The organism is Salinivibrio sp. VGrn1, assembly GCF_009377995.1.
GTDB lineage: Bacteria > Pseudomonadota > Gammaproteobacteria > Enterobacterales > Vibrionaceae > Salinivibrio > Salinivibrio siamensis.
In genome coordinates, this window is sequence record NZ_SATA01000001.1 from 575,235 (window position 1) to 632,905 (window position 57,671).

Consider the following 57,671-nt stretch of genomic DNA (forward strand, 5'->3'; position numbering starts at 1 on the left):
GAGCCGTCAGCGCGATTACCGATAACGATAAGCTCTTTCGCCTCACGACGGATACTTGGTGCTTGGTTAACCCACCCGGCCAAAACAGCTTGAATCACACTTTATCTGTCTGCCAACAACTGATCAGTGCCATTAGTGTCCCTGTTAGCATTGAGCATGACCTGATTCATCTTGATATCGCCATCGGCGTGAGTCATTACCCCGATGATGCTGTCAATACTCGCCGTATACTGGATGCAGCTATTAACGCAATCAACACTAAGGCCCCCAACACCCCTCACTTCTATTCAAAGCGACTTCAACAGGATGCGCTGCGCTATATTCGGACCGAGACATTGCTGCGACAAGCCATCACCAAACAGCAATTTGAGCTTTGGTACCAACCGCAAATAGACTTTGCAACGGGTAAAGTAATCAGTGTCGAGGCCTTGGTGCGATGGCGGTTACCGAATGGTAACCTCGTCTCACCGGGTGACTTTATTCCAATAGCAGAGAAAACGGGGCTCATTACACAAATTGACAGATGGGTGATCATTCAGGCATGTGAAACCATGGCACGCTGGCAAGAGCAGGCATTATGCATTGAGCGCGTGGCGGTTAATGTGACGGCATGCGATGTGGAAGAGGATGACTTTGTTAGCTTTATTGATGATATTTTAAAGAAGAATCACATCCCTCCTCCCAACTTAGAGCTAGAAATCACAGAAGGCGTGTTCTTTCATTCTAAATCAAAGAACCTTGAGAAACTCAGCCAACTACGTAAGCGTGGCCTCAGTATTGCTGTCGACGACTTTGGTACGGGCTACTCCTCGTTGAGTTACCTGCACACGTTGCCAATTTCTACGCTTAAAATCGATCGCTCATTCATCAACAGCATCTTAACCAGCGAAAATGATATCGCTATCACTGAAAGCATTATTTGGCTGGCCAAAACATTCAAACTACAAACCGTTGCCGAAGGTGTCGAAACCGCGGATCAAGCCAGTTATTTGAAAAAGTTAGGCGTTAACATTGCCCAAGGCTTTTATTACGCCAAGCCCATGCCGGAAGAGCAGCTAATAGCGTGGCTACAACAACAAACCAACGTTAAGCCAATAGAACAACGGCAAAGCCAAATGTCTTGAGTGAGAAACGACGCCCCGCCCTGTGACATAGGTACTCGCCCAGCTACAGTTGCTCAACAAGCCTTTTCAAGTAGCTTTTGGCTAAATCGTATTGTCCTCGGCTCAGCCATTTGATGCAATCAAACAGCTCCCAAATCAGCCCTTCATCACCGCTGGTATAGACGGGAAAATTCTCGTGCTTAGGGGCTGGCTCATCCGTCACTCGCGCTGGAATGATTCCTGCCTTATCAAACAAAACGACAAAGGGCGTTGAGAGCTGAAATGGCTCGCTCACGTCTAAGCAATGGATTTCGGCACTGGTTAGATCCGTGAAAATATATTTTTTAAACATCGCCTGTTCATTGTGATCACCGGACAAGCAATAGAAAATGTCTTTCCCGGCCTCAAAGCGCGCAAAACATGACGCTGCCGAGCGATGAAAGCCGTGCTGTGTAAACACGATAATATCCGCATCGGACACGCGATCGCCTTTGCCCGCGGCGAAAGAGCCGACTAATACTGCCGCAATCACATCCTGTTCTGAAGCAAACGCGGCGCAGGCCGATTCAATCAATGCCTGCTGCAAAGGTAAGTGCTGTCCGTTTATTTCATCCTGAATCATAGTTATTACTTAATGTTTCGAACGAGCCGCAACGGCCGTTGCGGCTTACTTAAAGCAGACTTCCGCCCAACGCGCTAAGCCTGCGGTGACTGATCCAAAGTAGTCACCACTCACCACAGGAATGTGCGGCAGCTCTGCTTGTACAGCTTCCCGCAAGAAGGGCGAGCGTGCCGAGCCGCCTGTCATAAAAATCACGTCAGGCTTTACACCGGCCTGCGCGACCACATCGTGAACTAAGGCGGTCATCTTACGTTTGGGCGCTTCAATCGCATCAATCATGTCATCGCGCGATACATCAACGTCCACGCGCTCGGAGAACAGCTTAATACCCGCTCGGTAGGCGGCATGATCCGACAACGCAATCTTTGCCTCTTCCGCACGACGGACAATGTTGTAACCCAGCGACTCGTGATAGACCTCAAGCAAACGGGCCAGTTTATGTGGCTCTTGCGCTTGCTTGTGCAGCCCTTTGAGTACCGCCAAATTTTCAAACGCATAGAAATCGTTTTGCGCTTGCACGTTGTTAATCGCGATAGGGTTGGAAAACTGCGTAATCGGCATCTCAATGCCAGATTCCATCTTGCTGCCCATCCCAAACGGGAACATCATTTGTTTGAATGCCAGCGCAATATCTAAGTCATTGCCGCCAATACGCTGGCCTTTGTGCGCCAACAAACTTGCGCTGCGATCGCTATTACCGCGCCATGATGGTCCCATCTCAATCAACGAACAGTCTGTGGTTCCCCCACCGATATCGACCACCAGAACGATTTGGTCTTCGCTCAGCGTCGCTTCATAGTCCAGACCGGCAGCGACCGGTTCAAACTGAAATTCAATCTGTTTAAAGCCTGCCCGCTTAGCCGCATTGAGCAAAATACCTTCGGCTTGGCGGTTTGCCGTCTCGCCTCCACGGCCTTGAAAATTGATCGGCCGACCGATCACTGCATCAGTGATACTCTGTTGGGTTTGGTATTCGGCTTGGGTTTTGATGTTATCCATCATTGCGCATACGAGATCTTCAAAAAACCGAAGCTGAGCATCACGTAAACCTGATGCGCCAAGGAAAGATTTAGGGGATTTCACGTAGTACATATCGCGCGGATCATCGAGATAGCGATCGAGCGCCGCTTGACCAAACGCCATGTCCTCCGCCTCAAGTTCAATGCTTTCCTCTCGGTTTACATGGATCGCGCGGCGCAACATCTGCTCGCCAATCGTATCCAGCGGCTTGATGCCACGGTGACGAAACAAATACTCAGACACCGATTCGCGCGTAGGTGCGGCAAGGGAAGAAGGAATAAACGTGCTGTCCCCTTCTAGACGCAACAGCGTCGGCTGACCGTTTTCAATCTTTGCCACCGAACAATTGGCTGTACCATAGTCAAAGCCGATATACATAAATGCCTCTCACCGCTGAAAAAGTCGGCAATGCTACCTCAACCGTCGCGGGATTTCTAACATCCGTGTGCTCAAGCCAATCTGACTATCTGGGCCCGTGCCCCGCTATCCATTGTCATCTTGGTGAACCTGAATTACACCTTGTCGGCAAAATAGGCTATTTTTTGTTCAGTTGTCATAAATTATTTTTCACCATTTCTTTGATGGTTCTTGCCTTAACAAAATGATCTAATTGATGGGTCTGTATCCACCAGGTTGCGGCTTCCATCAACTGCTCTGGATCGTCATTTTTGTTTTTGAAGAACGCATAAAATGACACACCGACATTCTCACCTTTCGCTTTGATTTTTTGATCACATACTGCCAGGATTTTCGCTCTCAGCTCCGCTCTCATACGCCCCTACTCTATCCTTAAATAAATAAGTTCTGCTCTAATTCTAAAAGGCGCTTTTTCAGTGACAGACCGCCACCATAGCCAATAAGCTCCCCTTGGGTGCCGATAACCCTATGGCAAGGAATAATAATCGCCAACGCATTTGCGCCATTAGCATTGCCAACCGCACGTACTGCGGCTTCATTACCAATCGATACTGCCAGCTCTTGATACGTCACCCTGTCACCATATTGAATGTTGCTTAATGCATTCCATACCGACTGTTGAAAATCGGTTCCCGCCAAGAGTGAAGGCAAATCGAAAACTTGTCGCTCACCCAAAAAATATTCCTCGAGTTGAGCTTGAGTAGCCGCTAAAACATCATCGCTCTTTTCTACAAACTCAGCGTTAAGAATCCGTTTAATACGCTCATCGACGACACTTCTCATCTTGCGATACCGGAAGTCACACAAGCAAAGCTTACCTTGATACGAACCAAGGATAAATTCGGCATAAGGGTGTTTATAATACTGGACATTTATTGTATTCATTATATCCTCATATAAATGGTTTTTCCCTACCAACATGGATATTTGTCTTATATGTTTTAACTTCTATGTTAATTACCCCTAAGTACTTCCAAAAGTCTCATACCATCGCTTTTACAGCCACTGTAATCACCAAAACTCACTGCAAACCAAAGATGCCATACGGCACCCCTCTTTTTACTGCCATTGTTATCTACGTTTTACAGCAACCACTGAAAAAATATGCCAATGCTTAGGGGTTCCGACCATTGTCGCGCCAGGTTCATCACGTTCTTTGAAACTGACTATTTCAAACTCTTCAAATAAGATCTCAACTTGTTTTTTACTCAACGGTGCCGTCGGTAACCGAAAATTCGTTGCCCAAGTATCTCTAGGCCCCATAAAATCACCTACAAAAACACCACCAACCGCGATAGAAGAAGCCATTCTTCGCCATGTATTTTTAAACTCTATCGGATCAGCAAAGAACAAACTTGAGTTTGCTATCACTATGCCAGTAGAAGGATAATTGAAAGACTCAAATGAGCACTCTGAAAGTTTAATCAGCGGCTTTGAACTAAACCTTTCTGAACATATCGCAATAGAGTCTGGATTAATATCAAAGCCATACACCTGATAGCCTTGCTGCTCTAGATATGCTATTTCACTTCCGGTTCCACAACCGCAATCGACAGCGGTTTTCAGTCCAGACTGATCCAACTCAATGGCGAGTTCAGTGCGTGAATTGTGGGGGCGTAACAATGATTTTTCGTAGTACTGACGCCAAGTTGCTAAAGTATCATCCATAACGTTCAATATTCCAATAAAGTGAACCGAATTAAGGTGTGAACAACGCTTATCCCTTAGCTAATCCATTGTGCGTAAGTACCAAAGCTGATTAAAACTGAAAATGTCAAGCGCTGAAAAGTTCTCTTAAATGCCTTGCCAGTTGCGTGCTAACCACTCCGAGCGCAGCATCCCATATTTAACTGAATCGTAGTACTTGCCTTCGTAATAACGAACTTTTCGCAATCTAGCTTCTTGTTGAAAGCCTAATTTCAATGCTAGCGACATCATACGAGGATTACCCGACCAGGTTGTCATACCAACACGCTCAATTTCTTTAGTATTAAATAAGTACGTAACCCAGAGAGGAATGGCTCGTGCTGCGATACCCTTACCCCAACATTCAGAATCGTAAATGATGATACCAGCTTCAAGCCAGCGAGTTTCTTCACATTCCCAGTAACAATTTACTGTCCCAACAGGCACATCATCTACAGTGACTAACTGTAAGTCTGAACCATTTAATAATCTTTGAAATGAAGATTTCTCAAACTGTTCTAGTGATGGATGTGAGTAAGGAAAGTAAGGGCCATTAAACTTTGTCCATTCATCGTTTGAAACAACCAAAGAATGGAGGAATTCCAGTTCGTCTTCCTTGGCTAGTCTTATTTCTACTTCCATATATTCCTTAATACTTCTCGATTCTTTGTTGCAACCTAACACGGAGCACACCGAGGTACTTTAACTTTAGTGCCTCAGAGTGACGCGAACTGTTATAAATTAGCTCGGACAAACTGCTCAACACTAAGATGCCGTCCCTTGCTTTGGTAGTGCCCACCTAAGGCGTAGGCCATCTTTTCTAGCGGAGCATTGTCATAACCAAAATCTTGAATCTCTCGAATGTAGCGTTCTATGAAACCTTGAGGCGCGAGCTCACGCCATTGCAGCACATGAACCAACTCATGGAAGTGAAGCAGGAGATCGAGTGCAACTTTTTTCTTGACGTAATAAGTATCGTTATAGGTAATACCGTCCACGTCCATGTCGATAAAGTCTCCTAAACCAGCGTCCCGAAGTCCTGGAAAATCAGGCTTTGGGAGTTCGTCGGTAACAACGAAGAATGCTGTCTTCAGAAATCCAGGCGAGTAGAAACCATTGAAATGTTCTTCAAGGACAGAGCAAGACCGACGCACTTCTCTATGTGAGAAATTCACCTGATGTATCCAACCCTCTATCTCTTCGATCATTACTCCTCCATTTATAATGATTAGCTCAGCTGCGGCCGCTGCGTAGCACTGGAAAACAGCTGCTTGTTTAATAAAGCAACGAGCTTGTTTAACACCCAAATAAAGTGTCGGCTGCACGATATTTATTCTTATTTGTTATGTGTTTGAGCTTAAAGGGAGCTCCATTTCAACCAACCCTTTGACTTCTGATGTCCTAACAAAGCCTTTGGACTCATACAGCTTGATTGCTGGGTTTTCACTAAACACACGCAGAACTAACAGAGTAGATTGACGATTAAATGCATGCCTAACAACTAAATCAAGACATTTAGACCCAATACCTTTACCTGAAACTTCGGTAAAAGTTGAAGATCCCTCAGGAAGGTCGTATTAGCACTATAGCTAAAACGCACTACACCAACACGAGTACGATCCAGTAGAACCGCGTAGTTATCTAGATCTTCCCAACTGTCCAGAAACTGATTGTGGTCCCAGACTATCTCACGAGCTTGATAGTAACTTGCCATATTTGTCTTCGTTAAAGACTCTGCGAATAAGGGGTCATTACCAATCTCAAACTGTCCTTCCATGCTTTGCCCTCTGGTTATACGTAACGCTACCAGCATGCGCGCCTTTGTAGTGGAGGCGAAGCCGCAACGAAAAAGGCGTCGCCGTGCCTGGCCTGGTTATGTATCATTCGTGACTCTTGAGCCAGACCGACAGCGCATTTTTTAGATACTGATCTGGCTCTGGCATTGGATGTGACTTACCTGGCTTTGTTTTCCGTTCGTGGTCACGATAGTTTCTTTCAATTTTTGCCCAGTCCTTTGGGTAGAGCTCCTTAAACTTAGCGACGAGGTCATCAGGGGAACGGCTTCCTTCCAACTGTTCGACTGTAGCACCTATTTTTTCATCTTTTTTAGTGATTACGGCCATACTTTAAATTCTCCCAAAGAGGCTTAGGTTAGCGGCCCACCAAAGGCCACGAGACTTGTTCCCAGCGCCTGACTTACGTCAATTACTGAAGTGACAGCACATTTTGCGAATGTTGTTGCTTTTCTCATATTGTTATCCTCCTTCTCAGGACCATGGCCTGAGTCCAATGTTGTTAGCATGCGATTTTTTACGTACGACAAAACCACCAACATAAGACAGACAACTGAGAACAAAACAAGCATGGGTGGATTCGAACCTCCGCCACTAACCGCTAACCTAAGCTTCCTGAAACATAACGCTTGGGTCAGGTTCGCCGTAGGCGTCACCTGGGCCCGATTGTTAGCTGCAAATTATACACAAATCTCGACTATACGATTTTCACCTGTATCGAGAGTTTCCGATTTAATATATCCCTTTTTCTCCATGTCTTTGATGAGCTTCATGAAGGTTTTATACTCAGTGTTAGTTACACGAAAGCTTGGATCGATGGCTTTCATTTTGTCATTCGCAACAGAAACATTGTTTGGAAGTTTACTCTGATTCATATTGCGCACGGCCTGAACGAAAAGCCTTTCTATTTTGCTAGTGATTTTTGGTGTTGTTTCAGGACAGAAGTCTTCTAGGAAAAGAAGATTGTCAAAGGATTTCGTGAGAATTGCACGATCTTTGTCTGATTTTTTGCAGACCAACCATACTTCTTTCCCAAACTTTCTTAGTTTATCTGCGACAACGGTAAAGTCAGAATCGCTGGTCATAAAGCAATAGCGATCTATTCTTGGGTTGTTCTGATAAAGAGTTTCAAAAGCATCTAAACTCAGCAGTAAATCTGCACGATTTTTCTCGCTTCCGATCTTTGGCGTGTCGATTATATTGAAGTTGTGCTCAACAATCTGATTTTTGAGCGTTTTCTTTGCTGCGTTCTGATTCCCATATGCTGCTTTTATTGCAAAGATACAGTTGTAATCTTCGTCTGTGCTTAAGAATGAATTCATCACATCTTCTAGAACAAACTCAGATGAGGCGACATTTTCCATGTCAATATAAACAGCAATATTTAAATTTTGTTTTCGCATGTTACTCCATACTATGTTTTTGCAGCTAATGCCGTAATCAGCGTGGCTGCGCAGCAGTCCGCTGCTTTGCCTTGTTAGCTGTGGCTTCGGACGCTCTATTGATTAAATATTCTCTAATCAATACTAACTCATTCACCTGAAGTATTTCTCTGACTCTATTTTTAACTTCAACTACGGTGGAATATTCATCTTTTACTTTTACCTCACCAATCCCCATTAGATTGCTGAATACATCATACATTTCTTCTAGAGCCTTAGTTCTTGTCTCGTCTCTGCCTTCCGCGCCTGAAAGTGCACCTACTAGACCTGACTTTGCACCAATATTTCGAACAGCCTTCTCAAAGGGCATGAGTTTTTCGTCTATTTCTGGCGTAATCCAAGCGGTGTACTCAATTCTTAAAGTATAAAGTTTTCCAGCGTGATATAATGCTTCTTTTGTTGGACCTTCTCTGGTCAGAGTTACAACTGTTTGATGAACCTCTGCCAAATACTTTTCGCAAAACTCTACGTGTTTATCAAATACCGAATTGGCCATGTGCGAAGTTGCACCAAGATTAAAAAGTTGCTGCTCTTTCTGAATTTCAAGATTTCTTTGGTGTGCAGCGTGATCTCGAACCAACTGAAAAAGAGCAGCGGCTAATCCGGCAACACCAGGTAATGAAGCAATTCCTTTGTAAAAATCACTTATTGGGGCAAAAAATGTAATTCCTAAAGAAGCGCCAACAATGATAGCTATGCCGAAGAAAAAATTTTATTCAAGTACGATACTCCTTTTACAGCTAACGCCAAATTAAGGTGTGAACAACGCTGACACCTTACCTAAACATTGCGCTATAAAAACTAAACTAGCTTGAAGTGAAAGCGCCGAGCGTTGTGAATCACTCTTAAATTTATTGTTAGTTGCTACGTTGAATATCGTAGGAGTCCTTTTGAATTTCATAAAGCACCAACTGTGAATAATTGAGAAAATTAACTACGCTTCCAAGCCAATCAGAAAGGTTAAAACTTAGACTCCAATCTTTCCGATTTTGAGCGGTGCCAGATACCTCGATTAATCCATCCCACCACTCAAAAGACTCCTCATACTGATTTGACCCCACAGACGTCAATAGAAAAGACTTCGCATGTATAATTTTATTAGCGATATACATGAAATCATAAGTCTCAACCTTATGGTCGATAAAATCTGCACACGTGATTATTTTATGGGATTCAGACTTACCTTCTTTTAGATCTCTTAACTCTTTGGAGTTTCGGATTAAAACAGACAACTCTAAACATGAATTACTGACAATACGCTTAAGCATTGTCCAGTACTCTGACTTAGTGTACAGGGATGGTTCACCTTCAATACCTACCTTATATTTAATAGCAAACGCTTCTCCAGACAACACAACATTGTTCAGAATAAATATTTTCTCTCTCATTTTTTCGAAATCAACGAAATGAGCCATATAACCTCACGAAATCTAAACGCTGCTGGACAGCAACTAACATTGTATTAGTGCGCGTGCTCGATTTGCCAAAATCGTTATACGCCCTGTTTTATCCACAACCTCATGATACACATGCGGTCTTTCCATCTATCTCATCAAGCCCTCTTAGGTGATAGTGTGCATGCCGCCTGTCCCGGTTGAGGTGTTCACATTATCCCCGCGCTTGTAATTTTAACCGATTGATTATTCTTGTTTTTTATTTTTTCGCCCCGAGAAAGTGTGAATCCGTCATGAGAAAGCGTGCATCCATATGGACGCTTTATTGCGTTCCACGCTACCGCCGTTGGTTAGCGGCGTCCAAAAATGCCATGTAAGAGGCAGAAATATAAGGGTTAGAATACCAGAGTGCAGAATAGCTGTTTAGGCACAAACGCCTAAAATGTTGGTGGGGTCAGGGTTTGGGAGTTTGCGGGACAATAAATGCAAAAAAGCCGCTGACTGAGCAGCGGCTTTTCGGTATGTGGCGGAGAGATAGGGATTTGAACCCTAGAAGGGCTATTAACCCTTGCCGGTTTTCAAGACCGGTGCTTTCAACCACTCAGCCATCTCTCCGGAACGGGTCGTATAGTATGAGCAGAGGTAGCTGATGTAAAGTGACTTTTTACACTTTTATCGCTAAACGCTGAAATAATCAGCAAACGCCCCTGCCCTATGCCCAATGGCGCTGGGTCAGCGCCATATCGGCTTAACCAAAGCGACCGTTAATGTAGTCAGAGGTCAGTTTGTGCTCAGGGTCATTAAAGACTTTTCGTGTGCTGTTGACTTCAACCAAGTCGCCAAGGTGGAAGTAAGCGGTGCGATCAGACACACGTGCCGCTTGCTGCATCGAGTGCGTGACGATCACAATGCTGAAGTTTTTCTTCAGATCGGCAATCAGCTCTTCAATGATACCGGTGGCAATGGGGTCTAACGCCGAGCAAGGCTCATCCATCAAGATCACTTCAGGCGCGACAGCAATGGTACGTGCGATACACAGACGTTGCTGCTGGCCGCCTGATAGGCCTGTTGCGGGCTGATCCAGGCGATCTTTCACTTCGTTCCAAAGCCCTGCCCGCGTCAGTGATTGCTCGACCAAGCCATCCAACTCATCTTTGCCGTCAACCAGGCCGTGAATACGTGGGCCATAAGCCACGTTATCGTAAACCGATTTCGGGAATGGGTTAGGACGCTGGAATACCATGCCCACTTGCGAGCGCAGCTCAACAATTTCGGTGTCGCGATGATAGATATCTTCGCCATCCAAAATAATATCACCCGATACTTGGCACCCAGGAATGGTATCGTTCATGCGGTTTAGGCAGCGCAAGAAGGTGGATTTACCACAGCCTGACGGGCCAATCATCGCCAAGACTTCTTTTTCACCAATATCCAGACTGACATCGGTAATCGCGGATTTTGAGCCGTTCTCGTAATTCACAAATACATTACGGGCAGTCATGCGTGGGTTTTCTACGAAAGGTACACCACACGTCTCAGTCGGTGCCGCGGTATTTTGCGGCGTGGCATCTACTACTTCTTCGGTCATGGCTACATTGTTCATTGTTGTCGTCGTCATGGTTATTTCTCCCGACTTACCAGCGTCGCTCAAGACGCTTACGCAGAATCACGGCACAGGCATTCATAAGCGCGAGGAATGCCAGCAATACCATGATTGCGCCAGAGGTGTTTTCGACAAAGCCCTTTTCAGGGTTCTCTGCCCATAAGTAAATTTGAACGGGTAACGCAGTGGCTGCATCCAGTGGCCCTGAAGGGATATCCACAATAAAGGCCACCATACCAATCATCAGTAGCGGCGCGGTTTCACCCAGCGCTTGTGCCATACCGATAATGGTGCCAGTCAGCATGCCAGGCATAGCTAATGGCAACACATGATGAATCACCATTTGCATTTTCGATGCGCCGACACCCAAGGCGGCATCACGTACCGAGGGTGGCACCGCTTTGATAGATGCACGGCTCGAAATAATGATCGTTGGCAACGTCATCAGCGTCAGTACCAAGCCGCCAACAACCGGCGCTGAACGCGGTAGGTCGGCAAAGTTGAGGAACACGGCTAAGCCCAGCAAACCAAACACGATCGACGGTACCGCTGCCAGGTTATTGATGTTGATTTCAATAATCTCAGTGATGCGATTACGTGGCGCGAACTCTTCCAAGTAAATCGCGGCTGCCACCCCGATAGGGAAGCTTAATGCCAGTGTCACCAGCAACGTATAGAAAGAGCCTACGGTCGCGCCCCAGATCCCAGCAAGTTCAGCATCACGGCTGTCACCATTGGTGAAAAAGCGCGAGTTGAACACGGTACGAACACGATCGTCTTCTTTAAGCTGGTTGAACCAACCAATGTGTTTGTCTTTAAACTGGCGATAAGACTCCGGCAAGCTGCCATCGATATTGCCTTTATTAAATTGGTTGACGTTATCGCCGGCGAGTGCCCAAATTTCTACTTCTTGCCCCACCAAGTCAGGGTTGGCCGCCACACGGTCACGCAAGTCATACTCGGCGCCGTTAGACAGAAAACGGAACAGCTCACGTTTGTCACCACGCGACGTCACGTCTGGCATGGCATCAAAAATGGCATCCGCCAGCACTGAGCGATAACCCAAGTATTTAAGGGTTTCGTCATTTAATGGCTTGCCTTCAATCCCTAGGTTTTCTTCACTTAAATCAACGGTCAAGCGGATTTCCGTGGTGTAGAAAGCGGTATAACCTTGCGAGACGATCGAGCCGAGCAATAAAACCAAGAAGGTAAACGCAAGGAAAATAGAGCCCATTCCGTAAAAACGAAAACGTCCTTCTTTCCCGCGGCGCTTTGCTAAGCTTGCCCTTACCCTTGCGCGCTTTTCTTGCGCCAGTTTTTCGATTTTATCAGTCATATTGTTCCCGGTATTTCTTCACGATGTTCAGCGCAATCACGTTAAGTGCGAGTGTCACAACAAATAATGTCAGACCCAAAGCAAACGCCGCCAAGGTCTTTGGACTATCAAATTCTTGGTCACCCACGAGTAAGGTTACAATTTGCACTGTCACTGTGGTCACTGAGTCAAGTGGATTGGCCGTTAGATTCGCAGACAGACCCGCCGCCATCACCACAATCATGGTTTCGCCGATTGCACGTGAGACAGCCAGCAATAAGCCGCCCACAATGCCGGGTAACGCAGCCGGTAGAACCACTTTACGAACCGTTTCTGACGGCGTGGCACCCAGTCCGAACGAACCATCACGCAGCGATTGGGGGACAGCGGTGATCACGTCGTCTGACAATGACGAAACGAAAGGAATAATCATGATCCCCATTACCGCGCCCGCAGCCAGAGCACTCTCTGACGAGGCACTGCTAAAGCCGATCGCCTGTGCCACATCACGAATAAACGGCGCGGCGACCAAGGCGGCAAAGAAGCCATAAACCACCGTCGGAATACCGGCGAGGATTTCCAGAATCGGTTTGACGATACCCCGTACACGCGGCGATGCGTATTCGGCTAAATAGATGGCACTCATCAACCCGACTGGCGCCGCAATACACATGGCGATAAACGAGATCATCAAGGTGCCAGTGAACAAGGGAATCGCACCAAATGAGCCACTCGCCGCCTGCTGATCGGCGCGCAATGCAATTTGCGGCGACCACTCAGTACCAAAGATGAACTCAGTGACCGGAATCATTTGGAAAAAGCGCAACGCCTCAAACAGCACCGAGAGCACAATGCCCAGTGTGGTTAAAATCGCGAGTGTTGAGCAAAGCAGCAAAAACGCCTGCATCACATTTTCAACGCGATTTCGAGCGCGAAGACGTAATCGCAGAGAGCGCCAGCCAAAAGCCAAACCCGCTAACGCGAGCGATGTCATTGCGGTGAAACGCAATGTCGTTCCCAGTTGGTTCAGCATTTGATAGTGGTCAGCCGCTGCCAACAAGACAGCATCGTCAGTTTGGGTGATGCCACGAGCGACGTTTCCAACCTGACTGTATAGCAAGTCGGCGTTGCCGAACTGCGTAACATACGCATCAGATATCTGTGCCATCACCAAACTGTGGATCAAGTTGGGTTCTACCGCTTGCCACAACAATAAGAGAACCAGTGCCGGAATAGCCGCGAGAATCGCAACATAAGAGCCGTAATAATTAGGACGAGAATGAAGCTTACTCAATCCGCCAGCCGTATCGGCGAGCTTGATTGAGCGTGCTCGAGCAATAAAAAAGCCTGAAATTGCAATTACAGCAATTACGGTCATCAGCATGGGTGTTGTCATTGTTCCTCCTGAACACGCACAAAGGTGGCACCTCATGTGTGCCACCTTTTCGTGTTCACACTGCGCTTACAGGTTTGGTTTTAGGTCAACTGCGGCGCTGCGTACTTGTTTCCATTCACTGTTGTCGAGTGGGATAAGGCCACGGTCAGCCAGGTAACCCATGTTGCCGATAGCATCTTCAGCAGTGAATGCGGTCACGTAGTCTTTTAGACCTGGGATCACGTCTTCGTGTGCTTTTTTCACGTAGAAGTACAGTGAACGTGATACGGGGTAGTCACCGCTACCAATCGCGTCAAACGTTGGTTCAACACCCGCGATTTTTGAGCCTTGTACCTTGTCAGCGTTTTGCTCTAGGAAGCTGTAACCGAAGATGCCAAGTGCGTCTGGGTTTGCTTCAAGCTTTTGCACGATAAGGTTGTCGTTCTCACCCGCTTCGATGAAAGCGCCATCTTCACGCATGCCGTGACAAATCGCTTTGAATTTGTCTTCGTTGCTGTCTTCAAGCGCCGCCACTTCTGGGTACTCGGCACAGCCCGCTTCCATGGCTAGCTCAACAAAAGCGTCACGCGTCCCTGATGTTGGTGGTGGACCTAGCACCTCAATTTTGGTGTTAGGCAGTGATGGGTTCACGTCTTTCCACGTTTCATTTGGGTTGTCGATAAAGTTGCCGTTGCCGTCTGGCACGGTTTTAGCGAGCGCGGTGTAGATCTCTTTCAAGCTCAAGTCATATTGCTGAGACATTTTCGAGTTTGCCAGCGCAATACCGTCATAACCGATTTTGATTTCAACAATGTCGTCAACACCGTTTGACTTACAACGGTCGATTTCCGAGCTTTTGATTTTACGTGATGCGTTAGTGATATCTGGCGTGTTTTCACCCACACCTGCACAGAACAGCTTAAGACCGCCGCCTGAACCGGTAGATTCGATTTTTGGTACTGAGTATTGCGACGTGCGACCGAAGCGCTCAGCAACTACAGTAGCAAAAGGGTAAACAGTAGAAGAGCCAACGATGCTAATGTAATCACGGTTTGCGGCCGTTGCGCTACCTGAGGCCAGCACGGCCATTGATACTGTAGTAGCTGCAAAGAGAGCTTTAAGTTTCACATCAACCTCCAAGTCGATTATTTAAGTTAGTGCTGTGCAAATCAATTTATCTACACATAACGAAGAACTCGGTTAACGGGGAGACACATTAAGAGCACAAAGTGACAGTTCCTTTATGCAATCATGAAGGTTTGATGACAGTGCGGCGCATTGGTAACAGATTCAAAAGTTGTTTTTACCACGCTGGCGCTGTGCGTATGGCGGGCTAGGATAGACTCACCAAGGACTGACGCGCGTAGACTCGATGCACCATCGAACGCCCCGTCCTCCACCTTTTTTGATGAGTAAAGGCAATGATAGATGCCAAAGATAATGTCTCGTTAAACGCGCGTGCCGACGAGACACCGATGCATGGCGATACCGTGCCGAGTAAGCCGGTCGTTTTGTTTTTATGCGATGGTAAGCACGGTGCCTCTTTGATGGCCGCCGCGGTGATGGTAAACAAAGCCAGCAGTTTTTTTGATGTCCACTGCGCACATACATCCAGCACTATGCATACGGCGCAAGCATCAAAAGCGTTAATTCAGTTTCAACTCTCAACGTCAGGGATCACGCCGTCCCCGCTGGCCGAGCTGAGATTGACGTATGTTGATTATCTGGTTGCGATGAACCCCGCTGCCGTGCAATCCGGATTACCATTACCTGATTATGGAAAATTTGTACCCTGGGATGTGACTGAGCATAGCGAGGCAGGCTTGACCGCCGTGCTCCGAACGATCAATCAAAACATTAACTATTTTTTGTCTTTGTACTTATTTCGCTAACGCTGACAGACATTGCCAAGGTAATAAAAAAGTGCGCCGCGTGGGCGCACTTTTTTGTTTAGTGCCTCGTGCTTAGTGCACATCATCCGAGCCTAAAGGCTTCCGCTTGCTCTTTGATACTGGCGTTTTCTTTTTCCAAACGTTCGTACGCTTGACGGGTTTGCTCCGCCGTCTCGGCAAGTGACTCCGCCGCGCGGTGAATCGCTGACACATTTTGATTCAAATCCGCCGCTGCCGTGGTTTGCTCTTCGGTCGCGGTAGCAATCGCGCCTGTCATTTCTGATACCTGCTGCGTGGCATCATTGATGGTGTCAATCGCTTCTGCCGCCCGTTTGGCATCGTCCAGCCCTTTTTGCGTTAACGTTTGGCTATCGCTCATCACTTTGTAGGCTTGACGCGCTTTCGTTTGCAGCCCTTCAATGATTTGATTGATCTCATCGGTCGATGATTGGGTTTTGGTCGCCAATCCACGCACTTCATCAGCCACGACCGCAAAACCTCGACCCGCTTCGCCCGCGCGAGCAGCTTCAATGGCCGCGTTGAGCGCGAGCAAGTTGGTTTGCTCGGCGATGGTGCTAATCACTTCCGAGACTTTACCAATATTTTCGCTGTCTTCGGTTAAAGCCTCAATCACTTGCGATGCTTCATTAACTTGGTCTTTTGCCGCCACGCTTTGCTGGTAAGATTGTTCAAAGGTCTGCCGACCTTGCTCCGCGTATTCACGCGTCTTATCAGTGTGCTCCGCGGCATTCACCGTATTGCTCGCCACTTCCCCAAAGGTCGACTCCATTTGCGTCATCGCACTGGCAAGCTGTGACAGCTCCCCACGCTGTTGCTCAACACTGTTCACGGTATGACTGACCTGGGTCGACAATTCATCACTCACTGTTTGTAAGCGCTGGGTACCTTTCACTAAAGACCCAATCAACGCGGTAATGCTTTCTTGCATTTGCGCAAAGGTATTGGCGGCTTGCCCCAGCTCATCGCGGTTAAACGTGTCGAGATCCAAACGTTGGGTAAGGTCACCACTTTCCACCCGTTGCATTTGGGTAACCAGCTGCGCCAGCGGCCCACGTATGCGCTGTTGTAGCAATAACGCCACACCCGCCATCAGCACAATCAGTGCAACAATCACAGCAATACCGATATAGATTAGTCGCTCAATTTTTTCCGATTCTCGCGTCTTAATCGCGTTGGCTTGATCTTCCAACGTCTCTTGCAGCGTGGCCAAGTTGGCAACTATCTGGTCAAACGGTGCCAGCATAGGGCCCAGCATTTTGCGGCGCGCATCATCCAGTCGGCCATTATCGATAAGCGAAATGTAATCGTTTTGCATGTCGCGGTAATTGTTGAGGCGTGTCTCGATGGTGTCTACCGCCTCTGTGTTGCTATCACTGACCGTTAATGCCTTCATTTTGTCGAGCGCTTCACCGACTTCTTGATCGTTGCGCTCAATTTTCACCAGAATATCGCGATGCGCTTGTTTGTCATCGGTTAAACCGTAATCGAGTGCGAAGCGGCGATAGGTGACAGTAAAATAGCGAAGATCAGATACGGTGCTAAGCAGGCGAACATTACGCTCTACCACATCATTAAACTGTGCCTTTACGGTGTTTATCTCGCTAAATAGATACGAGCCACTCGCCGCGACCGCAATGCCGAGAGCAAGAAACACCACGCGTAAATACTGTATGATCGTCATTGGTTACCCCGCTGCCCTAAATCTCATTATTAAGTTAATTGTTTTTTTGCGCACGAGGTAGCGGGTACGGCCTATTACTGCAATAGGTTCATTCTCAGTAAGGTTTTTCTTGGTGGTCTTTTTGCCGTTCACACCACAAAAAGCAGCACTCCATGGCAGGCCACAACCGCCACCGTCAAGCGACCACGCATGGTTTGATAGGCGGAAGACGTGTCCTCACTCTCACTTTTTCGGATCCATTTTTCCGCTAACCATACCGCTAAATAACCGATGGCAAGTAACCCGGTGGCAATCAAGTATTGGGTCGCCCCTTGAATCAACGCCCCCCAGGCCAGTAGTGCAAACAAGTTACTCAGCAGTAACGCATTTCGGCTCAGTTTATGAGAAAAATGATCGATACCATTCCCCCACAGTACACCAGACAAAAAGCTCAAAATCACCGCACTGTAGCTTAAAAATAACTGCTCTCCACTGAGACCAAATAAGGTCAGATCGGCCCAAGTGACGAGGACACCGCCAATAAAAGGCAGCAAGCCAAGGTATCCAAGTTGCAGCATGGTATCGCGTGAAGCGGATTGTGGTTTCATCATCTCACTCCTAAACAATCTATTAAGGTTTTAATCAATCTTGAGTGTACGAAGACAATCTTCCACTGGCCGTCTTATCGACACATTTCGCTGCTTTTCTCAGCACTTCAATCCAACATAATGTGATTAATGACTCTTTTTTTTGCAAAGAATGGTAGCGTTGCGTAAATTGTTGCGCGTTTTGTTGTTAAAAGAGGAATGATTCATGTCAACACGAAGTACGTCGGATGCGAGCAATGCGAGTGCATTGCAGCATCCGTTTGCCGATTGCGTCACACAAACCGGCCTGTTTAAAGGTGTTCATAAAAATATGATGATCGCCGCCACGCTTCTGGTTTGTGTCTTCGTGTTTTTTACCGGATTTAATACTGATTTAGCTGGCCGTGTATTTGCCGCTGCTCGTGGCTGGGTGGAATCGACCTTTGGTTGGTATTACATGCTGGTACTGGTGCTGTTACTAGTCGCCAGCTTGACGATTGCCGTCACGCGTTTAGGTAACATTCGTTTAGGTGATGACGACGACCGGCCCGAGTTTAGCACCTTCTCGTGGCTATCCATGTTGTTTTCCGCGGGTGTCGGCGTTGGCATACTGTTTTTTGGGGTAGCCGAACCCACGCTCTACTTTGATACAAGTGGTGCGTTCGGCTACCCCAACAACCCGTATGCCGATATGGCCGGTGCCACCACTATGGGCTTTGATCGCGCCGCCGATGCGTTGCGTGTCACCTACTTCCATTGGGGCTTTCACGGCTGGGCGGTGTATGTGATTGTAGGCCTCGCGCTCGCCTATTTCTCGTTTCGGAAAAAGCTGCCTCTGGCACTACGTTCCACGGTGCACCCACTGATTGGTAATCGCATTTACGGGCCCATCGGCCATATTATCGATATCTTGGGGGTGCTTGGCTGCGTGTTCGGTGTCGCCACCTCGCTGGGGCTCGGCGTCAGTCAGATTGCCGTGGGGCTCGATCGCCTATTTGGCATCGATCCAGGTATCGCGACTCAAGTTATCCTTATTGCACTGATTTCTGTAGCCTCTATCTTGTCGTCTCTCTCTGGCGTCGGCAAAGGGATCCGAATCATTTCTGAGTGGAATATCATCGTCTCCGCACTGGTGATTGCCTACTTTTTATTCGGCGGGCCTACGGCTTGGTTAGTGCAAATATTTGGGGCATCACTGAGCGACTATTTGGTCGAGTTTATCCCGATGGGGCTGTGGTTCCCGGAGGCGAAAGGCCCCTCTGCATGGCAAAATGCCTGGACCATTTTCTATTGGGGCTGGTGGATTGGCTGGGCCCCCTTTATTGGCCTGTTTATTGCGCGTATTTCTCGCGGCCGCACCTTACGAGAGTTTGTCGTGTGCGTGCTGTGTGCGCCAACCCTAATGATTTTTGCTTGGCTGGCGATTTTTGGCGGTAACGCGTTGCATCAAGAGCTTGTCGCTGATGCCGGGATTGGCACCGCTGGGATTATTGATTTGGTCAATGGTTGGGACTTACCCGCGGCGCTGTTTGCCACCGCCGATGGCATTACTGGCGGCGGGATCTGGGGATGGATACTCAACGCCATGATGATCTTCTTGCTGTTTAGCTGGTTTATTACCTCGTCCGATTCGAGCACCCTTGTGCTTACCACAATTCTGTCGATGGGCAATGATAACCCGCCCAAACGCTTTAGAGTATTCTGGGGCACTATGATCGGTGCCGTCGCTGCCGTATTGTTGGTTGCCGGTGGGTTAAGAGCCCTGCAAACCGCGAACATGGTCACTGCCCTGCCCATCAGTGTGTTAGTGATCTTGATGACCATCAGCGTGATGAAGTCTTTACTGGCAGAGTCGGGGGGTAAATCCACCGCCTCGACACCATCACAAGCGAGCAGCTAAACCGCATTTAGCAAACCAAAAAAACGCCACCGCATTGGGTGGCGTTTTTCTTTGCGACGAATATTACTGTGCTACTGGCTCTCCAACCGCCATCGCCAGCACACTCACCGGATGCAAGGCCTCCAGCGATGTGTTTTCTTCAATTTGCCATTTACAGGTTTCACAGTCGGTGATCGCAAAGTCCGCCTGCGCGGCTTCAATCTGAGCAAATAAGCCACTACCGATGGCAATCGAGGTTTGATAGTTCTCGGTTTTAAACCCATAGGTACCTGCCAAACCACAACACTCGCTATCGAGCACAATCACCTCTAACCCGGGGATCATACGCAATAGCTCAATGGTAAACATCGCATTACCACTGCGTTCCAAGTGACAAGGGGTATGGTAAACCACTCGCTTATTAATCGGCTTGAGCTTGGGCATCTCGCCATTCATGGCCGCTTTGAGTAAAAAGCGGGTCACAAAGCTGATCTGCCCTGCCACGTGGGCGTTATCTACTCCCAATACGTGGGGATACTCTTCTTTTAACGTCAGCGCACACGATGAGGAGGTGGCTATTACAGGGCGATGCTCGGCAACCGCATCGGTAATCATCGCCGTATTGGCAGTGGCATTACGGCGCGCTTTATCGTAAAAGCCATTGGCAATTAAAGGCACGCCACAGCACTTATGTTTTTCGAGCAATTGCACGCCGTACCCCATCGCATTCATCACTTTCACCAAGTCTTTACCAAGCTGGGGATTGTTAAAATTCACATAACAGCCATGAAAGTAACTGACTTGTTTAGGATAATCCGCTTGTGTCGCTGCTTGGCTTTTCATCCAACGCCGAAAGGTACCAAACGAATACTTGGGTAGGGATTTATGTTTATCCACTCCAATCGTGGCATGCATCACCGCTTTCACCGGTTTCAGATCCGTCATCACGTTCACCAGCGGTGCTACTGGATTAGCAAGCGTGCCAAACAAGTCGGTATGGCTCAGCACGTAATCACGCATCAGCTTAGGATTGATGTTTTTCTTGCCGTGTTTGCCGCGTGCCACCGCAATGATGTCGCCAATTTTTACCCCGGAAGGACAGGCGGTCTCACAGCGTTTGCAGTTGGTGCATAGCTTGAGCAGGTCATCATAATACTCAGGGTTTTTGATCCGCAGGCGCTCACCATCCGGGCCACACTCTTTGGGGCCAGGATACGCAGGGTTCGCCTTTGATACCGGACAATACACAGTACAGACCGTGCATTTAATGCATTGGTCAAAACTGGTGGGTTGCGGCGCATGGTCGCTATAGTCACGCTGTTTCAGCCATTCAGTTAGCATGGGACGCCTCCTTAGCGCTCGCCATCACCGCGAGCGCACGTTGCGCGGCGGCGTAGCCGGTTGCGATCGCAACGCCACCGCCACAGCCCTCATAGACGGGATCGTAACCACTGAGTATCGCACCACACACAAACAGGTTTTGGCAGCGCTTGCCGCGTGCGGTGGGACGTAGTTGGTTGTCGGTGTTAATGCCAAAGGCCATAAAGGGGTGGCTTTGCTGACTGAAAAAGTCGTCGTTGCGCCACTCACTCCGATCAGGGCTTTGCACCATGTCTAATCCCAACGTCGGTTCGCTCACCTGAGTGCGGTCGGCATTGAGACCGCGACTAAAATAGCTGCCCGTGGCTAAGATCACTGCCTCTGCGGTTAACGGAATATCTTCGAGCTGACGCGTATGCAAGGCGGTAAGGCGACCGTTGTCGTCAAACTCACCGCCAGTCACTTGATCGCCGCGCAGCAATACCCCACCCGCGCTAGCAAAGGCCCGCTGTAACGCACGCTCAATGCGGATCCCCAGCAGAGAAGGCGGCATGGTCGGCACTTCGTGAAAACAGCGATCGGTGCGCTGTTTAAGCGTATCCATCCCCCGCTCGCCGGCCACATCGGCAATGATGGCGGGTAAAATCACCAGCTCATCTGGGCCGGACTGCGCGATTAGTTGCTCGCACAGACTGTCAAAGGCATCAGGCTCAGCCAATAAACGAGAAAGATCCACCGAGCGCAGCTCATTGCGGTTACGGCGTAATCGCTCGGCACCCGGAATCGACAACGTGATGGTGCGACTTGGGCAGGAGGCAAAATCACGCTGGGCGGTAATGGTGTCTTTGGCTAACGTCGGTTGCGCATCGCGATAGCCTTCAATGGCGACAAAACATAAACCAGAGAAACGACGCGGGCCGCGATGCTGATACACATGTCCTTGCGACAGCCAAGTCGGACGCACGGTGCCCAGCGGCGTAATACGGCCATGGTTGGCGTTATCTTCTTGATGATACAGACACACCTTTTGCGCACTCAGTTGCTGTTGGAACCAAGTCAGTGATTGGGTGATTTCCTCTAAACTGACTTTGGCATAGGGATGCTCAGGATGCTGGCGCACCAGTTTCGGAATCGCTTCAAAAGGCTGACTGACCGGCTCACCATTAGGGAAATGGCCCAATACATCAATCGAGCCTGACGAAAAATGCAGCGCGCTTTGTCCGGCGCTAATCATTACGGTTTTCTTGCCCGCTTCTAGTGCCCGCAAGGCGGCAGTAAACCCGGCAATGCCGCCACCAATCACTGCGATATCGTAGTGGATCATTGTGATACCTCCTGATCAGCCGCTGACGTTGGTGCTGGGCTTTTCACCTCAGCGTCATACATGGCTGCACCGGCTGCTGCGCCAGTACTCTCTGCCTTCGGCGGCATTGGCACCTCACCGGCGCCAAATAATCCTTGATAAATCCAATAGCTAAATTCGGCTTCGCGTAGCGCATCGCCCCAAAAAATCGGTTTCACGCCTTTCCAGCGCTCTTCGAGAAAGTCCACCAGCAGCCCTGCACTGGCTTGGCCATCTATCCCAGCCAGCTCACTGAATAAGCTAGCGGCACGATAGCTGCACAGCTCGCCCTGACAAGGCCCCATACCCAGACGAGTGCGCCGACGCAGATCGGTGAGATTTTTCACATCCAGCGATTGAATCGCATAGTTCACCTCGCCCTTGGTCACCATTTCGCATTCGCAAATTACCGCTTGGCTGTCGTCACTTTCATTTAAAAAATGGCTAACGCGCTCACCGTGGCGGTAATAGGCGGATTGGTAGACAGGTTTCACCAAGCTGGCACTGGCTTTACGGATCCCTTTAGAAGGCTCAGAGCCCGGCAGAGGACGGGTCGCAGTTTGGCAACGGTTGCGGTTACCCAGCTTTTCAGCCACCAAGTCTGTGGCTTGCTCGGCCATCAAACGATAGGTCATGAGCTTGCCACCAGTGATAGTGATCAAGCCTTCCAGCCCATCGCGTGCTTGGTGATCGAGTAACACAATGCCGCGACTGATATTACGGCCACTGCCGTCGTCATCTACCGAGACCAAAGGCCGCACGCCCGCATAGGCGCGCAACACGCGTGTATTGGCCATGATGGGGGCGAGCTTAGCCCCTTCGCGCATCAGCACATCCACTTCTTGTGGCGTCACCGCGAGCTTATCAATCTGATCGTACTCGATGTGCTCAGAGGTGGTACCGATTAAGGAAATGGTGTCACCGGGCACCAAGATGTCAGCGTCTGCCGGTTTCCGACAGCGGTTGATCACCCGGTTATTAATCCGATAATCGAGGATCAGCAATGAGCCCTTGGCGGGGAACATTTTGATATTCAGATCGGCATACTCACAGATTGTCTGCCCCCAAATCCCTGCGGCATTGATCACTTGCTTCGCCATAATGGCAAAACGCTCGCCGGTGAGGGTATGCAAACACTGGACGCCTTGCACCGTCGCCCCTTGACGAATTAATCCCGTCACTCGGGTATGGTTAAACACCTTGCCACCGTGCTCTTTGCCGTCCAACACATTCGCGGCACACAAACGAAAGGGGTCGATAATGCCATCCGGCACTTGCACCGCGCCAATCATCGCTGGATTCGCGTTGGGTTCGAACGCTAACGCTTCACGTGGTGTCAGTTTTCGGGTCGGAATACCGGCTTTATCGCAACTGGCAATAAAGGTGTCTTGGTACGCTAAATCATCTTCCGGCAAGGTGATAAAAAGTCCGCTGGTGTCTTCCACGCAGTGGCGAGCAACGGATTTAAGGATGGTGTTTTCTTGAATGCATTCACGGGCCGATTCGGTATCTGTGACCGCGTAACGAGCCCCAGAGTGCAGCAGTCCATGGTTGCGCCCCGATGTCCCAGCCGCAATATCGTCACGTTCGAGCAAAATGCATGAGATGCCACGCAGTGCGCAATCTCGCATGATGCCGGTGCCGGTTGCACCCCCACCGATGATGACCACATCCGTTTCAATATACTGGCTATTTGGCATGGGGCCTCCTTGTTACTGTATCGTAACGGGAGTGTGGCATTTTCCGTGTCACAAAGACGGCGAGATCATCACACAATGCGCGAATTCGAAATACAAACTCACACTTGTTTGATTTAAGACAAACTTTTAGCCGCAAAGACGCGCGAATGGTGACACGGGAAGCCACCGCTACAAGGGAAAGGCCCGACGATCGCACCGAAGGCTCCGTCAAGTTGGCTAACTCGATGCGATGCACAACAAATACATTAGAAAATGCGCGAAAACGCGCATTGTTAATGATTTGTATAGTTACTTGCTACTGGTGCCAGCCACTAAACGCTGACGTGTCATGTACCCGCGGTAACACAGTGCCACTACAAAACATAACCCTGCGGGAAACAGCAGGGCAGCAAAATGGAAGTGCGCAAAAAGCGCCGCACCCACTACCCCGCCGACGATAAAGCCAGACGCGATCAGTAAAAAGAGCATCAGCTTGCGCTTATCGACTGGATTGCCGCGTAGCTTGCCCCCTAGCATTAATCCTAAATCGGTAAAGATGCCGGTTAAATGGGTTGAGCGCACGATCGCGCCGCTGTAGGTGGTCGCCATCGCATTCTGCAAGCCGCACGCTGCCGACGCGGCCAACTGACCAATGGCAAAACCGCGAGAAAGAAAATAAAACGCCACCACAATTAGCCCAGCTTCGACAAACAGTGCCGAGTCATAATGGCGACCCAATTTAAGCGTGCTGCCATGCAATAAGCACCCGGAAATCGCGGCACCGAGGAAAAAAGCCAACAATAAGCCACCCAGTTGGATAACTTGTGTCCATTGGCCTGCAAACAACCCCGAGCCAAATTGCGTCGCGGTGCCTGACACGTGCGATACGGCTTGATGTTCAAAGCCCAACAAACCGATCGCATTGATGGTACCGGCGATCAGCGCTAACACAAACGCCCCGGCTTCAACCCACCGAGGCAAACGGGTAATCATTGGCTTTCCTAGTCGTTATTGGATGAGGATGATGGCTGGTCGAGCCTATCCAGTTGGTTGTGGCGGATCATCGCTTGTAACTCCTTCACATAGGCCTGACCACGCTCTGAATAGCGTACCAGCCCATTGGCGAGTGCTGCACCTGACAGTGGTTTATTCTGCTCACGCAGGTTGGCGCGGATCTCGCGTAGCCCTTGGTACGCGGCATGGGTATTCAAGTTATTGATGTAGCTTTGTACCGAGGCTTGCGGGTTATCAAACGCTGCAACTTCGTGCACTTTCCCTTCCGCACGTTGCTTGGGCACCAGTCCACACCCTTTACTAAAGCACCACTGCCCGAAGTAGTTATTCCCTTCCCGTGCAAACCGCGACGCGCCCCACGCACTCTCGTTCGCCGCCTGCGCTAACACCAACGACGGAGGGATAATATCCACCCGTTGAATCAATGCCATCCAGTCGGCTTCTTGGTCGACATCAAAACCCTCCAGCTCATACTGTTCGGCGAGCGCTTGGACGCGTTTTATTTCTCGGCTATTTAGCTCACTTTTACGCGCATGCCATGCCATTAATGCGGTGCGATCCGCCAGTACTTGGCTGTTAATGGCATTAACCACAGGGGTGAAGTAATCAAAAAACGCCTGCTTTCGCTCTGCCCCCGCGGCAAAAGATTGGAAATCAGGAACAAGGGGAGCTTGGGGGCGCTGACATGAGATCAAAATGGTGACGGTCACAGCAAGAATCGCCATGCCGATAAAGACGAAGGTACGATGTTTCATAGTGCCCCTAATGTTGTCGATGTGGGCGGTATTATACGCGAAATACCTGATGGCGACGAATGCCGCCCTTTCAACTTAGCACTGGCTGAGTCACATCATGTTAACAAGGTAAGATGACCCGAAAGCATGCGCCGCCTAAATCACTATGGTCGATTTCAACATGGCCACCGTGGCGGGTGACAATTTGTTTGACGATCGCCAGTCCCAAACCATAGCCGGAACGCTTTTTGTCGCGGGAACGATCCGCACTGTAAAAGGCATCAAAGATAAACGGCCAATGTGACGGATCAACGCCCTCACCATCGTCGTGTACCGCAATCACCAGCTGCGTGTCTTCACAATATACACGCACGGCTATTTGACTAGTCGCATACTTCTCCGCATTACCGATTAAGTTGGTAAGCACGCGTTTAAGCAGATGAGGGTCGGCCTCAATGCAAGGCAAGTCTTGCGGTGCATCCAAAATCACAGACTTATTGCTCAGCGTTTGCCAACGCGGCCATTCATCGTGTAGCCACACCGAAGTATTCAATCTCTCCGGGCTAAAAGGTGTATTAGGGTGATCAACACGTGCCAAATAAAGAAGTTCATCAATCAACCCTACCATTTCGTCGGTATCTTCAACGATACTGACGATTTTTTGTTGCTGCTTGGGGCCCAGTTGACTCTCACTCAACAATTCAGCTTGCCATTGGATCCGAAACAAAGGAGAGCGCAATTCGTGCGCAACCGCGTTGGTTAGCGCTCGACGACTACTGACCAAACTCGCAATTCTGTCTGCCATATGATTAAAGGTCGCGTTTAAACTACCCACGGTATACTGACTCTTTGTTGACGCCCGCGCTTGTAAATTTCCGTTGGCAAATTGGAGAGCCGCTTGCTCGAGTGACCGTACTCGGCGGCTGAGAAACCGCACCATGAAAAAACTGTAGAGGGCGAACCCCAAAAAGAGAAAAACAAACAGCAGATCTTCATTAAACTCTATTGCCCCATGTAGCTCGGAACCCACCGCGGTTCGTAAGCTATAGATTCGCTCCTTATCGGCCAGACGGAACCATAAGGTTTCGTTTTTATCATCAAACACCGCGGAGGGATCGAGTTGGTGGGAAAATGCCTCATTCAAATGAGAGGGAATGTTGCCAAGCTTGTGTACGGATAATGAATATTCGACGTTATCGGCATAATCCTTTAGCGCGCCTAAAGCCTCTTGTGTTCCCGCCTGTGACTCAATCAACGCTAACATATCAACGACACTTTCAGCCTGTCGCTTCGCCAAGGTCGCCTCATAATTTTCCGTCAGTTCATACACAAGGTATTCGTAGGTCAATGAGCTCACCATAAAAATGACGATCAACCCAAAGAAGAACTCTAAATATATCCGACGCATTACTCACCACTCATACATATTTCTGTTATGCATTTACCATGCATCAGGCACAAACAAGTAACCTTTTCCACGTACTGTGATAATTTTTTGGGGATTGGAGGGCGTATCACCCAGTTTTTTTCTCAAGGTCACAATTTTATTATCCACCGTGCGGTCAACACCGTCATACTCAATACCACGTAATGCACGCGTTAACGTATCTCTTGTATGTACCTCGTCAGGCTGACTTGCCAGGTGCCAAAGCAATGCAAATTCACTGTCTGTCAACGCAATGGGTTTATCATCTAACGAGCAGTAACGTCTCGCCTCATTGAGTGCCAACACACCATAATTAAGAACACTGGGTTTGGACGAGGCGGCTGCAGTGTCGTCTCTCAGCTGTCGCAGTTGCACTCTTACACGAGCCATCAATACCCGAGGTTTAATCGGTTTACTGATAAAGTCGTCCGCGCCAACCTCTAGTGCTGCCACATGATCAAAATCATCATCACTAGCGGTTAGCATCACAATTCTGCCTCTAAATCCATCACGGATTTGTCTACAAATTGTCAGTCCATCGTCACCGGGTAACATTAAATCGAGTAAAACTAAGTCAGGTTGTGCGGAAATAATATAGTCAGCCGCCCCTGCTCCTTCAGCAAGTGCCGTTACGCGATAATCTTGTGCTTCAAAATACTCTGTCAGCATTTCTCGCATTTTGGGGTCATCTTCGACAACCACTAAGTGCAGTTTCTCTTCCATTAATCTTGACCTAGAAAAATAAACAAACGAAAAGCCTTGGTATAAATCATTAAAAACTCTGTGCGTCTACAGGCGTAGATACCACGACAGTTATACGACAAATCATGACACTCTGCAGATACATTACCGCGCTCTTCAGCCGTAAAGTACCACTCAAACGTTCCCCCTTTAAGCGAACGTTCCAAAAAGCAATGACTATACGTCATACGTTCTTAAAAAACACCTACGACGAATAATAGGTTCTTTACAATGAAAAAATTAGCACCTTTAGCTTTACTGATTCTCGCACCGGCGGCTTATGCCTCTTCTTATATGGGGATGGAATTTGGAGCTGGTAGCGCTGATGTGAGTGGCTTAGATAGCAGTGAATTCAAAAGTGATCTTGAGGACCGAGGAACAGTCAAGCTGTATGGCGGTAAGTATATCACTGACTCAGTACGCACCTACGGCTACTGGCAATCGGGCGCGTCGAGCAAGTCAACGATCAAAGCTGCAGATGAAGAGCTTTCGTTGGAAAATACTGACTATCAATTCGGTATGGGCCTAGACTATGTCCACGAGTTCACTGACAATTTGTACGGTATTGCTGGTGGTACTCTAGGCTACCAACGCAGTAAGCTAGAAATTAAGGACAAAGATGCTCAGGGGACTAACACCTATAACCTCAGAGACTCTGGCCTAGCGAGCGACGTCAATCTCGGACTTGGCTATCGTTTTGACTCCGGTATCGCTTTGGAAGGCGGCCATAAATACGGCTTAACGAAACAAAAGTATGCGGAGGGTATTTCCTTCAAGAACCCAAGTGTGTTTTACCTCGACGTTAACTATAAATTCTAACAAACGATTATAGACGACAGTTGGCTAAACTTATTCGGACAGACCGTTTAAGGTAAGACAAAGACACTATCTCGCCCCCTTATCCAAATAGGCATCCACTCAGTGGGTGCCTATTTTTCTTTCAATAGCGGTGATAACGATGCGTGACAAGCGATGGCTGGTTAAATCTCAGTTCTAAGTGCCAACTCGACCAGCCGTTAACATGACGGCCGATTCATAGCCCCCCTATCATAGTTAATTGTTTGCCTTGTAAAAAATACTTGCCTGCTCCTCTACCTATATTTGCTGGTTAGCGTTTTCGCTTAAGTAACACTTTGTTACATTTCCTAGGCATCATAAAGACTCACGCGCTAGGATGACCATGAAAAACATTTTATTTTTACCCATTGCGATGTTTGCGTTCGGTATGGATGCCTATGTCGTGGCGGGCATTATTCCGGAAATTTCCACCAGTTTTCAGATCACTGAAGCCGAGACAGCGCAAATGGTCACAGCCTTTACGTTGTGCTATGCCCTTTCCGCACCAATACTGGCGACATTGTTGGCAAGCTTTCCGACCAAAAAGGCACTCGTGTTATCGATGCTGATGTTTATCGCCGCTAATCTTGTCACCATTTTCAGCACGCACTTAACCATGTTACTAGCAAGCCGCGCGCTTGCCGGCATAGGGGCAGGCATTTTCTCGCCTTTAGCGGCGGCAAGTGCCGCCTCTTTGGTGCCTGCAGATAAGAAGGGGCGTGCATTAGGGCTGTTGTTGGGTGGCATGAGTGCGGGTACCGTTGTCGGGGTTCCCGCTGGTCTTGCTCTGGCGACTTGGCTTGGGTGGCAAGGCGTTTTCGCCGTCGTGATCGGTATCGCGATCATTGGGCTTATTGGCCTGGTGCTGGGTGTTCCTCAGATCTGTGTCGCCCCGCCGCCATCACTAAAAGCACGCGTCGCGTTACTCGCCAGTCGCTCGGTGTCTATGACCATTACGGTCACCTTCTTGACGGCTGTCGCTAGCTTGGGGCTCTATTCTTACCTCGCACCGGTCATTACGGGCATCACACAACAAACCAACCTCACGCCATATTTATGGGTTTGGGGCCTAGGCGGCATGGTGGGCAGCTTCACCATCGGCCATTTAATTGACTGGGTAAAACACCCACGAGCCATCTTGCTCGGGATACTAACGCTCATGTCCGTGGCCATCTTGAGCATTCCGAGTAGCTTGGCGCTGTCCTCAATCATTGCCTTTGTGCCATTCTTTTTATGGGGTGCGGCCGGTTGGTCGTCGCTCGCGCCACAGCAACACACACTGATAAGCCTCCAACCGGAGCAAAGTGCCGCAGTTGTTGCGCTCAATAGTTCATCAAACTACCTAGGTGGTGCGGTGGGCACCCTTTTGGGAGGGCTGTGGCTCGGCCACGGCCTCTCGGTGACTCAGCTTGTCTATGCCGCCGCGGCAGTTGGTGGCGTAGCAATCGCTATTCAAATCGGGATTCTACGCCATAACACTCACTCCGTGATAAAAGAGTGCAAAAGCGCTTAGCCAGACAAGAGTCAACTCGGCTCATCTCTTAAACGTTACGCATACTTGCCTCGATAAGAAGGAGTGCTACAGATGGTGTTGTTAGCATCTGATCATAAGGAGTTATATCCTCAAAATATGTTCGCTTGCAGCAAGGAAGCAAACCACTACGTCTTACGTGATACTTGCTCGTGTGTCGTGTGATTTTGTGCTTGTTCTGGCGGTGCAAACAAGCACTGCCATCGTTGCCGAACGCTCAGATCGGGCTGCGTGGCGTCTCGCCACATTTGTTGCCATTCGGCAAAGGTCACCACCAGAGGATTGAAACTGTTCACTGGCTTAGGGATCCCATAGCGAACCGGTTCAGATTCCGGCTCGAAGGTGCCAAATAATTTGTCCCAAATGATTAAAATGCCCGCGTAGTTTTTGTCGATGTACTGAGGATTCATGCCATGATGAACGCGATGATGAGACGGGGTGTTAAAAATCCACTCCACAGGCCCGAGTGTCTTTATCCATTGAGTGTGAACAAAAAACTGTAACCCTAAATTCAGCAGTACAACAAACACCACCCATTGCGGCGGAAACCCAATCACCACCAGGGGCAACCAAAACAGCCACATCCCTGCCAGCGGGTACATTAAGCTTTGGCGAAACGCGGTGCTAAAGTTCATCCGCTCAGAGCTATGATGCACCACATGCGCCGCCCACATCCAGCGAACACGATGGCTGGCCCGGTGAAACCAGTAGTAACAAAAATCCTGCGCGATCATCAGTAATAAAAACAGGCTCACCGACATCTCAATGTCGAACAGCCGCCAGCCAAACCACCACAAATAGACTTTGGCAATCAGCAAGCCGGTCAGTAAATCTGCAGCTTGATGCAGCCCCGCCAAGGTAAAGTTACAAAGCACTTCCGGCACGTAATAACGGGCATTATCGCCCAATTTTCCGCGGCGCAGCGCTACCCAGTACTCCCCCAACATGCATAAGAAGAACACGGGAGCGAGCACAAGCAGTAGCCACTCTGGATGAGAGATCAGTTCAGTCACGAGCCTTTATCGCACGGTACAATTTCTTAACATATTAGGTGTTTTTGCCCAACCTGTAAGGAAAAGCATCACCAAGCTGTTAGTTTGCGCACATAAGGAGAGTAAGCGGACATATAGATACAAAAAAAGCCGCTGATTACTCAGCGGCTTTTCGATATGTGGCGGAGGGACAGGGATTCGAACCCTGGAAGGGCTATTAACCCTTGCCGGTTTTCAAGACCGGTGCTTTCAACCGCTCAGCCATCCCTCCGAACAGGGTGGTATACTAATGTTGGCCCGAGTTAATGTAAAGCACTGCAACAAAAATTTTGGTTTAAGTGATGGATATTTATCCATTACTCGCGTCGCTTGGCTTCACATTGGTTAAACAAGTTGGTACAACGTGCATATACTCTCGACGAGAGCTCGCATGTTATTAACTCAGGAACCGACATGACCTTAGACAGCTTTCTCGCCAAAGTCACGCAAACCCCAGATATGGTAATGTTTGACGAGACAATGGCGGTGATAGATGCACATTACGACTACGCCCCTACTCGATTCACTAACGGTGATCTCGCCAATAAAGCAGGCCAGAACACAGGCTCTTGCAAAGTACTCGCATTCTGCCAACTTCATGAGCTCACGGAAGCGCAGACGCTCGCCTGCTTTGGGGGGTATTATCGCGAAGACGTGCTGAGCAATCCTTCGGGGACGGATCACAAAAACATTCGTAACTTTATGGTCACCGGATGGAAGGGGGTCTCGTTTGACAAAATGCCACTCAAGGCCAAAACACGCGCGCACTCATAGCCTGAATAGCAACGTAAAACGGCGACTATTCGTCGCCGTTTTGCCTATCAAACCGACGTTTTAACCAAGGCCTTTAACCCGACATCGCGGCTTGGTGACGAGGCAGAAAGACTTCTCCCATCATACAACGCACGCTTCCCCCACCCACGGTTTCAATTGTGTTGACATCGACGGGCACCAATTTACCAAATTGGCGCAGCGTGCGTTTTTGCTCTTCAGTAAACGCACTGTAGGCCGACAATGACATGACGATGAGTGATTCACCGTGGCGATTGCGCAATTGTAAAATATTGCCACAAAGCTGGTTCATTTGTGATTCACTAATGGATACCACGGTTTTATCTTGACTCAATGTGTTACACACAAGATCGCGCTGCCCCGATTCTATCACCTCATCGCACACAACGGCAAACTCTTCACCCACCGCCATCATCACATTGGTATGATAAACGGGATTGCCATCGCTCATTTCCGTGTTAAAGCTCACGACTTGTCTCATTCCTACCTTTGCTGCCCACTCAGTGAGCAAAATGCTGTCACAACGGTGTGAAAGCGCCGCATAAACACGCTGGTTGAGGTGGTCGATAACCATCGCGCCCGTACTTTCAAGAAACGCATCGTCCTTGTCATGACACTTCACTTTGTGTACGTGATTGACGGCATAGCCTGCACGGTCTAATGCAGTCATTAAGCGCTCGGGTTTCACCTCTAGCTGGCGGTTTGGGCACGCCATAGGGTAAAGATAAAGCTCGCCACTGGGGAGGGTACTAAACCAGTTGTTGGGAAACACGGCATCAGGCGTTGCAGGGTCAGAGTCTGGGTACTCCATCACCACCACATCGATACCATGGCGGCGGAGGATCATCACCATGTTGTTGAATTCTGCCATCGCGCGCGCTTTTACTTCTTCATCCGGTAGTGACGGCGCATGCTGAAAACCATTATCCTCACTCGTTTGCGCATTAAATTTAAAATGAAGCGGGGGCACCATCACCACAGCAGAAGCCGCATGTGGATGAGTCAGCGGATATTGGGTATCACAGCTCGCTAAAAACGCCATAAGCAAACCTTCTAAAAACAACAAGTATTAAGAGTATAGAGTCGCTGTCACGCACGCGATCAATCCGGGTGCGTCACCGCCTCTTCCAACAGTGTGAATACTGAACAAGCGGAGGAAAATATCATTGAAACAAGTTTTTTACAAACTGAGTTTCTCAGCCTCTCGCACACCTACAGACACTTACAGCCAGTTCTCCTATATCTCACTGAATTAATGATCTTTTTAAAAGCTTCTCGGGGTGGCAGCGATATTCACCGCTCCGAACAATTATTGCCCCTACCCTGTGTGTGGTTGGCTACAATAGAAATAGCGGCAAGGAGGAAAAGGCATGGAAACGGCGCGCCCCACTCACAATGAGCAGCAAAGACTTCACGCATTGCACGATCTAGGCATATTAGATACTGGACACGAAGACAGATTTGAGCGGATTGTCAGGGTAGCGGCATACGTTTCTGACTGCCCCGTTGTCGCAATTAGCCTGGTTGATGAACAGAGACAATGGTTTAAAGCCAAGCGTGGTTTAGCCGTCAACCAAACAAGCCGCAGCGAATCGATTTGTGGTCATGCTATTCAGCAATTAGAGCCATTAATTGTTGAGGATACGCTTAACGACAGTCGCTTTGCTGACAACCCGTTGGTAACCGGCCCTCCTTATATCCGTTTTTATGCAGGTTTTCCCTTTAGCCTGGATAGCGAACACCTGCTTGGAACGCTCTGTGTGATCGATCATCACCCTCGCGAGCTCACGGATGCCTGTCAGCGCGCGCTGTCAGACCTCGCGCGTATCGTCGAGCATGAGTTGGTCATGACGCAACAAAATGTCATTGATCCGCTAACAGACGTCTTTAATCGACGTGGCTTTTACCGAGAAGTAAACAGTTATCTAACAGACGACGTTGTCATTGAAGATCAACATACGTTATTACACTTTGACGTTCGCCAATTACAAGACGTCAACCAGCGCTATGGCAAGCATGCGGGCGACAAAGTCCTGAAAGAGTTTGCTGGCTGTCTAACAGATGTGTTCGGTGATTTGGGCTGGGTTGGTCGCCTAGAAGGCTGTGAATTTGCGATATTATTGATTCAACAGGATGTCGATGCGGTCGAAGCACAATTGGATCGCTTCTATCTCCGGCTTTGTCGCCGATTATCCTTAGAACGCTATCCGTTCAACTACTCAGTCGGCCTTGCGCACTTTTCGCAGATTGACGAAACCGTCACGCTAGAAACAATGCTTCTAGACGCGACAAGTGATACAAGGCGCTACGCTGTGCCTGAAGAAACACGTCATATAGGGTGAAGTCGATGGAGAGTTATGAAGATTGGAGCGACATACGAGGTTCGAACTCGTGACCTCGACCTTGGCAAGGTCGCGCTCTACCAGCTGAGCTAATGTCGCCTTATGCAATTAAGCGTTGCATGACGCTGTGTAAAATTGGTTGCGGGAGACGGATTTGAACCGCCGACCTTCGGGTTATGAGCCCGACGAGCTACCAAACTGCTCCATCCCGCGTCCGTAACATCAATTGTTGCTTGATGTGGGCAAAACTTGGAGCGACATACGAGGTTCGAACTCGTGACCTCGACCTTGGCAAGGTCGCGCTCTACCAGCTGAGCTAATGTCGCCTTATGCAATTAAGCGTTGCATGACGCTGTGTAAAATTGGTTGCGGGAGACGGATTTGAACCGCCGACCTTCGGGTTATGAGCCCGACGAGCTACCAAACTGCTCCATCCCGCGTCCGTAACATCAATTGTTGCTTGATGTGGGCAAAACTTGGAGCGACATACGAGGTTCGAACTCGTGACCTCGACCTTGGCAAGGTCGCGCTCTACCAGCTGAGCTAATGTCGCCTTATGCAATTAAGCGTTGCATGACGCTGTGTAAAATTGGTTGCGGGAGGCGGATTTGAACCACCGACCTTCGGGTTATGAGCCCGACGAGCTACCAAACTGCTCCATCCCGCGTCCGAATTTTACTGCACTAAGAGAAACATGGAGGCGCGTCCCGGAGTCGAACCGAGGTCCACGGATTTGCAATCCGCTGCATAGCCACTCTGCCAACGCGCCTTAACGCTGCTGCCTCTTGAGTACGGGGAGGCATTCTACGGATTAACGTGATCGAGTCAACACTTATTATTTAAAAAAAGTGTCACCTGCCTGTTTTGCAAACGAAAACATCAAAATCCACCCAGTTTGCGGATCTTTTCAGCATGGTTTGCCTTTTTATTCTTCACTCCCTGTTTCATCTTCATTTTATCTCTTATTAACAATTTTGTGACAAGTTTTATGTCCGCAATGTGTCTGTCTTAATTTTTAAACAACATGTCTTTTTCCTCTACAGTGAATGGGTTGCAAGGAGTAATGCGACACTATTCAAATCAAGGAGGAAACATGAAATACAAAATGACAATGCTCGCGCTCGTGCTGGCCACCAACTTTGCTCACGCGGGTCAAGGCGACGATAAAGTCTGGATTTCCATTGGCGCTGATGCGCAACAAACGGCACGTCACGCTGGCGCCAGACCGATGTTGTCACACGCTGTTGCAAGCAATGGCAAAGCATGGGTAGGTGAAGTCAGTGAATCGCAACTGGCCGCGCTGTCTCATGAGATGCATGAAAATCACCACCGCTGTGGTGGCTACATCGTGCACACCTCAGCACAAAGTGCCATGGCAGCCAGCAATATGCCGGTGTCCCGCGCAAGCTTTACACCACCAGCTATCAAGCAGCAGGCGCTCGTGACACCTTGGCTGGACCAAATTCAATCAAGTTTAATCGTGAATACCATCGATCGCCTGACCGACTTTCCCAACCGCTTCTACACCACGACATCGGGCGCACAAGCATCCGATTGGATAAAAGCACGCTGGCAATCACTCGCTCAGGGATTAAACGGTGTGACAATCTCTCAAGTGTCGCACAGTGGTTATAACCAAGCGTCGGTGATGATGACTATCGAAGGCGCAGAAAGCCCTGATGAGTGGGTTGTGATTGGTGGGCATCTCGATTCCACCATTGGTGCACGCACAGACGAGCAAAGTATCGCTCCTGGCGCCGATGACGATGCCTCCGGGATTGCGTCAGTGACAGAGATCATCCGTGTTTTATCGCAGAATGACTTTCAACCCAAACGCAGTATCGCCTTTGTCGCTTATGCCGCCGAAGAAGTTGGACTCCGTGGCTCGCAAGCTATTGCTAACCAATTTAAACAACAAGGCAAAGATGTACGTGGCGTGTTGCAGCTTGATATGACCAACTACCAAGGCTCAGCAGAAGATATTATCTTTATTACCGATTATACCGATAGCGGGCTCACCCAGTATCTCACTCAATTACTCGATACCTATTTGCCTACACTTAGCTATGGCTTTGATACATGCGGATATGCGTGCTCCGACCACGCGTCTTGGCATCAAGCAGGCTATCCTGCAGCCATGCCGTTCGAAGCAAAATTCAATGACTACAATCCCAATATTCATACCCCTCGCGACACACTCGCCAACAGTGATAGCGAAGGACGTCATGCAACCAAATTCACTAAGCTAGGCCTTGCTTATACGGTAGAGCTAGCCAACGCAGACTCGCAGCCTAATCCGGGTAATCAACTCAAACTTGGGCAGCCTATCAACAACATATCAGGGGATCGTGACAGCGAGCGCACCTATCGCTACCAGTTAGAGACCACCAGTGATGTTGTCATCCGCACCTACGGCGGTACAGGCGATGTGGACCTTTATGTCAAACAAGGTGGTCAAGTTAGCGCTGATAACTGGGATTGTCGCCCCTATCAAGGCGGAAATAACGAAATCTGCCGGTTTGATGGCGCATCGCCAGGTGAGTTTTCAGTCTTGCTTCGGGGCTATAGGGATTACCAAGACGTCAGCTTGATTGTTGAATAACCACAATCGCTCAAATAGGTAACGGCGAGCGACCCATCGGCTCGCCTTCTTATCAACTTTTTGAGCCACCGTGATTGAAAGGCGTCCGCGTGGCGCCCTATTTGTCAGAGGGGGTAAGGAAGCGAAATGTTAAGTTGATTCGCTCGCTCGTCGGCTTTTGTGTTTTCGGCAAACTGTGCTGCCAATGAGTTTGGGTTGTACCTCTCATCACCAACAAGGATCCGTGATTCAATAAAACCTCTCGCTTTTCTTGCCGCTTAGGATGACGAAAGAGAAAACGGCGGCTCGCGCCCAAGCTGACAGAGGCAATCGTAGGTTGCTCTCCCAGCTCGGACTCATCATCTCGGTGCCATCCCATGTAATCGCTGCCGCTACGATAACGATTTAACAGGACAGTGTTAAAGGGGGTCTGGCACTGCGCCTCTACCCAGCCTTTGAGTTGGCGCAAAGGGTGAGTCCAAGGCAGCGGCTGAAGCGTTAGCCCACTGTAGGTATAAGGATGATCACCATACCATGCCAATAGACGTGGCTGCATCACGGTGCGGCCAAACAACGAAATCGGCAATTGTTGCCACGGCGTTTGTGCAAGTAAGGTTGAAAACAATGTGTCAGCACAGCCCACTGACAACCACTTCGGCCACCAGTCTACCTGAGCATCAGGCATATCAGTGATCGGGTGGCTATCAAATGCCGCATCAGAAAAGAAACTTTGCTGCTCGGGAGGGCGAGCCATATAACACTGCCTTGTTCAATACTGTTAGACAGTGAGTATGGCTGCCGTTAGCGGATTGGATCAACTCGCTGACCGCTCATACCATTCAGTCGATACCAACCTGCAATACTAAAACGCTGCCTTTTGGCTGGAAGCACTTCATGAGGGAAAGCTTCGGATAAAAACGTCACCAATCGTCCCGCTTTCGGCCATAGGGTTTGCCGATGGCTACCGTCAGGGTTGTAAATGACGATTTCGCCCCCGTCTTGTTCAGACCAGTCTTCATTGAGATACAACACGGTGGTCACCTTACGGTTTGACCGTCCTTCGAAGGCATCATAATGCTTGGCATAAAAGTCGCCGGGGTTGTACTTGGCAAAATGCGCTTCATATTCAAACAGCCCCAAAAAAAGGTGACGATTGAATGCCTGCTGAAGATCGGCCATTTTTGCTAATAATGCATCCACGGCAGGCTGGCTCCCTCGTTCTAGCCAGTGAATTTTATCCCGGCGAATTTGCGTATTGGTGTGCTGTTTTTGTTCGCGCCCAATGGTGGCTTGCGACCATTGGGCCGGTAGGCATGTGTGCAAGTCATGCACCTCTTGCGCTGACAAAAATCCGTCACACACACTGAGTCCATGCGTCGCAATATCATCGATGATAGCCAGGTTGCTCAAACACTTGTCTCCGCCTAGGAATAGAGACGCTACCTTACTGCGTTTAACGGGCAGGACAACATGTGTTATTTATCGTAACCATAAGCAAACCTAATCGATAACGTTATTTCCTTTCAAGATATCAACGGAGTAAATCCTCGAGTTTTGCTTTCCAAATCGCAAGCGCGAGCGCTGGGCTACGTAGCATTTTTGGCGTGGGGATCCAGCCATGCTTTAGACGAGCAAACACATCAAAGCGACTGGCTTGGCCATCGATGGCCTCTGCAACCACTCGCCCCGCAATATTGGTTAATCCAACGCCATGCCCCGTATAACCATGTGCGGTATATATATCATTGCCAAGATGCGCAATGTGCGGCATGTAACTGCGGGTCACGGCAAACATCCCGCCCCAATGATAGTCCATTTTTACCTGGGCCAGTTGAGGGAAAACCTTAGTCATCCGCCGGTGGAGACGCTGGGTCGAATCCTTATATTCTCGATTAAAGGGATGATTGACACCACCAAACAACAAGCGCCCCTCTGCCGTCGGGCGGAAATAATCTAAACAGTTGTTGAGATCCGACATCGCCATGCGATTAGTAATTGGCATGCGCTCCCCGAGCGGTTCGGTAACCGCAATAAACGAGGCAACGGGAAGAACCTTGGCTTGCGCTTGGCGGTGTAACCCCTCTAGATAGGCGTTACAAGCAAGTAAAACTCGAGGTGTATTCACTCGACCTTGAGGCGTGATCACCGCATGAAGTTGCCCCTTAACCAAACGTGTAGCAGGGGTGTGCTCATAAATTTTCACACCCATTTGCGCCGCGGCACGAGCGAGGCCTAGCGTGTAGTTTAACGTGTGAATGTGCGCACTATTGGGATCGTATAATCCGCCTAGATAGCGGTCAGTATTTGCAACATCTGCCACTTGCGCTTTATCCCACCACTGGGCATCAGGATACTGATAACGTCCTTGCTTTAATGCATGCCAGCTTTGCAGCTCCTTTTGCTGCGCGGAATTTAAGGCAAGCTCGATATAGCCGGGTTGAAAGTCACAGTCAATCTGGTGATGCTGGATACGCTCACGCACAATATCAACGGCTTCAACCGACAAGTCCCATAACTGTTTGCCCCAAGCTTGCCCATAGGTTTCGTCAACTTCTCTCAGCCCAAGGCAATATCCCACGAGGCATTGGCCACCATTCCGGCCAGACCCTCCCCACGCCACCGTTCGCGCATCTATAACGGTGACACTGTAGCCACGCTGTCGCAATTCAATGGCGGCATTCAGGCCCGTTAAACCTGCTCCAATGATACACACATCTGCCTCTTGTGTGCCTGCCAAAGCAGGAAATGACAGCGTTTGGTTTTGGCTGGCGACGTAGTAATTTGTCGCCGCGTTGAAGTTATTATCAGGTCGAACCGTTTTGACCATGCTCTCAATGGTTACTCTTAGTATTAAAAAGAAAAGGTAGTAAAAAAAGACAAGCACTATGGCTTAGCGCCAACACACTCTCAAAGGCCGCAAATACTGGCACCGTCCTCCCTTTCTGGCAAGCCCTTATTCTCATCACTTTACCCGACCATTTGGGGGAGATGGCGACGGTTATGCTAACGTTAGCAAGGTATTGCACTTTATCCAGGTTGGTAAAAAACTCGTTGACACTAAGGTCAAGTACAATATGATGCGCTCGACGTGTACTCGGCCAGTAAGCCATTGAAGGATCATGACAATGAAAAAAATTTCTCACGGAATCACCGCCACGACACTTGCGCTTTCAGCCATCTTTGCAAGCGGCGTTCATGCAGACGATAAGGTACTCAACCTCTACAACTGGGCAGAATACATGCCAATGGACGTGATTGAAGCGTTCGAAGAGGAGTATCAAGTCGACGTGAATTACTCCACCTTTGAGAGTAATGAAGCCATGTATGCCAAGCTTAAACTCCTAAATAGCGAAGGCTACGATCTGGCGTTTGCCTCAACCTATTTCATTGAGCGAATGGTCAATGAAGAGATGCTCGCCAAAATTGATAAGAGCCAAATTAGCCATTTTAATCAATTGCGCCCAGGCCTACTGGGTCAACCTTTTGACAAAAACAATGACTATTCGCTGCCGTATGTGTTTGGTGTGACTGGCATTAGCTACAACAGTGATTACGTCGATGGCAGTAAAGTGGCCAAGTGGGCTGACTTATGGCGTGACGACTTCAACGGCCAAGTCATGCTATTGAATGATGTGCGTGATGTGTTTGGCATGGCGTTGAAAGCGCAAGGTCATAGCATTAACAGCACCGAAGAGGCTGAAATTAAACAAGCCTATGAATACCTACGTGAGTTACGCGATAACGTGGTCGTGTACAACTCTGATGCGCCGCATGTGCCGTTTGTCACCGGTGAAGTGAGCATTGGCCAACAATGGAACGGCAATGCTTACATGGCGCAACAAGAAATCGAAGGCATTGAGTTCGTCTACCCACAGGAAGGGGCGATCTTATGGATGGATAATTTTATCATCCCAAAAAACGCAGAACACAAGACCTTGGCACACCAGTTTATCGATTTTATGTATCGTCCTGAGAATCAGGCGAAATTGGTGGAAGAATTTGGCTATCCAGCCCCGAACACCAACGCGGCTGAGTACTTAGAGGCCGAGCTAAAAGAGAACAGCACCATCTTCCCATCCGATGAAGCAGTTAATAAAGGTGAATTCACCAATGATGTCGGTGAAGCGGTGAAAATCTATCAAAAGTACTGGCAGATGTTGAAAAGCTAATCGCGCGCATCTGTGATAACAATCTGTACCAAGGCCTCATCGGAGGCCTTTTTTGTTTTCCAAGTCAATAACCCACATTTGTCACTATTTTTAGTCAATGGGTTTTTGCTATGCTCAGACGTAAACGCGCATCACCCACTTAAATAACTGACGACAAGGACGTTACCCCATGATTGACTTTCGCTCTGACACCGTGACCCAGCCCGATGCTGCCATGCGAGACGCCATGGCTAACGCCCCTGTGGGCGATGATGTGTATGGCGACGACCCGAGCATTAACGCGCTGGAAACATGGGCGGCTGAACGACATGGTTTTGAAGCCGCACTCTTTACCGCCTCGGGTACCCAAGCCAATTTATTGGCCCTGATGGCGCATTGCGAGCGCGGTGATGAGTATTTGTGTGGTCAGCAAGCGCACAATTACAAATACGAAGCAGGCGGTGCTGCTGTGTTGGGCTCGATTCAGCCACAACCCATTGAGAATGAGTCAGATGGGACCTTGTCTTTCGATAAAATCGCCACAGCTATCAAGCCCGATGACTTTCATTTTGCCCGTACTAAGCTGCTCAGCTTGGAAAACACCATAGGTGGCAAAGTGTTACCTTTGTCTTATTTAGCCAAGGCGCGAACATTTTGCGACCAACATCAACTGCAGCTACATCTTGATGGCGCCAGGGTTTACAACGCGGCTGTCGCACTGGAGGTGGACATCAAGGCGATCAGTTGTCACTTTGACTCGATGACGATTTGTCTATCCAAAGGGTTAGGCGCTCCTGTCGGCTCACTGCTACTCGGCTCGAAAGCCCTGATTCACAAAGCCCGTCGTCTTCGTAAAATGTTAGGTGGCGGCATGCGTCAAGCGGGCATATTGGCCGTTGCCGGCTATAAAGCACTCACCGAAAACGTGGAACGCTTGACAGAGGATCACGCTAATGCGCATTACCTTGCCAGTGAGTTGGAAAAACTGAACGGCTTTTCCACCAGCGACTATCCTGTGCAAACCAACATTGTTTATGTCGATGTGGCCGAAACAATCAATCGTACACGCCTGCAAATGCGACTGATGGAAAAGGAGATCCGCGTCTCTCTGTCCGGCAATCCTGCCCGTTTGGTGACACATAAAGACATCTGCCGCGCAGATATCGATACCCTGATCGCCGCGATAAAGGGATCTCACTAAGCCGTTCCAACGCACAATCGTACCGGGCCCAACGGCCCGATTTGTACATAAAACCACCAGGCAAAGCAAAATTGTGATCCCATCCCAGCTTTCTCCACCAAGGTCACTAAAACAATCACTTACAGCCGCTACACTGAAAGTCATCACCGACAAAATGCCAATATGGGAAGCGCTATGGCTATCACTCCGCTAACAAGCGATCGTTTATACCGTGAGTCCAGTTTAAAGCACAGTGACATCACTTCAACCAAACACCTTGCGCCACTCGACGAGATTGTGGGTCAAGATCGTGCCCGTCACGCGGTTGAGTTCGCCATGTCCATCAAAGAGAAAGGCTATAACATCTATGCCATTGGCCAAAATGGACTTGGAAAACGCACCATGATGATGCGCTACCTCAACCAACACTGGCAAAGTGAGTCACCGGTTTATGACTGGTGTTACGTCGCTAATTTTCATGAAGCGCGCTCCCCAGAAGTATTGAAGCTGCCTGCGGGTAAAGGCAGTGAACTCAAAAAGCATATTGAGCAACTGATGGGCAAACTGGCCAACGCCCTGCCCATGGCATTTGACAACGAAATGTATTACCAGCGTGCTGAAACACTGAAAAACCAGCTTACTGAGCGCCAACAAAGCGTCCTTCAGGGATTAAGTGAAACAGCAGAAAAAAACAATGTGAGTTTGACCATCACCCCTCAAGGTGATTACCAATTTGTAGCACTAAACGGCGAGGAGCCTCATACCGAGGAGACCTTTGACGCCCTCTCACACGACGAGCAGATGGCCTTTGGCAAAGTCATCGATAAACTAGAGACGGAACTGCGCGGTATTGTTCGCCAACTTGGCGAATGGGAGTCTGAGTACGCGGAAAAACAAAAAGCCTTGGATGAGGATATCGCCCAAGAAGTCATCGCCACGCAAATGGCGCCGCTTAAGAAAAACTTTGCTGACTTGCCTGACATTTTAACCTTTTTAGACGCCATGCAAGCTGACATGCTTGAGCACCTCGATATTTTCCTTGAAGACAGTGAGGAGCAAGCCGCACTCGCGTATGCGGCGCTGGATAAAAAACTCCCTCGCCGCTACCAAGTCAATGTGTTAGTCAGTCAGAATGACGCACAAGCGCCGATCGTGGTTGAGGATAGCCCTAGTTATCACAACCTGTTCGGTTATGTTGAGAATGCCACGTTTAAAGGCACGGTGTTTACCGACTTTTCATTGATTCGTTCAGGGAGCCTTCACCGCGCCAATGGCGGCGTGTTGCTGATGGATGCGATTAAAGTCCTTGAGAAGCCTTATGTGTGGGATGGCATCAAGCGGGCCCTCAGTAGCCGCCAGTTAAGTGTTAGCGCCTTAGAGCGAGAAGTGACCCTAAGCGGGACTGTGTCTCTCGATCCGGCGCCGATTCCTCTGGATGTTAAGATCATTTTGTTTGGCGACTATCAAACCTATCAGCTACTCCAACGTTACGATGCGGAGTTTATTGAGCTGTTTCGGGTCACCGCCGACTTTGAAGATGACATGCCGCGCACTGAGAGCACCGAGCAACAATACGCCAAGTTCATTTCAAGCATTATTCATGACAGTCATCTTCTTCACTGCAGTCGCAGTGCCATTGCGCGTATTATTGAGCACAGTGCTCGCCAAGCTGACGATCAAAATCGTTTATCACTACACTCCGCTGATATTGCCAACCTATTGCGTGAATCTAATTATTGGGCCCACCACGCCAAAGCAAACAGTATTGGTGCCCTGCATGTAGAAAAAGCCCTCGCCAGCCGCAATATGCGCGTCAGTCGATTGCGTGACAGCATGATGCAGAATGTGGAAAACGGCGTCACACTTATCAACACGCATGGCACGGCACTTGGTCAAATCAATGGCCTTTCGGTGCTGAGTACATCGGATTACAGCTTTGGCTTACCCAACCGTATCACCGCGACCACGGCGTTTGGGGAAGGAGAAGTGCTGGATATCGAGCGAAGTGTGAAACTCGGCGGCCGTATTCACTCCAAAGGTGTGATGATCTTGTCAGCATACCTGGCAAGTTTATTGGGTAAAACGGACACCATTCCACTTAAAACCCATCTTACGTTTGAGCAATCCTATGGCGGGGTCGATGGCGACAGCGCCTCAATGGCGGAGTTTTGCGCGATTTTCTCCGCCATTACCGAGGCGCCCCTTCGTCAAGATATTGCCATTACGGGCTCGATGAACCAGTTTGGTGAGGCGCAGCCTATTGGCGGGGTCAATGAAAAAATCGAAGGCTTTTTTGATGTGTGTACGCTCAAAGGTCCGAATAGCACTCAAGGGGTGATCATCCCAGAAGCCAATATTCAAAACCTGATGTTACGTAAAGACGTGGTGTTGGCGGTCGAAAAAGGTGAGTTTCACGTCTACGCCGTCTCGCATGTCAGTGACGCACTTGCTTTATTGGCGGATCAGGCTGCCGGTTTTGGCCCTGACCATACGGAAACATCAGGGCTGTTAGAGGTCGCCATCGACAAGCTGAACCGTCAGCGTCAAGCACAAAAAGAGCCATCGCCTCCTCATTCGCATTAGTTACTCACTCACTCCCTGGCGACTAACCTGCCAGGGAGTGAAATAATTTCTTACACATTTAACCGCCCTTTTTTAATTTTTATCGACCACTTTCCCCTTTTTTGTCTCTTTTCGCGTCATCGTCCTTTTTTCAGGACACGGTGCTCATTAAAAATTGCTTGATCCGACGCAAAAAACAACGTGAAATTTACGCGTAATATCCAATGCAAACCATTCTTATTTGAGTCTCGCATTATGAAACTGTCCACACTTGGTCGCGGCCAATCCGCGCGTATTACCAGTGTCCATCATGTGCCCGCGTCTGTTCGTCATCGTCTCGCGGTCATGGGCGTGATTCCAGGCACAGGCGTTGAGCTTGTCAGGCGCGCGCCATTGGGTGATCCACTTCAGATCCGCCTCGACAGTGAACAACTGATCGTGCGTCGTGACGTCGCCAAACTGATTGACGTGGAGGTACTCTGATGAGCTCACGCCGCATTGTACTCGCAGGCAACCCAAACTGCGGGAAAACCACCTTATTTAATGCGCTCACCGGCTCACAGCAGAAAGTCGGAAATTGGGCTGGCGTTACTGTCGACAAAAAAGTCGGTACGCTCTCTCTGGCGCATAACGACTGTCACATCACAGATTTACCCGGCTTTTATGCGCTAAACGCAGGCTTTGACGCCAGTATTGATGAGCAAATTGCCACTTACGCCATCGATAGCGGTGTAAATGATTTTATTATTAATGTCTTAGATGCCAATTGCCTAGAGCGCGGACTCTACCTCACCCTTCAACTGCGTGAACGCGGTGTCCCTATGGTGGTGGTGATTAACAAAATGGATTTGCTTGATCGTAATGGTCAACAACTCGACACCGCTAAATTACAAACGATGCTGGGCTGTCCTGTACTCACGGTCACCGCGTGCCAACAGGCGACGGTGGACACTCTGCGTCACCAGCTCGCCCACCTGACCACCCATTTACCCGTATGTGAGGCAATGTACCTGAACTACGGTGCGCCATTAGAAAACTGGATTCAAAACCAGCTTGGCGCCGGTTTTCTTCATTCCGCCGCGGCACAAGTGAATCAACGTGCGCACTTGCTCGAATGCTTAGAGCGGGGACGCTTGCCTGATGGTAGTACCGATGCTGACCAGCAGCAGTTTACGATGGCAAACCAAGCCCTTTCAGACTTAGACACTGACATCGTCATTGCTGATACACGCTACAGTGCGATTCGTGACATGGTTCACCAGGCTCGCCGCGAGCTTCGTCATCTCAGTCGCAATAATACCGAGAAGCTAGACAAGATCATTCTCAACCCCTTCTTATCACTGCCCATTTTGCTCGCCGTCCTCTATGCGATGTTTGTGTTTGCCATCAACATTGGCGGCGCCTTTATCGACTTTTTCGATATTGCCGCCGGCGCGATACTGGTAGATGGCACCCACCAGCTTCTTGACGGCGTACTGCCAGCGGCGATTGTCACTATTCTCGCCGATGGCCTCGGAGGAGGCATTCAAACCGTTGCGACCTTTATTCCTGTTATTGCAGGCTTGTACCTATTTCTAACGGTATTAGAAAGCACAGGCTACATGGCACGTGCCGCCTTTTTATTAGACGGTTTAATGCAAAAAATGGGGTTGCCGGGCAAAGCCTTTGTTCCCTTAATCCTCGGCTTTGGGTGCACCGTCCCCGCTGTGATGGCAACGCGCACATTAGAACAGATTCACGAGCGCAAAACCGCGGCCGCGATGGCAACGTTTATGTCCTGTGGCGCTCGCCTGCCTGTATACGCCCTCTTCGCCGCGGCGTTTTTCCCGCAAAACGGACAAAACCTTGTTTTCGGCCTCTACTTGCTTGGCATTGTCGCTGCGATAATCACCGGCCTGATACTGCGTCACACCCTTTATCCAGGGCATAGTGAAAGCCTACTGATGACACTCCCTGACTACGAGCTGCCGCGCGTACGCCATGTGATGAACAACACGTGGCAAAAACTGCGTCGGTTTGTCCTTGGTGCAGGTAAAACCATTGTTATCGTGGTGACGATTCTGACCTTCTTCAACTCGTTAGGCACCGATGGATCGTTCGGACACGAAGACAGCGAGTCCTCCGTCCTTTCGAAAACCGCACAAGTGATCACGCCGGCCCTATCACCTATCGGGATTGAAGAGGATAATTGGCCTGCTACCGTCGGGTTGGTGACCGGGCTATTTGCCAAAGAGGCCGTCGTCGGCACCTTGAATAACCTTTATGCGCCAAGCGAAGAAGCCGAAGAAGAGACCACACTCGGAGAAGCGCTGGTCGAAGCGGTCCAGAGCATTCCTGAAAACTTATTTGGCATTGATTATACCGATCCATTGGCTATCGATGTCGGTGAGATTGAAAACACCGAGGCCGCCGCACAAGCGCAAGAAGTCAGTATGACAACGTTTGATAATCTGCATCGTCAATTCACTAGCACCGCCAGCGTGATGGCCTATCTCATTGTTATCCTACTATACACCCCATGTGTTGCCGCTCTGGGCGCCTACACACGCGAGTTTGGTCGGCGATTTGCCCTGTTTGTGGCGAGCTGGTCAATGCTGCTCGCGGTAAGCGGTGCCACGTTATGCTACCAATTCAGTCAGTTGAGTGTCGCCACCACGCCAGCCACACTCTACATCACTGGCCTTTGTGCCTTACTGATTGTCGTGGTGGCACTCATGCGCTACGTCGGCAAACATCCCCATTGGTTTAAGGAGACCTATTATGATCCTGCAAAAGCTCAAAGCCAGTGTCAGTCAGGCGGGTGTCATTAGTCGCACAGACCTCGCCAACCAGTATGGGATAAGCCCAGACGGTATTGAAGCGATGATGGCGACCTGGGTCAAACGCGGGGTGATTATTCGACAATCGGGGCGTAAGGATCCGCAAGATATCCACTACCGTTTGGCACACCAGAATGAAATACAATGCTTTAGCATGATTTAGCCCTCCTAACCGCGTGATGATCACAAGGCAGCCTTAGCGTTGCCTTGTTGATCAACAGACTCCGTGACTCACCTTATCCATTCGACGATCACACATCGCATTTATCGCCTTGCGCCCTTACACACGTCTCTGAACTAAAATCAAAGGAGTCGATGTAGAGGGAGAAGCCATGAGCCGCTATCAAACACAATCCAGTGAGGCACAATACCAACCGGGCTCTAACGAACGCGTCCTCAAAAACCACATGGGGGTGACTGATCCCACCAAAATGGAAGACATTGAAGCTGTCTTACTTGCGAAGCTTTACGAACGTGTGTTCACCGGCGGCCATTTCCCACGCCAATTAAGGGTTAGCACCCTCGCCAGCTGGCATCGACAATGGCTGGGCAATGTTTACCCATGGGCCGGTCAGGTGAGGAATGTTGAGCTGAGTAAAGGTGGGTTTCGTTTTACTTCCCCCAAGCAGATAGGGGCCTGTTTGCAGCATTTTGAAAGCGTCTTTCTCAACCAGTACGCGGGGATATCGGTAATGCCGCGCGCGACGCTCATTCGTTACCTTGCACAAAGTCACGTTGAGTTCATTCTTATTCACCCATTTCGAGAAGGAAATGGACGAATATCGCGTTTACTCATTGATGTGCTGTGCCAACAGGCGGGCTTAGGATTGTTGGACTATCGACTTTGGGAAGAAAACAAAGACTTTTACATTGCGGCAATTCAAGCTGGTGTCGGGCATGACTACCAGCACATGGAGCGGCTGATTAACGACATTTTACCCCTCACATTTTCATCTCTCTCAATCAGCGAGCGCTAAGTTTTGATATTTCTGCCTGCTCGCTTTAAGCCTTGCCTCCACTTCTTCGGTTGATGCTTGCGTCTCAATCGCGGTCGAGCTTGCTACCGCACGCGTTATCATCGCCGTCGTCACCTTTTTTGTTTTTTTCTGCATCAATCGCCTTTTCACAGTCACTCTGGTCATCATTGATTAAATTTTAGTCAAAAAATAGCGTTAATTCAACGCAGATACCTGTCTGTTTTCTTCAAAATTGTGAAGCACAACGTACGCACTGAACAAGGAAAAGACATACAAAAACAGCGACCCTTAAGGTCGCCGTCTTGCTTATTAATGGTGCCCCGGGCCGGACTTGAACCGGCACAGCGCGAACGCCGAGGGATTTTAAATCCCTTGTGTCTACCAATTCCACCACCAGGGCACACAATCTTTTCAGTCGCTTACGCCACTGTTTTATGTTTGGAGCGACATACGAGGTTCGAACTCGTGACCTCGACCTTGGCAAGGTCGCGCTCTACCAGCTGAGCTAATGTCGCTTATTTATTCAAACGTTAAGTAACGCTTGGAAAACTGGTTGCGGGAGGCGGCTTTAACGCTGAATGCAATTCGCGCCGTGCAACGGCACCGACCGAAGGTCGTATTGACTTATCATCAATTGTAAAGCGCTTCTATAGCAACCTAAAATTGGTTGCGGGAGGCGGATTTGAACCACCGACCTTCGGGTTATGAGCCCGACGAGCTACCAAACTGCTCCATCCCGCGTCCGTATTATTTTAGCCAGAGTTCATGGAGGCGCGTCCCGGAGTCGAACCGAGGTCCACGGATTTGCAATCCGCTGCATAGCCACTCTGCCAACGCGCCCTCGCGCTTCACCTCTCGGCTAAGTGGTTTGAATTCTACATAAGTTTTTCCGCCTGTCACGCAAAAATTATCATTTTAGCGTCTAACCGACGATTATTTATCCAAACATAACATTTCACTACTCTATCGACTCTTTTTCGGCCGAAAAAGGCCTAAAAAGTGGTGGTGTCTACGCGAGGTTTGAAAATTGGTGTGCCTATACCTCGGCGAGCAGCCGTTCACGTTCATCTTTTTCAATCAATTCCCAATGACGTCCCTGCTGTGCCCCAGCGAGCTTCCACAGTAGATTGATATCGATATCTTTACCGTGTGTCATTTGCACCCGACGAAACATTTCTTGCGGCGCCATGCTGTAGAACGTCGACACGTCTCTCACGCCCGACTTTTTTAGCATTCTTTCAATCGTTAATCGTAAGTTGGGTAAATCCCGAAGCCGAAGACTGGATGCCGATGCTTTCCATGCTTTGTCTTTGATCGCACGCTGTAAGGACTGTTCAACCATCGTGGGCAAATCGGGATCATGGCCTAAGTAGAGTGCGGTCACATCATAATAGTTAACTGCCGCAGAGGTACTTTTCTTTACATGAACAAATTTATCACAACCTTTGGCAATCAACTTGTCCGTTAGCACGCCTCCTCCTCGTAAATAAACATGCTTTCCGGTTAGCAACACAAACATCGCCTCTTGGCAGAAAAAGCCAATGCCACCAAACATAGAACGTTGCTCCATCTCCCCATAACTATCCAGAAAATGCATTAATTGGGCTTTAAATTGCTTCGCCATCCAATTATCTCCTTCAGTGAATGCGCTTTAATACAAGCCGGAAAACCGACCCACCAATTGACTGATAAGCTAGTCATTGTGCATGGTTATTTTCACAAAGAGATTGCATTAAATAGCGACCAAATACTATGCATCTGATCACTTATCGCTATATAGAGGTTTGGTCGAATGAGGCCCTTGTCGCATTTACTGCAGACACCTTTTCGTTGTTAAATAAAGTCTTCGATGCATCTATGCTTAACGCAGGGCGATGAGTGCGCTAAATTAATAGTGGTAAGCTAATAGTCAGGGAGCCGACATGTCGAGACACCCGCTGTTAATAGAAGCAAGTCATTTATTGCCTGGGGGATTGCACAGCTATGTGCTGTCTGAGTCATGTTACTTACAAATGCTCCAACAGGCAGGCGAACCACCTCGCCTTTTGGTCGCGATGAAAAATGAGGATGAAGGTCAGCAGCGCCCGCACGCCATTTCTCCTATCGTTACGCTTTGCGAGATTGCAGACTTCAATCGTCATGGTGCGCATGAAATCGCGTTGACGTTACAAGGGATTGAAAGTGTCAAAGTGAATGCGATTGACGCGGGTGAAGGTGACGTCAATATGGCGCGTTATACACCGTTGCCAAAATGGCAACGCCATGCTGTTCCCAAGCATTACCTCTATCTGAGTGAGAAGCTGCAGCAGTATTATCGATCAAATCCGACACGCCACGAACACTTCCAGTTAACACAGTACGATGAAATTGGCTGGGTTTGCCTGCGCTGGTTGGAGTTACTCCCCATCGAAGTGAAACAAAAACAGCTTCTACTCTCCCAGCCTACGGCCTTATTGGTGGCCGAGTTTATTGATAAACTATTGCGGTATCCACTTATTGACGACGACTAAGCGACAGATGAGTGACTGTGTAAATTATCATCAAAGACGCCAGCAGGCTCACTGATTCAGAGAAAGGCGGTTCTCTTTTATTCTTCGCCGCATTACTATGCAGTCTGCTGACAATTACTATCAGGACTTATGGATCATCTTTCATTTTTTTGGGTCTCACCGGATCGTGATAAGTACTTACGCTCCCTTGAAACCGAGTTTTACAAGCGTGCCGTCGAAACCATCCGTGTCAATCGCCTGTCCCTACCTCCTTTACCGGATGCTGTTCTGTCAATACAACGCGCTAGCAAGCGGTCGGATACTACCATGCGGGATATTGCCAACCTCTTGTTGGACGATCCAAGCTTATGTGGGGCCGTGCTTAAAGCTGCAAACTCCGCTTTATTTGCTCCCCGCGCCACAGGTCAATGCAAAGATGTTCAAACCGCCGTCTCTCGGCTTGGCGTTGATCGCGTTTTAGGGATCATCACAGCCGCCGCCGTCTATCAGCTCAAGAGTGATGCCACGTTTTCCAAGGCCTGCAACGCGCTATTGAAAAAAAGTGCGCAAAAATCTCGTGAACTCGCCGCTGCGATGGCACTGGTGACGCAAAAAGTCAGAAACTACTGTGATGAACCGCTTTCAGTGGAGCCCGAAAAAGCACTGATTGTGGGGTTGCTTGCTGATATTGGCTTATACAGCGTGATTGGCGAGTTTCAGCGCTTTGTGAATCAGGGACACTATCTAAAATTTGACATTGCAGAGCGCGTCTTCTTCTCACTGGCGGGCGACTGCAGCCGTCTTGTGCTCAAGCAGTGGCAGTTTGACCGTGACTTTATAGAAGTCGCCATTAACAATAAGCTCTACACTAAGCCGCGCCCCGATATCACCTATTTAGATATCGCGAGAATGGCAAATCACTTGTTAATGTTTCGCAATCAAGATGACTCAATAGAGGATCATGAAGTGGAAATCACTGCGCCTGGCGCAGAAGCTTTATATGAGCTATCCAACCTCGATGAAAAAGAGTTCTCTCGTCAGCTAAACCAAGTCATGGACGCAAGCAGTATCTGACCCAAGCCAGGGTGGTCTTCCCTTTAACCACCCTTGTCTGATTTTATTGACCAACCTATTAACCGGTTGATAACCTCAAGCTCTACTTTCTTAACACCGAGCAAAATCAGATGTTTTCAGGGATGCTACTCATCTTCTCGCCGCTTATTATCGGCTATCTAATCCCCATTAAGCAGGCGCGCTACCTCAACGCCGTCAATACCCTGACGATGCGGCTAGTGATGGTCATTTTAGTGTTGATGGGCTTAAGCCTCGCAGGCTTAGATAACCTCGGGCAACATATTTCCACCATTTTGTATTTCGCTGCCACGTTCTTCATTTGTATCGGCGCGGCCAACCTGCTTGCCCTGCCTGTTCTCGATAAGCTCTTCCCAACCGAGACCCATGGCCACCAACATAAACTGACCCTCAGCGCCATGATGTCAGAGTCCGGTAAGCTGATTGCGGCTGTGGCCGTTGGCTTAGTCGTAGGGCTATTAATCAATCAAGATCTTTCTTGGGTCGATACGGCCAGCGAGGGTATTTTATTACTTTTGCTCTTATTGATTGGCATTCAGCTCCGCAACAGTGGCATGACGCTGAAGCAAATCATTCTCAATAAAAGTGGGCTGATGATTGCGACTCTCGTTGTCGCGACCTCCTTGCCCGGTGGCTTGCTGGCGGCATGGTGGTTAGATATTCCTTATCATCACGGGTTAGCGATGGCATCCGGCTTCGGTTGGTACTCGTTGGCAGGGATCTTAATGGGCGACGGACTGGGGCCTGTCTACGGCGGTGCATCATTTATTCTCGAGCTCGCGCGCGAGCTTGTGGCGATTATGATTATTCCAGTGTTAATCCGGCGCTATCCGCTCACCGCAATTGGATATGGTGGTGCCACCGCGATGGATTTCACCTTGCCGATCATTCAAAGCACAGGCGGGATTCGCTGTGTACCGATTGCGATTGTCAGTGGGTTCATACTCAGCTTGTTGGTGCCCGTTTTGATGTTGTTTTTTCTCTCACTCGGTGCCCGTTGAACAAAAAAAGGGGTAGCAAGATGCTACCCCTTTTTACATTTGCTGGTTTAGCGCATGCAATTATTGGCTGCGCATCCAGTTATCCATTTCAGTACGCAGGTTATCTGACTTGGTACCAAAGATAGCTTGTACGCCACCTGATACCACAACTACACCCGCTGCACCTAGCTGCTTGAGCTTGTCTTGGTCAACAATTTCAGTGTCAGCCACTGAGACACGTAGACGAGTGATACATGCATCAAGACCTGTGATGTTGTCTTTACCACCGAATGCAGCCACCAAGTCGCCCGCAAGCTCAGAACCTGTCGCGGTTGACACGTCAGCGACCGCTTCGTCTTCACGACCAGGGGTTTTCAGGTCAAGGGCGCGAATCACTACACGGAACACGATGTAGTAAAGCACACCATAACCAAGGCCCAGCAGCACCAGTGTGGTCACGTTCTCAGCACGTGGCATTTGCACGATGAAGTCGATGAAACCGTTCGAGAAGGTATGGCCGTGAACAACGCCCAGTGCGTTAGTCAGCACATACGCTGCACCCGCCATGATGGCGTGGATACCATACAGTACTGGCGCGATGAACAGGAACGAGAACTCGATAGGTTCAGTGATGCCGGTCAAGAATGACGTCAGTGCACCTGATGCCATGATACCCATGATTTTGGCGCGGTTTTCTGGCTTGGCAGAATGTGCGATAGCAAATGCCGCCGCTGGTAGACCAAACATTTTGAACAAGTAGCCGCCTGCTAACTGACCAAAGCCGTTACCTGCTTCACGAGTGACATCGTTTGCGGTCAAGAAACAGGTCATGATGCCGTTTACTTGCTCGCCGGCGTTGTTCACACAGCTACCCGCTTCATAGAAGAAAGGTACGTTCCAGATGTGGTGTAGACCGAATGGGATAAGTGCACGCTCTACCACACCATAGATACCAAATGCGGTCACAGGGTTTTGTTCGGCGGCCCAGTGTGAGAAGGTAGCGATACCACTGCCGATTGGTGGCCAGATAACAGACAGGATCACACCAAGCGCGATAGAAATGAAACCGGTAATGATTGGCACCGACCGCTTACCGGCAAAGAAGCCAAGGTAGTCAGGCAGTTGAATCGTATAGAAGCGGTTAAACGTCCACGCCGCGACACCACCGGCGAGAATACCACCAAGCACACCTGTCTTGATTTCTTCAGCGCCCATTACTGGTGCCATGACATCCAGTGTCGCCACCATGATGCCATAACCGACAATCGCAGACAGACCCGAGACACCATCGTTATTGGTGAAGCCTAGCGCCACACCGACGGCAAACAGCAAGGCCATTTGACCAAATACAGACCCACCAGCTTGTTCCATCATGTGTGAAACAATATCTGGCATCCAGCTAAAGTTGGCAGCACCAACACCCAAAAGTATACCTGCGACCGGAAGCACAGATACTGGAAGCATCAGCGCTTTACCGACTTTTTGCAGGTTAGCAAAGAGGTTTTTTGACATAGTTCTTGCTCCTGACAAGGACGTTTAACAATGTGTCTCGTCGGACTAACCTTCCGATTCCCCCGCAAGAGGCCAACCGATACCACAGGCGCCGAGAGCACAAACGATTTGTGATTATTGAACTCACCCAAACTATAAGGGGCGAATCATCACCTTGCCTATCAGTGACGATTTTACTGATTAAAAAGTAAATATAGATCACAATTAGAATTGGCGGCAAAAACAGCAAAAAACAACATAAGGCCATGATTTAAAATGACAAAAAATCTATTGCCCAGGGGAAAGGATACGAACAAAAAAATAGCAACCCCTTCACCCCTAACGTTATTTTACGTAACGAATTAATACAGCGCGTAATACCTAGGACATAGATTGATAATTCCTAATCATTTCAAAAAGGTAGATGTGAAATTGCGCGAGATCAACTTTGATAGGCTAGCGATATAAATCGGTTATTTTGTTGCAAACATAACCGAAAAATGACGCAGAATTGACCAAGTGGGATGGTGCCTTATCAAGGCCGAGATAATCAAAAAGCGGTGTTTTCTTGCGGCGAAAGGAGCGTGACGTGCTAAGCAAGAAAAACGCCCGACAAGGTTATCGGGCGACTTGAATTATTGCGGGTTTGCACCAGAAAAAAGCGTAAAAAAGTTACGGCTGGTGACGTCACAGACCGTTTCCACCGATTCACCCTTTAACATCGCGACGTACTCAGCAACTTCTTTCACATAAGCTGGCTGGTTTTGCTTGCCACGATGGGGAACAGGTGCCAAGTATGGCGAGTCTGTTTCAACCAGCAGGCGCTCAAGCGGTATACGACGCACCACATCTTTCAGCTCTGTGGCCTTGTTGAACGTCACTATCCCAGAAATTGAAATGTAGAAACCGAGTTCAATCGCCGCCTCTGCCATCTCATAGCTTTCTGTAAAACAGTGTAGCACACCCCCGACGCGCTCAGCGCCCTCCTCACGTAAAATCGCAAGCGTGTCTTCACGTGCCGCGCGAGTATGGATAATCAAGGGTTTGTTAAGCTCAACCGCGAGACGGACGTGCTGGCGGAAAATCGCTTGCTGCTGCTCAGCAAGCTCTGGCTGATAGTGGTAATCAAGCCCTGTCTCTCCTACCGCCACGACACGCTCATCAGCCGCTAAGGCTTTCAATCGGTCGTAATCGAAACCATTTTCGATATCCAAAGGGTGCACACCACATGAGGCAAAAACATGCGAGTAAGGTCGGATCATGTCTAGCATCGCCGGAAAGCTATCTAGCGTTACCCCCACCGAAAGGAAATAGTCGACGCCCCTTGCCTGCGCTTTATCTAAAACATCGGCAACATTCTGGTGCAGCGAGTCGTAATCCAGTTTGTCGAGATGGCAATGAGAGTCTATTAACACGTTATTCTCCAATCGATAATAACCACTGGCTAACAACCAATTCGGTATTTAGCCCTGTATGAATTTGTAACTGACGCTGTAATTGATGCAGCGCACGTAGTAGTGAATGAACTTGCTGGGTGGTCAGCACATTGGCCACCTCGGCAACCCGTTGATGATGATACCGATGCACAATGGTCTGCCCCACACCTTGACGCCATTTAAGTACATCAAGCAGAAAATGACTGAGCCAGTTCAATGAAGCGGGATAGTGTGCGACCAACACCTCGATAGTGTCAAACAGGCCCGTTCTATCGCGCACATAGGTAGAAAAGCTTTCTACCACACTATGGTGATGATCTAACCCGCCCGATGCCACAAAGTCACGAGCAGCCAAGGGGGCGCCCCGATATAAGCCTACCGCATGGTCTGGCACCGAGCGCTGCAATGCTTGCTCTACCCAAGTTTTGGCTGTTTCAGCCTCCGCCTGCGGGGCTTTCCACACGCTACAGCGACTGATAATCGTCGCGAGTAAACTATCCAGCGAGTCTGTCAATAACACGAAGTAACACCCTGAAGGTGGCTCTTCTAGCGATTTAAGCAACGCATTGGCCGCGGCTTCCCCTAAACGCTCGACACACTCTATGACAATAAAGCGCGCCCCGCCCAATTGCGACGTTTCCAGCGCTTGTCGTTGCACCTTGCGCACTGCATCAATACCAATCTGCTTGCCGGGCTTCTCGGGGGCTAGCCAGTGAATATCGGGGTGGTTACCCGCCGCAAAAAGCTGGCAATGATGACAATGCCCACAGGCGCTATCGTTTTGATGGCCACACAGTCGCACCTTGGCAAGCTGGCTTATCAATGCGCGACGGCCGCTGCCCGGAGGCGCGGCCAACAAGAGCGCGTGCGGAAAGCGCGCACTCGTCAATAGTTGCTGCCAATGCGCCCAAACGCCTTCAAACCAGGGATAAACGTAAGGCGCTGGGTATGCCAATGTTATCTTGTCACTCATACGCCTGGTTGCTGCTTAAGCCAATTTTCTAGTGCCGTTTTAATCTGAGCGGTCACTGTGTCTAGCGACTGGCCCGCATCAATCACCACCACACTGGGATCGTCGTTTGCCAATGCCAGATAACGCGCTCGCGTGCGCTCAAAAAAATCCAGTTGCATGGTCTCAATCCTATCCAACTCACCTCGACCCCGCGCACGTGCAAGGCCTACCTCTGGGTCGATGTCCATATACAAGGTCAGTGAGGGGGCAAACGTCCCCAAGACCGTTTCTTTCAGGCTTTTCATCAGCGACGTGTCCATACCCCGTCCCCCACCTTGGTAGGCCTGTGATGACATATCATGGCGA

The 57,671-nt window shown here is 49.2% G+C and carries 52 protein-coding genes, 13 tRNA genes and 1 pseudogene (2 of these 66 cut by a window edge); 18 read left to right on the forward strand and 48 right to left on the reverse strand.

The window, feature by feature from the left end; all coding sequences use genetic code 11:
• Window positions 1-1,124, forward strand: partial view of a bifunctional diguanylate cyclase/phosphodiesterase gene (locus tag EHW56_RS02510; protein WP_152795601.1) — the 3' portion only. It extends 658 nt beyond the left edge of the window; 1,124 of the gene's 1,782 nt are visible here — the last part of the coding sequence; its start codon lies off the left edge, out of view; its stop codon occupies window positions 1,122-1,124.
• A gap of 43 nt (window positions 1,125-1,167) precedes the next feature.
• Here the strand turns inward: EHW56_RS02510 and EHW56_RS02515 are convergent, their stop codons facing one another.
• The 17 genes and pseudogenes from EHW56_RS02515 to EHW56_RS02595 all read right to left on the reverse strand — a co-directional run bounded on the left by EHW56_RS02515 (window position 1,168) and on the right by EHW56_RS02595 (window position 14,898).
• A complete protein-coding gene (locus EHW56_RS02515) occupies window positions 1,168-1,725 on the reverse strand; it encodes a nucleotidyltransferase domain-containing protein (protein ID WP_152795603.1) in 558 nt (185 codons plus the stop codon).
• Between the two features lie 45 nt (window positions 1,726-1,770).
• Window positions 1,771-3,123, reverse strand: a complete 1,353-nt coding sequence (gene yegD, locus EHW56_RS02520; RefSeq protein WP_152795605.1) for a molecular chaperone — start codon at window positions 3,121-3,123, stop codon at window positions 1,771-1,773.
• A gap of 175 nt (window positions 3,124-3,298) precedes the next feature.
• The gene (locus EHW56_RS02525) at window positions 3,299-3,517 is read right to left on the reverse strand and encodes a DUF6500 family protein (RefSeq protein ID WP_077481137.1); all 219 of its coding nucleotides are present in this window, start codon (window positions 3,515-3,517) and stop codon (window positions 3,299-3,301) included.
• Window positions 3,518-3,534: 17 nt separating this feature from the next.
• Window positions 3,535-4,047 carry a methylated-DNA--[protein]-cysteine S-methyltransferase gene (locus EHW56_RS02530; RefSeq protein WP_152795608.1) on the reverse strand — a complete coding sequence of 171 codons (513 nt, stop codon included), beginning with the start codon at window positions 4,045-4,047 and terminating at the stop codon, window positions 3,535-3,537.
• Between the two features lie 186 nt (window positions 4,048-4,233).
• On the reverse strand, window positions 4,234-4,830 hold the full coding sequence (locus tag EHW56_RS02535; RefSeq protein ID WP_152795610.1) for a bifunctional 2-polyprenyl-6-hydroxyphenol methylase/3-demethylubiquinol 3-O-methyltransferase UbiG: 597 nt from the start codon (window positions 4,828-4,830) through the stop codon (window positions 4,234-4,236).
• Window positions 4,831-4,956: 126 nt separating this feature from the next.
• Window positions 4,957-5,490 carry a GNAT family N-acetyltransferase gene (locus EHW56_RS02540; RefSeq protein ID WP_152799188.1) on the reverse strand — a complete coding sequence of 178 codons (534 nt, stop codon included), beginning with the start codon at window positions 5,488-5,490 and terminating at the stop codon, window positions 4,957-4,959.
• A 92-nt stretch (window positions 5,491-5,582) separates the two neighbouring features.
• Window positions 5,583-6,173 carry a hypothetical protein gene (locus EHW56_RS02545; RefSeq protein ID WP_216644439.1) on the reverse strand — a complete coding sequence of 197 codons (591 nt, stop codon included), beginning with the start codon at window positions 6,171-6,173 and terminating at the stop codon, window positions 5,583-5,585.
• 18 nt (window positions 6,174-6,191) lie between these two features.
• Window positions 6,192-6,625: pseudogene (locus EHW56_RS02550) on the reverse strand (GNAT family N-acetyltransferase).
• A 103-nt stretch (window positions 6,626-6,728) separates the two neighbouring features.
• A complete protein-coding gene (locus tag EHW56_RS02555) occupies window positions 6,729-6,971 on the reverse strand; it encodes a hypothetical protein (protein ID WP_152797355.1) in 243 nt (80 codons plus the stop codon).
• 350 nt (window positions 6,972-7,321) lie between these two features.
• On the reverse strand, window positions 7,322-8,044 hold the full coding sequence (locus tag EHW56_RS02560) for an NYN domain-containing protein (protein ID WP_077651665.1): 723 nt from the start codon (window positions 8,042-8,044) through the stop codon (window positions 7,322-7,324).
• A gap of 37 nt (window positions 8,045-8,081) precedes the next feature.
• A complete protein-coding gene (locus tag EHW56_RS02565; RefSeq protein WP_152799191.1) occupies window positions 8,082-8,579 on the reverse strand; it encodes a hypothetical protein in 498 nt (165 codons plus the stop codon).
• A gap of 361 nt (window positions 8,580-8,940) precedes the next feature.
• Window positions 8,941-9,498: a hypothetical protein gene (locus EHW56_RS02570; RefSeq protein ID WP_152797284.1), complete on the reverse strand. Its 558-nt coding sequence runs from the start codon at window positions 9,496-9,498 to the stop codon at window positions 8,941-8,943.
• A gap of 503 nt (window positions 9,499-10,001) precedes the next feature.
• Window positions 10,002-10,092 (reverse strand) — tRNA-Ser (locus tag EHW56_RS02575).
• Between the two features lie 133 nt (window positions 10,093-10,225).
• Window positions 10,226-11,065, reverse strand: coding sequence for a phosphate ABC transporter ATP-binding protein PstB (gene pstB, locus EHW56_RS02580; protein WP_370517132.1), 840 nt, complete (start codon window positions 11,063-11,065; stop codon window positions 10,226-10,228).
• Between the two features lie 46 nt (window positions 11,066-11,111).
• The gene (gene pstA / locus EHW56_RS02585; protein ID WP_152797282.1) at window positions 11,112-12,416 is read right to left on the reverse strand and encodes a phosphate ABC transporter permease PstA; all 1,305 of its coding nucleotides are present in this window, start codon (window positions 12,414-12,416) and stop codon (window positions 11,112-11,114) included.
• Window positions 12,409-13,791, reverse strand: a complete 1,383-nt coding sequence (pstC, locus tag EHW56_RS02590; protein ID WP_152797280.1) for a phosphate ABC transporter permease subunit PstC — start codon at window positions 13,789-13,791, stop codon at window positions 12,409-12,411. The genes pstA and pstC overlap by 8 nt, the downstream gene beginning before the upstream one ends.
• Before the next feature lie 66 nt (window positions 13,792-13,857).
• Window positions 13,858-14,898, reverse strand: a complete 1,041-nt coding sequence (locus EHW56_RS02595; RefSeq protein WP_046075217.1) for a substrate-binding domain-containing protein — start codon at window positions 14,896-14,898, stop codon at window positions 13,858-13,860.
• 293 nt (window positions 14,899-15,191) lie between these two features.
• On the opposite strand from EHW56_RS02595, the gene EHW56_RS02600 reads away from it, so the two are divergent.
• Window positions 15,192-15,662: a hypothetical protein gene (locus EHW56_RS02600; RefSeq protein ID WP_077578997.1), complete on the forward strand. Its 471-nt coding sequence runs from the start codon at window positions 15,192-15,194 to the stop codon at window positions 15,660-15,662.
• An 82-nt stretch (window positions 15,663-15,744) separates the two neighbouring features.
• Here EHW56_RS02600 and EHW56_RS02605 read toward each other — a convergent pair whose 3' ends face one another.
• Together EHW56_RS02605 and EHW56_RS02610 are read right to left on the reverse strand one after the other, a co-directional pair.
• Window positions 15,745-17,364: a methyl-accepting chemotaxis protein gene (locus tag EHW56_RS02605; RefSeq protein WP_152797278.1), complete on the reverse strand. Its 1,620-nt coding sequence runs from the start codon at window positions 17,362-17,364 to the stop codon at window positions 15,745-15,747.
• Window positions 17,365-17,492: 128 nt separating this feature from the next.
• Entirely contained in the window at window positions 17,493-17,954 is a 462-nt protein-coding gene (locus EHW56_RS02610) for a DUF3429 domain-containing protein (protein ID WP_227486456.1), read from the reverse strand.
• Window positions 17,955-18,156: 202 nt separating this feature from the next.
• Between EHW56_RS02610 and EHW56_RS02615 the strand changes: the two genes are divergently transcribed.
• Entirely contained in the window at window positions 18,157-19,830 is a 1,674-nt protein-coding gene (locus EHW56_RS02615; protein ID WP_152797276.1) for a BCCT family transporter, read from the forward strand.
• Between the two features lie 63 nt (window positions 19,831-19,893).
• Here EHW56_RS02615 and glpC read toward each other — a convergent pair whose 3' ends face one another.
• From glpC to EHW56_RS02650, 7 genes are all read right to left on the reverse strand, one after another.
• Window positions 19,894-21,150, reverse strand: coding sequence for an anaerobic glycerol-3-phosphate dehydrogenase subunit GlpC (glpC, locus tag EHW56_RS02620; protein ID WP_152797274.1), 1,257 nt, complete (start codon window positions 21,148-21,150; stop codon window positions 19,894-19,896).
• Window positions 21,140-22,453, reverse strand: coding sequence for a glycerol-3-phosphate dehydrogenase subunit GlpB (gene glpB, locus EHW56_RS02625; protein ID WP_152797272.1), 1,314 nt, complete (start codon window positions 22,451-22,453; stop codon window positions 21,140-21,142). Before glpB ends, glpC begins: the two co-directional genes overlap by 11 nt.
• Window positions 22,450-24,171: an anaerobic glycerol-3-phosphate dehydrogenase subunit A gene (glpA, locus tag EHW56_RS02630; RefSeq protein ID WP_152799193.1), complete on the reverse strand. Its 1,722-nt coding sequence runs from the start codon at window positions 24,169-24,171 to the stop codon at window positions 22,450-22,452. Before glpA ends, glpB begins: the two co-directional genes overlap by 4 nt.
• Before the next feature lie 288 nt (window positions 24,172-24,459).
• Complete coding sequence (locus EHW56_RS02635; protein ID WP_077663461.1) at window positions 24,460-25,143, reverse strand: YoaK family protein; 684 nt, start codon at window positions 25,141-25,143, stop codon at window positions 24,460-24,462.
• Between the two features lie 8 nt (window positions 25,144-25,151).
• Window positions 25,152-25,919 carry a glucosaminidase domain-containing protein gene (locus EHW56_RS02640; RefSeq protein WP_152797268.1) on the reverse strand — a complete coding sequence of 256 codons (768 nt, stop codon included), beginning with the start codon at window positions 25,917-25,919 and terminating at the stop codon, window positions 25,152-25,154.
• Window positions 25,920-26,019: 100 nt separating this feature from the next.
• Window positions 26,020-27,306 (reverse strand): ATP-binding protein, encoded by a 1,287-nt coding sequence (locus tag EHW56_RS02645; protein WP_152797266.1) that lies wholly within the window; start codon window positions 27,304-27,306, stop codon window positions 26,020-26,022.
• Window positions 27,307-27,339: 33 nt separating this feature from the next.
• Window positions 27,340-28,047: a response regulator gene (locus EHW56_RS02650; RefSeq protein ID WP_152797264.1), complete on the reverse strand. Its 708-nt coding sequence runs from the start codon at window positions 28,045-28,047 to the stop codon at window positions 27,340-27,342.
• Between the two features lie 249 nt (window positions 28,048-28,296).
• On the opposite strand from EHW56_RS02650, the gene EHW56_RS02655 reads away from it, so the two are divergent.
• Both EHW56_RS02655 and EHW56_RS02660 read left to right on the forward strand, forming a co-directional pair.
• On the forward strand, window positions 28,297-28,884 hold the full coding sequence (locus EHW56_RS02655; RefSeq protein WP_152797262.1) for an outer membrane beta-barrel protein: 588 nt from the start codon (window positions 28,297-28,299) through the stop codon (window positions 28,882-28,884).
• Window positions 28,885-29,245: 361 nt separating this feature from the next.
• Window positions 29,246-30,415, forward strand: coding sequence for an MFS transporter (locus tag EHW56_RS02660; RefSeq protein WP_046075229.1), 1,170 nt, complete (start codon window positions 29,246-29,248; stop codon window positions 30,413-30,415).
• A 146-nt stretch (window positions 30,416-30,561) separates the two neighbouring features.
• On the opposite strand, the gene EHW56_RS02665 is transcribed toward EHW56_RS02660, so the two are convergent.
• Window positions 30,562-31,446 (reverse strand): sterol desaturase family protein, encoded by an 885-nt coding sequence (locus tag EHW56_RS02665; protein ID WP_370517128.1) that lies wholly within the window; start codon window positions 31,444-31,446, stop codon window positions 30,562-30,564.
• A 159-nt stretch (window positions 31,447-31,605) separates the two neighbouring features.
• Window positions 31,606-31,696: transfer RNA gene (locus tag EHW56_RS02670), tRNA-Ser, on the reverse strand.
• A gap of 182 nt (window positions 31,697-31,878) precedes the next feature.
• Here EHW56_RS02670 and EHW56_RS02675 point away from each other — a divergent pair.
• A complete protein-coding gene (locus EHW56_RS02675; protein ID WP_046075234.1) occupies window positions 31,879-32,238 on the forward strand; it encodes a HopJ type III effector protein in 360 nt (119 codons plus the stop codon).
• 73 nt (window positions 32,239-32,311) lie between these two features.
• Here the strand turns inward: EHW56_RS02675 and EHW56_RS02680 are convergent, their stop codons facing one another.
• Complete coding sequence (locus tag EHW56_RS02680; protein ID WP_152797260.1) at window positions 32,312-33,298, reverse strand: arginine deiminase-related protein; 987 nt, start codon at window positions 33,296-33,298, stop codon at window positions 32,312-32,314.
• Between the two features lie 328 nt (window positions 33,299-33,626).
• On the opposite strand from EHW56_RS02680, the gene EHW56_RS02685 reads away from it, so the two are divergent.
• Entirely contained in the window at window positions 33,627-34,598 is a 972-nt protein-coding gene (locus tag EHW56_RS02685) for a sensor domain-containing diguanylate cyclase (protein ID WP_069362237.1), read from the forward strand.
• A 23-nt stretch (window positions 34,599-34,621) separates the two neighbouring features.
• Here the strand turns inward: EHW56_RS02685 and EHW56_RS02690 are convergent.
• From EHW56_RS02690 to EHW56_RS02720, 7 genes are all read right to left on the reverse strand, one after another.
• Window positions 34,622-34,697 (reverse strand) — tRNA-Gly (locus EHW56_RS02690).
• A gap of 37 nt (window positions 34,698-34,734) precedes the next feature.
• A tRNA-Met gene (locus EHW56_RS02695) sits at window positions 34,735-34,811 on the reverse strand.
• 37 nt (window positions 34,812-34,848) lie between these two features.
• Window positions 34,849-34,924 (reverse strand) — tRNA-Gly (locus EHW56_RS02700).
• Window positions 34,925-34,961: 37 nt separating this feature from the next.
• A tRNA-Met gene (locus tag EHW56_RS02705) sits at window positions 34,962-35,038 on the reverse strand.
• Between the two features lie 37 nt (window positions 35,039-35,075).
• A tRNA-Gly gene (locus tag EHW56_RS02710) sits at window positions 35,076-35,151 on the reverse strand.
• A 37-nt stretch (window positions 35,152-35,188) separates the two neighbouring features.
• Window positions 35,189-35,265: transfer RNA gene (locus tag EHW56_RS02715), tRNA-Met, on the reverse strand.
• A 28-nt stretch (window positions 35,266-35,293) separates the two neighbouring features.
• Window positions 35,294-35,367, reverse strand: a tRNA-Cys gene (locus tag EHW56_RS02720).
• 324 nt (window positions 35,368-35,691) lie between these two features.
• On the opposite strand from EHW56_RS02720, the gene EHW56_RS02725 reads away from it, so the two are divergent.
• Window positions 35,692-37,200, forward strand: a complete 1,509-nt coding sequence (locus tag EHW56_RS02725; RefSeq protein ID WP_152796651.1) for a M20/M25/M40 family metallo-hydrolase — start codon at window positions 35,692-35,694, stop codon at window positions 37,198-37,200.
• Window positions 37,201-37,297: 97 nt separating this feature from the next.
• On the opposite strand, the gene EHW56_RS02730 is transcribed toward EHW56_RS02725, so the two are convergent.
• The 3 genes from EHW56_RS02730 to EHW56_RS02740 form a co-directional block, all read right to left on the reverse strand.
• Window positions 37,298-37,933 carry an alpha-ketoglutarate-dependent dioxygenase AlkB gene (locus EHW56_RS02730; RefSeq protein ID WP_369795710.1) on the reverse strand — a complete coding sequence of 212 codons (636 nt, stop codon included), beginning with the start codon at window positions 37,931-37,933 and terminating at the stop codon, window positions 37,298-37,300.
• A 47-nt stretch (window positions 37,934-37,980) separates the two neighbouring features.
• Window positions 37,981-38,589: a 2OG-Fe(II) oxygenase gene (locus EHW56_RS02735; protein ID WP_152796649.1), complete on the reverse strand. Its 609-nt coding sequence runs from the start codon at window positions 38,587-38,589 to the stop codon at window positions 37,981-37,983.
• Between the two features lie 121 nt (window positions 38,590-38,710).
• On the reverse strand, window positions 38,711-40,006 hold the full coding sequence (locus EHW56_RS02740) for an FAD-binding oxidoreductase (RefSeq protein ID WP_152796647.1): 1,296 nt from the start codon (window positions 40,004-40,006) through the stop codon (window positions 38,711-38,713).
• A gap of 298 nt (window positions 40,007-40,304) precedes the next feature.
• Between EHW56_RS02740 and EHW56_RS02745 the strand changes: the two genes are divergently transcribed.
• The 7 genes from EHW56_RS02745 to EHW56_RS02775 all read left to right on the forward strand — a co-directional run bounded on the left by EHW56_RS02745 (window position 40,305) and on the right by EHW56_RS02775 (window position 48,865).
• Window positions 40,305-41,348 carry a PotD/PotF family extracellular solute-binding protein gene (locus EHW56_RS02745; protein ID WP_046075456.1) on the forward strand — a complete coding sequence of 348 codons (1,044 nt, stop codon included), beginning with the start codon at window positions 40,305-40,307 and terminating at the stop codon, window positions 41,346-41,348.
• A 169-nt stretch (window positions 41,349-41,517) separates the two neighbouring features.
• Window positions 41,518-42,528 carry a low-specificity L-threonine aldolase gene (gene ltaE / locus EHW56_RS02750; RefSeq protein WP_152796645.1) on the forward strand — a complete coding sequence of 337 codons (1,011 nt, stop codon included), beginning with the start codon at window positions 41,518-41,520 and terminating at the stop codon, window positions 42,526-42,528.
• 174 nt (window positions 42,529-42,702) lie between these two features.
• Window positions 42,703-45,090, forward strand: coding sequence for a Lon protease family protein (locus EHW56_RS02755; protein ID WP_152796643.1), 2,388 nt, complete (start codon window positions 42,703-42,705; stop codon window positions 45,088-45,090).
• Between the two features lie 234 nt (window positions 45,091-45,324).
• Complete coding sequence (locus EHW56_RS02760) at window positions 45,325-45,552, forward strand: FeoA family protein (protein WP_077772107.1); 228 nt, start codon at window positions 45,325-45,327, stop codon at window positions 45,550-45,552.
• On the forward strand, window positions 45,552-47,879 hold the full coding sequence (feoB, locus tag EHW56_RS02765) for a ferrous iron transport protein B (protein ID WP_152796641.1): 2,328 nt from the start codon (window positions 45,552-45,554) through the stop codon (window positions 47,877-47,879). Before EHW56_RS02760 ends, feoB begins: the two co-directional genes overlap by 1 nt.
• Complete coding sequence (locus EHW56_RS02770) at window positions 47,830-48,051, forward strand: FeoC-like transcriptional regulator (protein ID WP_152796639.1); 222 nt, start codon at window positions 47,830-47,832, stop codon at window positions 48,049-48,051. Before feoB ends, EHW56_RS02770 begins: the two co-directional genes overlap by 50 nt.
• A gap of 169 nt (window positions 48,052-48,220) precedes the next feature.
• Window positions 48,221-48,865, forward strand: a complete 645-nt coding sequence (locus EHW56_RS02775) for a Fic family protein (protein ID WP_152796637.1) — start codon at window positions 48,221-48,223, stop codon at window positions 48,863-48,865.
• A 313-nt stretch (window positions 48,866-49,178) separates the two neighbouring features.
• Here the strand turns inward: EHW56_RS02775 and EHW56_RS02780 are convergent.
• The 5 genes from EHW56_RS02780 to EHW56_RS02800 form a co-directional block, all read right to left on the reverse strand.
• Window positions 49,179-49,265: transfer RNA gene (locus EHW56_RS02780), tRNA-Leu, on the reverse strand.
• A 39-nt stretch (window positions 49,266-49,304) separates the two neighbouring features.
• Window positions 49,305-49,380, reverse strand: a tRNA-Gly gene (locus EHW56_RS02785).
• A 149-nt stretch (window positions 49,381-49,529) separates the two neighbouring features.
• Window positions 49,530-49,606: transfer RNA gene (locus EHW56_RS02790), tRNA-Met, on the reverse strand.
• Between the two features lie 25 nt (window positions 49,607-49,631).
• Window positions 49,632-49,705 (reverse strand) — tRNA-Cys (locus tag EHW56_RS02795).
• Between the two features lie 196 nt (window positions 49,706-49,901).
• Window positions 49,902-50,489 (reverse strand): TfoX/Sxy family DNA transformation protein, encoded by a 588-nt coding sequence (locus EHW56_RS02800; RefSeq protein WP_077639019.1) that lies wholly within the window; start codon window positions 50,487-50,489, stop codon window positions 49,902-49,904.
• Window positions 50,490-50,787: 298 nt separating this feature from the next.
• On the opposite strand from EHW56_RS02800, the gene EHW56_RS02805 reads away from it, so the two are divergent.
• The 3 genes from EHW56_RS02805 (at window position 50,788) to EHW56_RS02815 (ending at window position 53,447) form a co-directional block, all read left to right on the forward strand.
• Window positions 50,788-51,375, forward strand: coding sequence for an LON peptidase substrate-binding domain-containing protein (locus EHW56_RS02805; RefSeq protein WP_152796635.1), 588 nt, complete (start codon window positions 50,788-50,790; stop codon window positions 51,373-51,375).
• A 129-nt stretch (window positions 51,376-51,504) separates the two neighbouring features.
• Window positions 51,505-52,428 carry an HDOD domain-containing protein gene (locus EHW56_RS02810; RefSeq protein WP_152796633.1) on the forward strand — a complete coding sequence of 308 codons (924 nt, stop codon included), beginning with the start codon at window positions 51,505-51,507 and terminating at the stop codon, window positions 52,426-52,428.
• Between the two features lie 110 nt (window positions 52,429-52,538).
• Complete coding sequence (locus tag EHW56_RS02815) at window positions 52,539-53,447, forward strand: lysine exporter LysO family protein (RefSeq protein WP_152796631.1); 909 nt, start codon at window positions 52,539-52,541, stop codon at window positions 53,445-53,447.
• A 60-nt stretch (window positions 53,448-53,507) separates the two neighbouring features.
• Here the strand turns inward: EHW56_RS02815 and ptsG are convergent, their stop codons facing one another.
• From ptsG to tmk, 4 genes are all read right to left on the reverse strand, one after another.
• Entirely contained in the window at window positions 53,508-54,938 is a 1,431-nt protein-coding gene (ptsG, locus tag EHW56_RS02820; RefSeq protein ID WP_152796629.1) for a PTS glucose transporter subunit IIBC, read from the reverse strand.
• 614 nt (window positions 54,939-55,552) lie between these two features.
• Window positions 55,553-56,332 (reverse strand): YchF/TatD family DNA exonuclease, encoded by a 780-nt coding sequence (locus EHW56_RS02825; protein WP_172969964.1) that lies wholly within the window; start codon window positions 56,330-56,332, stop codon window positions 55,553-55,555.
• Window position 56,333: 1 nt separating this feature from the next.
• Window positions 56,334-57,326: a DNA polymerase III subunit delta' gene (gene holB, locus EHW56_RS02830; protein ID WP_152796497.1), complete on the reverse strand. Its 993-nt coding sequence runs from the start codon at window positions 57,324-57,326 to the stop codon at window positions 56,334-56,336.
• A protein-coding gene (gene tmk / locus EHW56_RS02835) for a dTMP kinase (protein WP_046075443.1) crosses the window boundary here: on the reverse strand, window positions 57,323-57,671 show its 3' portion. It continues 290 nt past the right edge of the window; the window shows 349 of its 639 coding nt (coding positions 291-639); its start codon lies beyond the right edge, outside the window — the gene reads right to left on this strand; it ends in the stop codon at window positions 57,323-57,325. Before tmk ends, holB begins: the two co-directional genes overlap by 4 nt.

Coding starts and splice junctions, on each gene's coding strand:
- EHW56_RS02730 (WP_369795710.1), bottom strand. CDS start 37,933: ATGGCTCGCCCTCCCGAGCAGCAAAGTTTCTTTTCTGATGCGGCATTT.
- glpA (WP_152799193.1), bottom strand. CDS start 24,171: ATGCCAAATAGCCAGTATATTGAAACGGATGTGGTCATCATCGGTGGG.
- EHW56_RS02810 (WP_152796633.1), top strand. CDS start 51,505: ATGGATCATCTTTCATTTTTTTGGGTCTCACCGGATCGTGATAAGTAC.
- yegD (WP_152795605.1), bottom strand. CDS start 3,123: ATGTATATCGGCTTTGACTATGGTACAGCCAATTGTTCGGTGGCAAAG.
- EHW56_RS02515 (WP_152795603.1), bottom strand. CDS start 1,725: ATGATTCAGGATGAAATAAACGGACAGCACTTACCTTTGCAGCAGGCA.
- EHW56_RS02610 (WP_227486456.1), bottom strand. CDS start 17,954: ATGATGAAACCACAATCCGCTTCACGCGATACCATGCTGCAACTTGGA.
- EHW56_RS02570 (WP_152797284.1), bottom strand. CDS start 9,498: ATGGCTCATTTCGTTGATTTCGAAAAAATGAGAGAGAAAATATTTATT.
- pstB (WP_370517132.1), bottom strand. CDS start 11,065: ATGACCGAAGAAGTAGTAGATGCCACGCCGCAAAATACCGCGGCACCG.
- EHW56_RS02755 (WP_152796643.1), top strand. CDS start 42,703: ATGGCTATCACTCCGCTAACAAGCGATCGTTTATACCGTGAGTCCAGT.
- EHW56_RS02530 (WP_152795608.1), bottom strand. CDS start 4,047: ATGAATACAATAAATGTCCAGTATTATAAACACCCTTATGCCGAATTT.
- EHW56_RS02660 (WP_046075229.1), top strand. CDS start 29,246: ATGAAAAACATTTTATTTTTACCCATTGCGATGTTTGCGTTCGGTATG.
- EHW56_RS02650 (WP_152797264.1), bottom strand. CDS start 28,047: ATGGAAGAGAAACTGCACTTAGTGGTTGTCGAAGATGACCCCAAAATG.
- ptsG (WP_152796629.1), bottom strand. CDS start 54,938: ATGTCAAAAAACCTCTTTGCTAACCTGCAAAAAGTCGGTAAAGCGCTG.
- EHW56_RS02615 (WP_152797276.1), top strand. CDS start 18,157: ATGTCAACACGAAGTACGTCGGATGCGAGCAATGCGAGTGCATTGCAG.
- EHW56_RS02645 (WP_152797266.1), bottom strand. CDS start 27,306: ATGCGTCGGATATATTTAGAGTTCTTCTTTGGGTTGATCGTCATTTTT.
- EHW56_RS02535 (WP_152795610.1), bottom strand. CDS start 4,830: ATGGATGATACTTTAGCAACTTGGCGTCAGTACTACGAAAAATCATTG.
- EHW56_RS02525 (WP_077481137.1), bottom strand. CDS start 3,517: ATGAGAGCGGAGCTGAGAGCGAAAATCCTGGCAGTATGTGATCAAAAA.
- EHW56_RS02775 (WP_152796637.1), top strand. CDS start 48,221: ATGAGCCGCTATCAAACACAATCCAGTGAGGCACAATACCAACCGGGC.
- EHW56_RS02760 (WP_077772107.1), top strand. CDS start 45,325: ATGAAACTGTCCACACTTGGTCGCGGCCAATCCGCGCGTATTACCAGT.
- EHW56_RS02770 (WP_152796639.1), top strand. CDS start 47,830: ATGATCCTGCAAAAGCTCAAAGCCAGTGTCAGTCAGGCGGGTGTCATT.
- EHW56_RS02565 (WP_152799191.1), bottom strand. CDS start 8,579: ATGGCCAATTCGGTATTTGATAAACACGTAGAGTTTTGCGAAAAGTAT.
- EHW56_RS02555 (WP_152797355.1), bottom strand. CDS start 6,971: ATGGCCGTAATCACTAAAAAAGATGAAAAAATAGGTGCTACAGTCGAA.
- ltaE (WP_152796645.1), top strand. CDS start 41,518: ATGATTGACTTTCGCTCTGACACCGTGACCCAGCCCGATGCTGCCATG.
- EHW56_RS02655 (WP_152797262.1), top strand. CDS start 28,297: ATGAAAAAATTAGCACCTTTAGCTTTACTGATTCTCGCACCGGCGGCT.
- EHW56_RS02635 (WP_077663461.1), bottom strand. CDS start 25,143: ATGATTACCCGTTTGCCTCGGTGGGTTGAAGCCGGGGCGTTTGTGTTA.
- glpC (WP_152797274.1), bottom strand. CDS start 21,150: ATGCTAACTGAATGGCTGAAACAGCGTGACTATAGCGACCATGCGCCG.
- EHW56_RS02745 (WP_046075456.1), top strand. CDS start 40,305: ATGAAAAAAATTTCTCACGGAATCACCGCCACGACACTTGCGCTTTCA.
- EHW56_RS02685 (WP_069362237.1), top strand. CDS start 33,627: ATGGAAACGGCGCGCCCCACTCACAATGAGCAGCAAAGACTTCACGCA.
- EHW56_RS02540 (WP_152799188.1), bottom strand. CDS start 5,490: ATGGAAGTAGAAATAAGACTAGCCAAGGAAGACGAACTGGAATTCCTC.
- EHW56_RS02680 (WP_152797260.1), bottom strand. CDS start 33,298: ATGGCGTTTTTAGCGAGCTGTGATACCCAATATCCGCTGACTCATCCA.
- EHW56_RS02815 (WP_152796631.1), top strand. CDS start 52,539: ATGTTTTCAGGGATGCTACTCATCTTCTCGCCGCTTATTATCGGCTAT.
- holB (WP_152796497.1), bottom strand. CDS start 57,326: ATGAGTGACAAGATAACATTGGCATACCCAGCGCCTTACGTTTATCCC.
- EHW56_RS02805 (WP_152796635.1), top strand. CDS start 50,788: ATGTCGAGACACCCGCTGTTAATAGAAGCAAGTCATTTATTGCCTGGG.
- glpB (WP_152797272.1), bottom strand. CDS start 22,453: ATGATCCACTACGATATCGCAGTGATTGGTGGCGGCATTGCCGGGTTT.
- EHW56_RS02800 (WP_077639019.1), bottom strand. CDS start 50,489: ATGGCGAAGCAATTTAAAGCCCAATTAATGCATTTTCTGGATAGTTAT.
- feoB (WP_152796641.1), top strand. CDS start 45,552: ATGAGCTCACGCCGCATTGTACTCGCAGGCAACCCAAACTGCGGGAAA.
- pstC (WP_152797280.1), bottom strand. CDS start 13,791: ATGACAACACCCATGCTGATGACCGTAATTGCTGTAATTGCAATTTCA.
- EHW56_RS02640 (WP_152797268.1), bottom strand. CDS start 25,919: ATGAAACATCGTACCTTCGTCTTTATCGGCATGGCGATTCTTGCTGTG.
- EHW56_RS02675 (WP_046075234.1), top strand. CDS start 31,879: ATGACCTTAGACAGCTTTCTCGCCAAAGTCACGCAAACCCCAGATATG.
- EHW56_RS02605 (WP_152797278.1), bottom strand. CDS start 17,364: ATGACGATCATACAGTATTTACGCGTGGTGTTTCTTGCTCTCGGCATT.
- pstA (WP_152797282.1), bottom strand. CDS start 12,416: ATGACTGATAAAATCGAAAAACTGGCGCAAGAAAAGCGCGCAAGGGTA.
- EHW56_RS02740 (WP_152796647.1), bottom strand. CDS start 40,006: ATGGTCAAAACGGTTCGACCTGATAATAACTTCAACGCGGCGACAAAT.
- EHW56_RS02600 (WP_077578997.1), top strand. CDS start 15,192: ATGATAGATGCCAAAGATAATGTCTCGTTAAACGCGCGTGCCGACGAG.
- EHW56_RS02725 (WP_152796651.1), top strand. CDS start 35,692: ATGAAATACAAAATGACAATGCTCGCGCTCGTGCTGGCCACCAACTTT.
- EHW56_RS02560 (WP_077651665.1), bottom strand. CDS start 8,044: ATGCGAAAACAAAATTTAAATATTGCTGTTTATATTGACATGGAAAAT.